Annotated in this window: 48 protein-coding genes and 1 other RNA gene (2 of these 49 cut by a window edge); 20 read left to right on the top strand and 29 right to left on the bottom strand. The window is 24.0% G+C overall.

The window, feature by feature from the left end; genetic code table 11:
* On the top strand, nucleotides 1-51 hold the final stretch of the coding sequence (gene pcnB / locus AB4W62_RS00890; protein ID WP_367680073.1) for a polynucleotide adenylyltransferase PcnB. Its footprint begins 1,125 nt before the window's first position; the window shows 51 of its 1,176 coding nt (coding positions 1,126-1,176); its start codon lies beyond the left edge, outside the window; it ends in the stop codon at nucleotides 49-51.
* A gap of 83 nt (nucleotides 52-134) precedes the next feature.
* On the opposite strand, the gene hpt is transcribed toward pcnB, so the two are convergent.
* Nucleotides 135-665, bottom strand: a complete 531-nt coding sequence (hpt, locus tag AB4W62_RS00885) for a hypoxanthine phosphoribosyltransferase (protein ID WP_367680072.1) — start codon at nucleotides 663-665, stop codon at nucleotides 135-137.
* 413 nt (nucleotides 666-1,078) lie between these two features.
* On the opposite strand from hpt, the gene thrA reads away from it, so the two are divergent.
* From thrA to thrC, 3 genes are read left to right on the top strand one after another with little or no spacing between them, the layout of a single operon-like run.
* Complete coding sequence (gene thrA, locus AB4W62_RS00880; RefSeq protein WP_367680071.1) at nucleotides 1,079-3,541, top strand: bifunctional aspartate kinase/homoserine dehydrogenase I; 2,463 nt, start codon at nucleotides 1,079-1,081, stop codon at nucleotides 3,539-3,541.
* A gap of 1 nt (nucleotide 3,542) precedes the next feature.
* Entirely contained in the window at nucleotides 3,543-4,472 is a 930-nt protein-coding gene (gene thrB / locus AB4W62_RS00875) for a homoserine kinase (RefSeq protein ID WP_367680070.1), read from the top strand.
* Nucleotides 4,473-4,475: 3 nt separating this feature from the next.
* Nucleotides 4,476-5,765, top strand: coding sequence for a threonine synthase (gene thrC / locus AB4W62_RS00870; RefSeq protein ID WP_367680069.1), 1,290 nt, complete (start codon nucleotides 4,476-4,478; stop codon nucleotides 5,763-5,765).
* Nucleotides 5,766-5,831: 66 nt separating this feature from the next.
* Here the strand turns inward: thrC and ychF are convergent, their stop codons facing one another.
* From ychF to AB4W62_RS00850, 4 genes are all read right to left on the bottom strand, one after another.
* Nucleotides 5,832-6,929 (bottom strand): redox-regulated ATPase YchF, encoded by a 1,098-nt coding sequence (gene ychF / locus AB4W62_RS00865; RefSeq protein ID WP_367680068.1) that lies wholly within the window; start codon nucleotides 6,927-6,929, stop codon nucleotides 5,832-5,834.
* Between the two features lie 79 nt (nucleotides 6,930-7,008).
* On the bottom strand, nucleotides 7,009-7,425 hold the full coding sequence (pth, locus tag AB4W62_RS00860; RefSeq protein ID WP_367680133.1) for an aminoacyl-tRNA hydrolase: 417 nt from the start codon (nucleotides 7,423-7,425) through the stop codon (nucleotides 7,009-7,011).
* Entirely contained in the window at nucleotides 7,422-7,568 is a 147-nt protein-coding gene (locus AB4W62_RS00855) for a hypothetical protein (RefSeq protein ID WP_367680067.1), read from the bottom strand. The genes pth and AB4W62_RS00855 overlap by 4 nt, the downstream gene beginning before the upstream one ends.
* Before the next feature lie 94 nt (nucleotides 7,569-7,662).
* On the bottom strand, nucleotides 7,663-8,283 hold the full coding sequence (locus AB4W62_RS00850) for a Fe-Mn family superoxide dismutase (protein ID WP_367680066.1): 621 nt from the start codon (nucleotides 8,281-8,283) through the stop codon (nucleotides 7,663-7,665).
* A 252-nt stretch (nucleotides 8,284-8,535) separates the two neighbouring features.
* Here AB4W62_RS00850 and rnt point away from each other — a divergent pair, with 252 nt between their 5' ends.
* A complete protein-coding gene (gene rnt, locus AB4W62_RS00845) occupies nucleotides 8,536-9,198 on the top strand; it encodes a ribonuclease T (protein WP_367680065.1) in 663 nt (220 codons plus the stop codon).
* A gap of 52 nt (nucleotides 9,199-9,250) precedes the next feature.
* Here the strand turns inward: rnt and grxD are convergent, their stop codons facing one another.
* Nucleotides 9,251-9,568: a Grx4 family monothiol glutaredoxin gene (gene grxD, locus AB4W62_RS00840; RefSeq protein ID WP_367680064.1), complete on the bottom strand. Its 318-nt coding sequence runs from the start codon at nucleotides 9,566-9,568 to the stop codon at nucleotides 9,251-9,253.
* Nucleotides 9,569-9,732: 164 nt separating this feature from the next.
* Between grxD and ssrA the strand changes: the two genes are divergently transcribed.
* Nucleotides 9,733-10,097, top strand: a transfer-messenger RNA (tmRNA) gene (ssrA, locus tag AB4W62_RS00835).
* Between the two features lie 323 nt (nucleotides 10,098-10,420).
* The gene (gene grpE, locus AB4W62_RS00830; RefSeq protein WP_367680063.1) at nucleotides 10,421-10,957 is read left to right on the top strand and encodes a nucleotide exchange factor GrpE; all 537 of its coding nucleotides are present in this window, start codon (nucleotides 10,421-10,423) and stop codon (nucleotides 10,955-10,957) included.
* Nucleotides 10,958-10,976: 19 nt separating this feature from the next.
* Here the strand turns inward: grpE and ung are convergent, their stop codons facing one another.
* Nucleotides 10,977-11,609 carry a uracil-DNA glycosylase gene (gene ung, locus AB4W62_RS00825; protein ID WP_367680062.1) on the bottom strand — a complete coding sequence of 211 codons (633 nt, stop codon included), beginning with the start codon at nucleotides 11,607-11,609 and terminating at the stop codon, nucleotides 10,977-10,979.
* A 322-nt stretch (nucleotides 11,610-11,931) separates the two neighbouring features.
* Here ung and AB4W62_RS00820 point away from each other — a divergent pair, with 322 nt between their 5' ends.
* A complete protein-coding gene (locus AB4W62_RS00820; RefSeq protein WP_367680061.1) occupies nucleotides 11,932-12,534 on the top strand; it encodes a peroxiredoxin C in 603 nt (200 codons plus the stop codon).
* A 150-nt stretch (nucleotides 12,535-12,684) separates the two neighbouring features.
* On the opposite strand, the gene AB4W62_RS00815 is transcribed toward AB4W62_RS00820, so the two are convergent.
* Entirely contained in the window at nucleotides 12,685-13,425 is a 741-nt protein-coding gene (locus AB4W62_RS00815; RefSeq protein WP_367680060.1) for a DUF2076 domain-containing protein, read from the bottom strand.
* Nucleotides 13,426-13,705: 280 nt separating this feature from the next.
* Between AB4W62_RS00815 and gyrA the strand changes: the two genes are divergently transcribed.
* The 4 genes from gyrA (at nucleotide 13,706) to yfaE (ending at nucleotide 20,186) form a co-directional block, all read left to right on the top strand.
* Entirely contained in the window at nucleotides 13,706-16,237 is a 2,532-nt protein-coding gene (gene gyrA, locus AB4W62_RS00810; protein WP_367680059.1) for a DNA gyrase subunit A, read from the top strand.
* Between the two features lie 218 nt (nucleotides 16,238-16,455).
* On the top strand, nucleotides 16,456-18,741 hold the full coding sequence (gene nrdA, locus AB4W62_RS00805; RefSeq protein WP_367680058.1) for a class 1a ribonucleoside-diphosphate reductase subunit alpha: 2,286 nt from the start codon (nucleotides 16,456-16,458) through the stop codon (nucleotides 18,739-18,741).
* A 45-nt stretch (nucleotides 18,742-18,786) separates the two neighbouring features.
* Nucleotides 18,787-19,917: a class Ia ribonucleoside-diphosphate reductase subunit beta gene (gene nrdB, locus AB4W62_RS00800; RefSeq protein ID WP_367680057.1), complete on the top strand. Its 1,131-nt coding sequence runs from the start codon at nucleotides 18,787-18,789 to the stop codon at nucleotides 19,915-19,917.
* A 5-nt stretch (nucleotides 19,918-19,922) separates the two neighbouring features.
* Nucleotides 19,923-20,186 carry a class I ribonucleotide reductase maintenance protein YfaE gene (gene yfaE / locus AB4W62_RS00795; protein ID WP_367680056.1) on the top strand — a complete coding sequence of 88 codons (264 nt, stop codon included), beginning with the start codon at nucleotides 19,923-19,925 and terminating at the stop codon, nucleotides 20,184-20,186.
* 42 nt (nucleotides 20,187-20,228) lie between these two features.
* On the opposite strand, the gene pta is transcribed toward yfaE, so the two are convergent.
* The 6 genes from pta to prfA all read right to left on the bottom strand — a co-directional run bounded on the left by pta (nucleotide 20,229) and on the right by prfA (nucleotide 26,692).
* Complete coding sequence (pta, locus tag AB4W62_RS00790; protein WP_367680055.1) at nucleotides 20,229-22,340, bottom strand: phosphate acetyltransferase; 2,112 nt, start codon at nucleotides 22,338-22,340, stop codon at nucleotides 20,229-20,231.
* 34 nt (nucleotides 22,341-22,374) lie between these two features.
* A complete protein-coding gene (locus AB4W62_RS00785; protein WP_367680054.1) occupies nucleotides 22,375-23,580 on the bottom strand; it encodes an acetate kinase in 1,206 nt (401 codons plus the stop codon).
* A 188-nt stretch (nucleotides 23,581-23,768) separates the two neighbouring features.
* A complete protein-coding gene (gene sirB1, locus AB4W62_RS00780) occupies nucleotides 23,769-24,578 on the bottom strand; it encodes an invasion regulator SirB1 (RefSeq protein WP_367680053.1) in 810 nt (269 codons plus the stop codon).
* A 199-nt stretch (nucleotides 24,579-24,777) separates the two neighbouring features.
* Nucleotides 24,778-25,440 (bottom strand): peptide chain release factor N(5)-glutamine methyltransferase, encoded by a 663-nt coding sequence (prmC, locus tag AB4W62_RS00775; RefSeq protein WP_367680052.1) that lies wholly within the window; start codon nucleotides 25,438-25,440, stop codon nucleotides 24,778-24,780.
* A gap of 5 nt (nucleotides 25,441-25,445) precedes the next feature.
* Nucleotides 25,446-25,610 carry a hypothetical protein gene (locus AB4W62_RS00770; RefSeq protein ID WP_367680051.1) on the bottom strand — a complete coding sequence of 55 codons (165 nt, stop codon included), beginning with the start codon at nucleotides 25,608-25,610 and terminating at the stop codon, nucleotides 25,446-25,448.
* Entirely contained in the window at nucleotides 25,607-26,692 is a 1,086-nt protein-coding gene (gene prfA, locus AB4W62_RS00765; protein WP_367680050.1) for a peptide chain release factor 1, read from the bottom strand. Before prfA ends, AB4W62_RS00770 begins: the two co-directional genes overlap by 4 nt.
* A 317-nt stretch (nucleotides 26,693-27,009) precedes the next feature.
* On the opposite strand from prfA, the gene AB4W62_RS00760 reads away from it, so the two are divergent.
* Nucleotides 27,010-27,957: a ribose-phosphate pyrophosphokinase gene (locus AB4W62_RS00760; RefSeq protein WP_367680049.1), complete on the top strand. Its 948-nt coding sequence runs from the start codon at nucleotides 27,010-27,012 to the stop codon at nucleotides 27,955-27,957.
* 14 nt (nucleotides 27,958-27,971) lie between these two features.
* Here AB4W62_RS00760 and folC read toward each other — a convergent pair whose 3' ends face one another.
* From folC to AB4W62_RS00690, 14 genes are all read right to left on the bottom strand, one after another.
* A complete protein-coding gene (gene folC / locus AB4W62_RS00755) occupies nucleotides 27,972-29,246 on the bottom strand; it encodes a bifunctional tetrahydrofolate synthase/dihydrofolate synthase (protein WP_367680048.1) in 1,275 nt (424 codons plus the stop codon).
* 21 nt (nucleotides 29,247-29,267) lie between these two features.
* On the bottom strand, nucleotides 29,268-30,728 hold the full coding sequence (locus tag AB4W62_RS00750; RefSeq protein ID WP_367680047.1) for an NADH-quinone oxidoreductase subunit N: 1,461 nt from the start codon (nucleotides 30,726-30,728) through the stop codon (nucleotides 29,268-29,270).
* A 48-nt stretch (nucleotides 30,729-30,776) separates the two neighbouring features.
* Nucleotides 30,777-32,273 carry a NuoM family protein gene (locus AB4W62_RS00745; protein ID WP_367680046.1) on the bottom strand — a complete coding sequence of 499 codons (1,497 nt, stop codon included), beginning with the start codon at nucleotides 32,271-32,273 and terminating at the stop codon, nucleotides 30,777-30,779.
* 79 nt (nucleotides 32,274-32,352) lie between these two features.
* Nucleotides 32,353-34,188: an NADH-quinone oxidoreductase subunit L gene (nuoL, locus tag AB4W62_RS00740; RefSeq protein WP_367680045.1), complete on the bottom strand. Its 1,836-nt coding sequence runs from the start codon at nucleotides 34,186-34,188 to the stop codon at nucleotides 32,353-32,355.
* Entirely contained in the window at nucleotides 34,185-34,487 is a 303-nt protein-coding gene (nuoK, locus tag AB4W62_RS00735; RefSeq protein WP_367680044.1) for an NADH-quinone oxidoreductase subunit NuoK, read from the bottom strand. The genes nuoL and nuoK overlap by 4 nt, the downstream gene beginning before the upstream one ends.
* A 44-nt stretch (nucleotides 34,488-34,531) precedes the next feature.
* Nucleotides 34,532-35,038 carry an NADH-quinone oxidoreductase subunit J gene (locus AB4W62_RS00730; RefSeq protein ID WP_367680043.1) on the bottom strand — a complete coding sequence of 169 codons (507 nt, stop codon included), beginning with the start codon at nucleotides 35,036-35,038 and terminating at the stop codon, nucleotides 34,532-34,534.
* Between the two features lie 24 nt (nucleotides 35,039-35,062).
* Entirely contained in the window at nucleotides 35,063-35,602 is a 540-nt protein-coding gene (gene nuoI / locus AB4W62_RS00725; RefSeq protein WP_367680042.1) for an NADH-quinone oxidoreductase subunit NuoI, read from the bottom strand.
* 32 nt (nucleotides 35,603-35,634) lie between these two features.
* Nucleotides 35,635-36,561, bottom strand: a complete 927-nt coding sequence (gene nuoH, locus AB4W62_RS00720) for an NADH-quinone oxidoreductase subunit NuoH (RefSeq protein ID WP_367680041.1) — start codon at nucleotides 36,559-36,561, stop codon at nucleotides 35,635-35,637.
* Between the two features lie 35 nt (nucleotides 36,562-36,596).
* Nucleotides 36,597-39,314: an NADH-quinone oxidoreductase subunit NuoG gene (gene nuoG, locus AB4W62_RS00715; RefSeq protein ID WP_367680040.1), complete on the bottom strand. Its 2,718-nt coding sequence runs from the start codon at nucleotides 39,312-39,314 to the stop codon at nucleotides 36,597-36,599.
* Between the two features lie 155 nt (nucleotides 39,315-39,469).
* Entirely contained in the window at nucleotides 39,470-40,750 is a 1,281-nt protein-coding gene (gene nuoF / locus AB4W62_RS00710) for an NADH-quinone oxidoreductase subunit NuoF (RefSeq protein WP_367680039.1), read from the bottom strand.
* Nucleotides 40,747-41,235: an NADH-quinone oxidoreductase subunit NuoE gene (gene nuoE / locus AB4W62_RS00705; protein WP_367680038.1), complete on the bottom strand. Its 489-nt coding sequence runs from the start codon at nucleotides 41,233-41,235 to the stop codon at nucleotides 40,747-40,749. The genes nuoF and nuoE overlap by 4 nt, the downstream gene beginning before the upstream one ends.
* Nucleotides 41,236-41,238: 3 nt before the next feature.
* Entirely contained in the window at nucleotides 41,239-43,035 is a 1,797-nt protein-coding gene (gene nuoC / locus AB4W62_RS00700; RefSeq protein WP_367680037.1) for an NADH-quinone oxidoreductase subunit C/D, read from the bottom strand.
* Between the two features lie 88 nt (nucleotides 43,036-43,123).
* Nucleotides 43,124-43,741, bottom strand: coding sequence for an NADH-quinone oxidoreductase subunit B (locus AB4W62_RS00695; protein ID WP_367680036.1), 618 nt, complete (start codon nucleotides 43,739-43,741; stop codon nucleotides 43,124-43,126).
* Between the two features lie 104 nt (nucleotides 43,742-43,845).
* Entirely contained in the window at nucleotides 43,846-44,217 is a 372-nt protein-coding gene (locus tag AB4W62_RS00690) for an NADH-quinone oxidoreductase subunit A (protein ID WP_367680035.1), read from the bottom strand.
* A 426-nt stretch (nucleotides 44,218-44,643) separates the two neighbouring features.
* Here AB4W62_RS00690 and dnaK point away from each other — a divergent pair, with 426 nt between their 5' ends.
* Together dnaK and dnaJ are read left to right on the top strand one after the other, a co-directional pair.
* Complete coding sequence (gene dnaK / locus AB4W62_RS00685) at nucleotides 44,644-46,560, top strand: molecular chaperone DnaK (protein WP_367680034.1); 1,917 nt, start codon at nucleotides 44,644-44,646, stop codon at nucleotides 46,558-46,560.
* 114 nt (nucleotides 46,561-46,674) lie between these two features.
* The gene (dnaJ, locus tag AB4W62_RS00680; RefSeq protein WP_367680033.1) at nucleotides 46,675-47,811 is read left to right on the top strand and encodes a molecular chaperone DnaJ; all 1,137 of its coding nucleotides are present in this window, start codon (nucleotides 46,675-46,677) and stop codon (nucleotides 47,809-47,811) included.
* 119 nt (nucleotides 47,812-47,930) lie between these two features.
* Here the strand turns inward: dnaJ and rpsT are convergent, their stop codons facing one another.
* A complete protein-coding gene (gene rpsT, locus AB4W62_RS00675) occupies nucleotides 47,931-48,224 on the bottom strand; it encodes a 30S ribosomal protein S20 (protein ID WP_367680032.1) in 294 nt (97 codons plus the stop codon).
* A gap of 540 nt (nucleotides 48,225-48,764) precedes the next feature.
* Here rpsT and ileS point away from each other — a divergent pair.
* From ileS to AB4W62_RS00650, 5 genes are all read left to right on the top strand, one after another.
* A complete protein-coding gene (gene ileS, locus AB4W62_RS00670) occupies nucleotides 48,765-51,596 on the top strand; it encodes an isoleucine--tRNA ligase (RefSeq protein ID WP_367680031.1) in 2,832 nt (943 codons plus the stop codon).
* 423 nt (nucleotides 51,597-52,019) lie between these two features.
* Nucleotides 52,020-52,829 (top strand): 4-hydroxy-tetrahydrodipicolinate reductase, encoded by an 810-nt coding sequence (dapB, locus tag AB4W62_RS00665; RefSeq protein WP_367680030.1) that lies wholly within the window; start codon nucleotides 52,020-52,022, stop codon nucleotides 52,827-52,829.
* A 103-nt stretch (nucleotides 52,830-52,932) separates the two neighbouring features.
* On the top strand, nucleotides 52,933-54,117 hold the full coding sequence (carA, locus tag AB4W62_RS00660) for a glutamine-hydrolyzing carbamoyl-phosphate synthase small subunit (protein ID WP_367680029.1): 1,185 nt from the start codon (nucleotides 52,933-52,935) through the stop codon (nucleotides 54,115-54,117).
* On the top strand, nucleotides 54,101-57,331 hold the full coding sequence (gene carB, locus AB4W62_RS00655; protein WP_367680028.1) for a carbamoyl-phosphate synthase large subunit: 3,231 nt from the start codon (nucleotides 54,101-54,103) through the stop codon (nucleotides 57,329-57,331). Before carA ends, carB begins: the two co-directional genes overlap by 17 nt.
* A protein-coding gene (locus AB4W62_RS00650) for a dihydrofolate reductase (protein ID WP_367680027.1) crosses the window boundary here: on the top strand, nucleotides 57,321-57,671 show its 5' portion. 153 nt of this gene lie beyond the right edge of the window; only the first 351 of its 504 coding nucleotides appear in the window; the start codon lies at nucleotides 57,321-57,323; its stop codon lies beyond the right edge, outside the window. The genes carB and AB4W62_RS00650 overlap by 11 nt, the downstream gene beginning before the upstream one ends.

The raw sequence follows: 57,671 nt of genomic DNA, 5'->3' as shown, positions 1-57,671 counted from the left end.
TTTTTAAGAAAAAAAATAATAAATATAAAAATAAACAATAAGTCGTTTTAATTTGATCAAAAAATTTTTTTTTAATACAAAAAATATATATTTTTTATAAAAAATATTAAATACATAACTTTACATAAAAAAAACTAAAAAAATATAATTTTTCCTATATATGGTAAATGACGATAACATTGTGCGTAATCAATTCCATATCCAGCTATAAATTCATCTGGAATAGAGAAACCTACATAATTAATAGGAATATTTACTTCTCTACATTCTGGTTTATCTAATAAAGTACATATTGATAAAGATCTTGGATGGCGTAAATTTAAAATTTCTAATACTTTACTTAAAGTATGTCCAGAATCTACAATATCTTCTATAATTAGTACATCCTTGTTGAAAATGTTTTCATCAAGATCTTTTAATATTTTAATCTCTTTACTAGAAAACGTTTTTTTTCCATAACTAGATATTGTCATGAAATCCACTTCATGGGCTAAAGTTATTCTTCTACATAAATCTGCCATAAAAATAAAAGAACCTCTTAATAAACCTATTAATATCATATTTTTATTGCTATTTCGATAAAAAAAACTAATTTCTTTACCTAATTCATTTATTCTAGAATGAATTTGGCTTTCAGAGATAATCTTTTCAATACTATGTTTCATAAAATTTATTAAAATTTAAAATAAAAATACTACTTTATCATCTTTTATGAAAAACTATTAACAGATTTTAATCTAACTGATTAAACATTTTATTTTTAATATATTTAAATAAATTTTTAATTAAAAAATTAATATAAAAAGAATTGTTCTTTTTAAAAATATTAATTACTTATTCACATTTTTTATTAATTCATAAATAGACTATAAAGTCTGAAATAAAAACATATGCTATACTATATACAATAATAAAAAATTAGAAAAAATCGTTCTTAATTGAATTATTTTTTTTAATTTCAACATAAATATAAAATTTATTACTATATAAATATATATGTCATAAAATAACTTATTTGTATAATATTTTACCTTAATTCAGTGTAAATTTATTACACAAATTTGGGAGAATTTAAATTATGAGAGTGTTAAAGTTTGGTGGAACATCTTTAAGTAATGTAAAAAAATTTTTCATTGTTAAAAACATTATTAAAGAAAAAATTAGAAATGAACAAATAAGCGTTGTGTTATCAGCTCCAGAAAAAATAACAAACTACTTAGTTGAATCAATTCAAATTGCTAAAATAAAAAAAAATTTAGTTCAATTGCATTTAATTGAATCAATCATCAATAAATTTTTATTTGAACTAAAAAAAAAGTTATCACCAAAAATTTTTGAAGAATTAAAAAAAGAAATAGAAAAAGAAATAATAAAGTTAAAAACCGCATTAAATACCGTATCTTCACTAAATCAATGCCCTGGTTACTTAACTCCTATTATTATTAGTCGTGGAGAAATATTTTCTATTCTTATAATGAATTCTATTTTAAAATCTGAAAATTATAAAGTTACAGTTATTGATCCTGTTAAAACCTTAATAGGAATAGGGGATAATCTAAATGCAACCATTGATATTGATAAATCGAAAAATAAAATAAAAGAATTAAAAATTCCTAAAAAAAATATAATTCTTATGGCTGGATTTATAGCTGGAAACAAAGAAAAAAGATTAGTAGCATTAGGAAGAAATGGATCTGATTATTCAGCAGCTATTTTATCTGTTTGCCTAGAAGCAAAATATTGTGAAATTTGGACTGATGTAGATGGAGTTTTTACTGCAGATCCTAAAATTGTGCAAGATGCTAAACTATTAAAATTTTTAACATACTCAGAAGCTATGGAACTATCAAATTTAGGTGCTACTGTTTTACATCCGAAAACTATTTCTCCCTTATCTAAATTTAATATTCCGTGTATTATTAAAAATACTTTAAATCAAAATGAAGAAGGGACAATAATCAAAAATTTTTCTGAAGAAAGCATTCCCAGTATAAAGGGAGTAACTTCTCTTAACAATATAACAATGTTTAGTATTTCTGGATCAGAAAAAATAGCAACATATAACTTAACAAGAAAAATTTTTTCAAAAATATCTCAAAAAAAAATATCTCCTATTTTAATATTACAAAATTATTCTAATGGAAATCTTGATATCTGTATTTCTGATAACGAATTAGAAAAAACTTTTGAAATTTTAAAAAATGAACTTTCGATTGAATTAAAAAATACGTTAATTAACCCTATTAAAGTAATAAAAAATACGGCTATTATTTCTATAATAGGAAATAAATTTCAATTGAAAAAAAATATTTATTTAAATATTTTTTTAGGATTACAAAAAAATAAGGTGAACATTTTAGCAATTTCAAAGAATTTATCCCAAAATTCTATTTCTATAGTAATAAAAAAATCTGATGTAATTGAAACCATACAAAATATACATCATTCTTTATTTAATAAAAACTATAAAATTATTGAAGTTTTTTTAGTAGGTATTGGAGGTGTAGGAAACACGTTACTTAATCAATTAAAAAAACAACAAAAAATATTACAACATAAAAATATACATATTAAATTATGTTCAATTTCTAATAGTAAAAAAACAATTTTTAATGAAAAGGGAATAAATTTAAATAATTGGGTAAAAGAATTTCAAAAAAGTAAATCTTCATTTAACTTAAATAACTTATTAGAAAAAATTAAAAATAACAAATTTATAAATCCTGTATTTATAGACTGTACTTCTAGCGAAGAAATAGCAAAAGAATATGTTAATATCCTTTTACATCATGTACATATAGTTGCTTCAAACAAAAAAGCTAATACCTGTTGTAACCAACTTTATCAAAATATCCGATTAACTGCTAAGAAATACGATTTAAAATTTTTATACGAAACAAATGTTGGAGCAGGTTTACCAGTCATAGAAAATTTTCAAAATTTACTTAATTCTGGAGATAAATTAATTCAATTTAGAGGTATTTTATCTGGTTCATTATCGTTTATATTTGGAAAATTAGAACAAGGTATTTCTTTATCTAAAGCTACTATAATGGCAAAAGAATTAGGATTTACAGAACCTCATCCTCAAGATGATCTATCAGGAATCGATGTAGCAAGAAAATTATTAATTCTAGCTCGAGAAGTTGGCCATAATTTAGAATTATCTGATATTGAAATTGAATCGCTTTTACCAAAAAATTTTAATTTTAACTTAAACTTAAACGATTTTTTTATTGAACTAAAAAAATTAGACATTCTATTTTTTAAGCGAATATTTGAAGCAAAAAAAGAAAATAAAATTCTTCGTTTTGTTGGTATAATAGAAAAAAATGGAAAATGTAAAGTTAAAATTCAAAAAATAGGAAAAAGTGATCCGTTATATTCCATTAAAAATGGAGAGAATGCACTTGCTTTTTATACTCAATATTATCAACCAAATCCATTAGTATTAAAAGGATATGGTGCTGGGAATAATGTTACTGCAGCTGGAGTGTTTTCTGATTTATTACGAACATTATCATATAATTTAGGAACATAAAATGATAAAAATTTATTCTCCTGCTTCTATTGGTAACGTAGGAGTAGGTTTTGACATATTAGGCGCAGCTCTAGCACCAATCGATGGTTCTTTACTTGGAGATTGTGTAATTATTAAATCTTCTAAAAAATTTAAATTAATAAATCAAGGAAAGTTTTCTAATCAACTACCCAAAAATATTGAAGATAATATAGCATGGAAATGTTGGAGTTATTTTAAAAAAATAACTAATTTAAAAATTTTTTTTAGTATTACATTAGAAAAAAATATGCCTATTGGATCAGGTTTAGGATCTAGTGCTTGTTCTATTGTATCAACATTAGTTGCTATGAATAAATTTTGTAATAACCCTTTAACTTCTAAAGAATTATTAATTTTAATGGGAAAATTAGAAGGTAAAATTTCGGGTAGCATACATTATGATAATGTAGCTCCTTGCTATTTAGGAGGATTACAACTAGTTATTGAGAATAATAATATTATTAGTCAATCTATTCCTTACTTTAAAAAATGGTTTTGGATTGTTGCATGGCCAGGAGTAAAAATACCTACAGAAAAAGCAAGAAAAATTTTACCTAAAATGTATGAAAAAAAAATATGTATAAAACACAGTCAAAACCTTGCAGGATTTATTCATGCATCTCATAGCGGACAGGAAGAATTAGCAGCAAAATTAATGATTGATCTTATTGCTGAACCATATCGAATTAATTCATTACCTAATTTTTTATATATAAAAAAAAATGTAAAAAATATAGGTGCTATTAGTTTTGGAATTTCTGGATCAGGACCTACGTTATTTGCAATTTCTGAAAATATTTCTATTGCAAAAAAAATAGCTTATTGGCTATCTAAAAATTATCTAAAAAATGATGAAGGATTTGTACATATTTGTAAATTAGACTCAATAGGAACTCGAATAATAAGGTAAGAAATGAAACTATATAATCTAAAAGATCATACTGAAAAAGTAAAATTTTCAAAAGCAGTTAAATTAGGATTAGGTAGTCAACAAGGCTTATTTTTTCCCAAAGACTTACCCATCATTAAAAAAGAAAAATTATCTGCACTGCTAAAAATGAATTTTATCTCTAGAAGTAGTAAAATTCTTTCTAAATTTATTAAAAATGAAATAAAACCAATAGAATTAGAAAAAAGAATTAAAAAAGCATTTTTATTTTCAGGACCTAAAATAGTACAAGTTACTAGTAATATAGCATGTTTGGAATTATTTCATGGTCCAACTTTAGCATTTAAAGATTTTGGTGCTCGTTTTATGGCTCAAATGTTATCTCATTTAAATAACAAAAATGAAATAGTTACTATTTTAACAGCAACGTCAGGAGATACTGGAGCAGCAGTAGCTCATGCTTTTTATAAAATGAAAAACGTAAAAGTAGTCATTCTTTATCCAAAGGGTAAAATAAGTGAATTACAAGAAAAATTATTCTGTACTCTTGGAGAAAATATAACAACTATTGCTATAAATGGTAGTTTCGATGAATGTCAAGCTTTAGTCAAACAAGCATTTAATGATCAAGAACTAAAAACAATTACAGGGTTAAATTCAGCTAATTCAATAAATATAAGCAGATTATTAGCTCAAATTTGCTACTATTTTGAAGCATTTGCTTTAATTCCAAAACAAAAAAATATCAAATTAGTCATTTCTGTACCTTGCGGAAATTTTGGAAATTTAACAGCTGGGTTGTTAGCAAAATCATTAGGACTGCCTATCAAATCATTTATAGCAGCTACTAATTCTAATGATACGGTGCCTAGATTTCTTAAAAATGGAATTTGGGAACCAAAAAATACCATTTCAACTATATCTAATGCTATGGATATCAGTAGACCAAATAATTGGCCTAGAGTTGAAGAGTTATTTAGAAGAAAAAAATGGGATTTAAAAGAATTAGGATTTGGAAGCGTTTCTGACAATGAAACTGTTGCAACTCTAAAAGAGTTATCAAAATTAGGTTATGATTCCGAACCTCATGCTGCTATTGCTTATAAATTATTAAAACAAAAAATAAAACCAAATGAATTCGGATTATTTTTAGGAACAGCACACCCGGCAAAATTTAAACAAACAATTGAAAAAATTTTAAAAAAAGAGATTTTACTTCCAAAAGTATTAGAAAATAGATATAAACTTCCTTCGTTATCACATAACATGCGTCCAAACTTTTTTAAGTTAAGAAAATTTTTATTAGAAAAATGATTTCTTTTCGATTTTATTAGAGGGGAAAATTCCTCTAATAAAAAATTTAATTTTAAATAAAAATTTTTATACTTTAAATAATATTTGTAAAATATCTGCATCATTAACAATATAATTTTTTCCTTCACTTCTAAATTTACCTGCGGATTTTACGTTTTTTTCTCCTTTAAAACTTATAAAATCAAGATATGACATAACTTTTGCTCTAATAAATCCTTTTTTTAAATCAGAATGAATTTTTTTAGCTGCATTAATAACAGTAGTATTTTTTTTAATAATCCATGCTCTCGATTCTTTTGGACCAACAGTAAAAAATGTATGTAATTTTAATAAATTTAAACTTATATCTATAATATTACTCAAAATATTTTTTTTTTGATCTAAATAATTAATAGTTTTGTTTTTTAAACTATTTTTTAATAAATTTCCATCCTCTGGTTTTTTATCGTTAGATAATGATATAGGAATAGATATAATTTTTTCTTTTTTCAAGTAATCTTTTATTTTTTTATATATCTCATTACTTTTAAAAGAATTATCTATATTTGCAACATACATAATTGGTTTTAGAGTAAGAAATTTAAATTCTTTGGCATAGTTTTTTTCTTCTATACTCAAACTCATATTTCTTAAAGTACAAAATTTTTCTAAATATTGAATACATTTTTTTAAAAAAAATACTTTTTTCGTATCTTTAAAATTATTTTTTTTTTCTTGCTTTTTGATGTTTAGTATATTTTTTTCACAAAAGTTTAAATCTGATAGAGCTAATTCAGTATTTATTACTTCTATATCATAAATAGGATTTATTGAGTTATGCACATGAATAATATTTTTATTTTCAAAACAACGAACAACATGGATAATAGCATCAATTTCTTTTATATGGCTTAAAAATTGATTTCCTAATCCTTCTCCTTTCGATGCTCCTTTAACTAATCCCGCTATATCAACAAACTTTATATATGTATAAATTATTTTTTTTGAATTAGCTATTTTTGCAATTTTTAGTAATCGATTATCAATAACAGGAGAAATTCCTATATTTGGATGAATAGTACAAAAAGGATAATTTTCCGCCGGAATATTCGATTTAGTTAAAAGGTTAAATAACGTAGACTTACCTACATTAGGAAGACCAATGAGACCACATTTCACACTCATTTTTCCTCTAGTTAAATATTTATTTGAAAAATTTTTATTTTTTATTACTTTTTTAAAAAAAAATAAAAACATTATTTTTTTAATTTAGATTTCTATTGATGGAAAAACTATTCCAATTTTTTTTTAATTGATTTAAATTATAAATAATTGATTTTATCGATTCATAAATTTTATTTTTTTCTATATAAGTAAACTTTGACAATACGTATTCGACTATTTCTGATCTTTCTAAAGGTCTTCCTATACCAATAGCTATACGTTTAAAAATATTTCCTGAACCTATATTTTTAATTATATTTCTAAGACCATTATGCCCGTTATGTCCAATTCCATTCTTAAATCGAACATCACCTATTGATAAATCTAATTCATCATGAAAAATTAACATATCTTTAATTTTAATATTATATATACGCAAAGCAGAAAAAATTGAACTTCCGCAAATATTTATAAACGTATTTGGAATTAATAAATACATCTGGTTATATACGCCTATATAACCAATTTTTTTTTTAATTTTAATTTTATAGAATAGTAATTAGCTATCCACTGAATACATTGAGAACCAATATTATGTCTAGTACCATTATACTTAGATATTGGATTTCCAAGACCCACTAAAATTTTACAACTGTTCAAAACATTTCCTTAAAATTTAATTCAATACCAGAATATTTGGTTTTATTAAAATATATTTTTAATAGTATAGTAAAAATACTTTTAAAAATATTGTTTAAATATTTTTTAATAAAAAACGACGCTCTGCTTCTTCCCAATTTACAATATTCCAATACGATTTTATATATTCTATTCTTCTATTTTTATATTTTAAATAATAAGCATGTTCCCATATATCTAAACAAATTATAGGATTGCCAAAAAAACCATTAATTTTTTCTCCCATTAAGGGATTGTTTTGATTTATAGTAGTTACTATTTTTAGTTTTCCTAAACTATTTATTAACCATATCCATCCAGATCCAAAATGTTTTAATGCAGCTTCTTCAAACAAACTAACGAAATTTTCAAAAGAAGAAAATTGTTTTTTTATAGCCAATTTAAGATTTCCATTAAGTTTAGTACCTAATTTTAAATTTAGCCAAAATAAACTATGATTAATATGTCCTCCTAAGTTATTTTTTAAACTTTCTTTTTCTTCTATATCTATTGTTTGTAAATTTTTAATTAATTCACTTGCTGAATATGTTAAATAACAAGTATTTGCTAAAATTCTATTTACGTTATCTATATAAGTCTGATGGTGTCTAGTATGATGTATTTCCATTGTTTCTTTATCAATATAAGGCTCTAAACTATCGTATGAATATAATAATTTTGGTAATTTATAACTCATTTTTTTCACCATTAAAAATTAAAAAGAATAAATATTAAATTTTTTTTTTTTCGAAAATTATAACATATTTTATATATTACTTCTATTAAAAAATTTTTATTGATTTTTTCTTTAAAAATTGATCTTTTAAAAAAAATATTATTGATATAATATAAAAAAATGTTAATTTTAAAAATAAAAATCATAATTTTTCTTAATTTTTTTATGTTTATGTAAGAAAGATAAATTTATTAATAATGAGATAATCAAAATATGTTTGTAAATAAAGAATTAAATTCTCTTCATAATAGATTTCGCAGTTTTTATCCTGTCGTCATAGATTTAGAAACAGCAGGATTTAATCCTAAAAAAGATGCAATATTAGAAATTGCTATGGTTACTCTATCTATGAATACAGAGGGATGGCTTGAAAAAGAACAAACTATCCATTTTAACATTGAACCTTTTAAAGGTTCTAATATTCAATCAGAAGCTTTAGCTTTTAATAAAATTGATCCTTTTAACCCTTTAAGAGGTGCTGTAACTGAAAAAATAGCTCTAAAAACAATATTTAAAATAGTAAGAAAGGGAATAAAAACTAAAAATTGTTCAAGAGCAATTATTGTTGCTCACAATGCTAATTTTGATCATAACTTTTTGATGGCCGCATCAAAAAGAGCAAATTTTAAAAAAAATCCATTTCATCCATTTGCTACATTTGACACCGCTGCATTAAGCGGATTAGTTTTAGGACAAACTGTACTTGCCAAAGCGTGTAAAATAGCAGGAATAACTTTTGATAACAATCAAGCTCATTCTGCAGAATATGATACTATCCAAACAGCTAATTTATTTTGTGAATTAGTTAATAGATGGAAGCGTTTAGGAGGATGGCCTCCTATAAATACTGAAACTAACACCCCTATTATAAAATAATAATAATCTTTATAAATTAATAAATATATTTAAAAAAATTAAAGAATAATTTTTATTGCTTATCTGTATTATTAATTAATTTTTGAAGTTCACCACTTTCAAACATTTTTACGATAATGCTACAACCTCCTATTAGGGTTTCATTAATCCATAATTGAGGAAAGGTTGGCCAATTAGAAAACTCTGGTAAAGCACTTCTAATATCTGGATTTTCTAATACATCTACGTATAAAAATTTTTTCTTACATTTTAATAAAATTTCCGAAGCTTTAGAAGAAAATCCACAACTGGGTTTAGTAGGGGTTCCCTTCATATATAATACTATAGAATTCTCTTTTATTTGAGATTTAATTTTATTAATTGCATCCATAAGTTTTTTTTATTTATTATATAAGTGATTTTACTTAATAAGTATTCTATCATTAATAAAATTTTTAAAATAGTATTTTATAAAAATAAAATTTTTAAAATTTTTTTTAAAAATGTTTCGACTTTTAAAGTAAAATCAAGTAGTATATCTCACTTGCAAGTATGGGGGCTGATTTATGGATTTGACAAAATTATTGAAAACTGAAGAGCATGTCGAGGGTTGGTTTGCCTCGTTAAAAAACCAAAAAAAATAGTTGCAAAAAAAGAAAATTACGCTTTAGCAGCTTAATAAACTGTTTTAAAGCCTTTCTTTCAAAATTTTTTTCTCTTTATATTTTGATAAATAGAAAGATAATTCCAAAAGAGATTACATAAAAAGTTTTGCTTAATACTTTTATGTATAACTTAATTAAGCAAAATTTTAATTTTGTGTCTATTCAAAATTAAAAATTATTTTATAAATAGAATAAACATGTAGTTTCTGATGTCGTAAAAATTTTGGACGCGGGTTCGAATCCCGCCAGCTCCAAAGAAATCATTAAAAAATACTTTTTTTTTTATTAAATAAAAAAAAGAATCAAAATACTCTTTTTAAACATTAAAAATAATACTTTATTAGTTAAATAACGTTATACAAAAAAATTAATTTATTGTTAATAACATTAAAAATGTTAATACAAATAAAAATTAAAAAAAAATATTTATTTTAAAGAAAAATATTGTTTATTATAAACATATTTAATGTATTATCTGATTTCTTTAAATTTTTACCTTAAAAAGTTTTTTATTAGATATATCTCAAATTTTTTATAGGAAAAATTATTTTAAAAAAACGGTCAACTAAAAATAAAAAATGAAAAATTTAAATAAAAATGAATTGAATATTCAGAATATTAATAATATTTTAAAAAAAAATAAAAAAATAAAACAAGAAATTATTAATAATTTTAAGAAAAAGATACTAGAAATTCAAAAAAAAAATATAGATATTCAATTACGCGAACAAGCTAAAATAGAAAATTTTAAAAAAAATTCTGAAAAAGAAATAAATACTATTCGATCAGATATAAAAAAAGAATTTTCTCTTAAATTACTAACAGTTGTAGATAGTGCAGAAGAAATATTAAATGATTTAAATTTATTAAATGATAAAAATATTACTGAAGGGATTTTAATAACTTTAAAATCTTTTTTGAAAACAATAAATAACTTTGGAATTAAAGAAGAAGGAAAAATTAATCAAAAATTTAATTCTAAATTTCATATAAAAATATCCGAAAAAAAAAATAAATCAACTGAAATTGGTATTATAACTTCTATTATTAAAAAAGGTTATACCTTAGACGGAAAAAAATTAAGAAAAGCTTTAGTCGAAATTTCAAAAAATTAATAAAAAATTTTTTTATAATTTAATACAATGTTTTTTTTGAATACTTGAATGGGAGAATAGACCAATCAATAGGTTTTTCTCCTTTAGAAAGTAGAATTCTATTGGTTTTTGAAAAATGTTTACAACCTATGAATCCTCTATTTACTGAAAATGGAGAGGGATGGGATGTTTGTAGTACATAATGTTTTTGAAGGTTAATTTGAGAAATTTTTTTTTGAGCATATAGTCCCCAAAGTAAAAAAACCACTCCTAATTTATGCTTACTAATAATAGAAATTACTAAATCAGTAAATTTTTCCCATCCTATTCCTTTATGAGAACCTGGTTTATTCTCTTCTACTGTTAAAATTGTATTTAATAATAAAACCCCTTGATTAGCCCAATTTTCTAAAGAACCATTATTTTTTGCAATTAAAACGTCTTTTAAATCACAAGATAATTCTCTAAATATATTTTTTAAAGAAGGAGGAATTTTATTTCCACAAGAAACAGAAAAGGCAAGTCCATCTGCTTGATTTTTATTATGATACGGATCTTGTCCTAAAATAACCACTTTTAAATTTTTAAAAGATGTTAAAAATAAAGATCTAAATACTTTTTTTTGTTCGGGAAAAATATTTTTTATTTCTCTTTCTTGAGAAATAAATTTCATTAATTTTATGAAGTATTTTTTTTTTTTTCTTGATGTAAAAAGTATTTCCAACTAAATTTTTTATTTTCTTTCATTATCTTTCCTAACATATAATTAATAATTATAAATTATCTATTTCATACTAAAAAAAAATCTTTGTCTATCAAAAATTATAATTTTTTTATTAATAAATAAAAATTTCATTAATAAAATAAATTTTTAATAAGTTAAATTAGTAATTTTTAATTAATCATTTTAAACAACTTTTAATTTACATATATAAAATATGTTATAAACTATTAAAAAATATTTAATAATTTTTATATTAAATTAGGAGAAATGAATGGTTTTAGTAAGCTTGCCAGCACCGAATTTTATTGCTCCAGCAATTTTAAAAAATGATGAAATAATTGAAAATTTTAATTTTCAGAATTATGTTTCCGGAAAAATAACAGTTTTATTTTTCTGGCCTATGGACTTTACTTTCGTATGTCCCTCTGAAATCATTGCATTTAATAATCTTTATGACTCTTTTAAAGAAAGAAAAGTAGAATTAGTCGGTGTATCTATAGACTCTGTTTTTGTTCATAATGCATGGAGAAAAACTCCAATTAATGAAGGTGGAATCGGAAACATAAAATTTATTATGGTTTCAGATGTTAAGCAAGAAATACAAAAATCTTATGGAATAGTACATCCTACTCTTGGAGTAGCATTAAGAGCATCTTTTTTAATCGATAAAAAATTTTGTGTACGTCATCAAGTAGTAAATGATCTACCTTTAGGTAGAAATATAAAAGATATGATTAGAACTATAGATGCTTTACAATTTCATGAAAAAAATGGAGAAGTATGTCCAGCTAATTGGAAACAGGGAAAACCTGCTATGACTCCATCTCCTGACGGTGTTCGAAATTACTTTAGAGATCATTTAAAAGATTTGTAATTTAAATAAATAACAAAAATTATTATTTAAAATAAAAGTTAAAAAAAATTATTAGTCTCTTATTCATTCAGAATACACTATTTTTCTAAAAATCTTTAAAAAGTGTATTCTGAAATTTATTAAAAAAATTTTTAAAAAAGTATTATTTTATTAAATAAAATTGTCATCATCTTCATAATAATTTTCTTCATAACCAATATCTTTACAATTACTATTATCATTATCTAAAAATTTTTTTTCATTATTTTCATAATTTTCGTTTATATTATAATAATCTTGATTCTTTTCTTCATCATTACTATTAATATAATTATTAGACATATCTGGATCTAATACTGATTCTGAAGAATTAATATCATTCATTGATTCATCTTTTATTGATTCATGTTTAAATAAGTTAGTTAAAACGTTTCCTATTACGATTCCACTAGCTACACCAACTGCTGTTTGAACAGCATTTGAAAGAAAACTATTTGTACTTGTATTTTTTTTAGATTCAGAAAAATTTTTTTCCTCTTGTTCCATAGTAGAAAATTTTTCTTTTTTATCTACAGTATCTGATGAAAAATTTTTGTTTTTTTTCTTAAGATCATCTTTTTTATCTTTTAAAAAATCAAAACAACCAAATAAAAAACTTTTAGCTTTATACTTATTTTCTTTTTCTTGTTCTTGAATTTTATAATTTAACGATTGAATTTCTTGATTCATCTTTTTAATAGCTAATTCTTGTATTAACACTACTTGAGTTAAGTAATAAGCAGAATTTGGTTGTTTTTCCAACATATTTTTTATTAACTTTTCAGCAAATAAATCTTTTTGACTAGATTGACTTTCTACTTTTTTTATTTTTTTGAATAAATTTTCAATTAATATTTTTTCTTCTTTTTGCATAAAATTAGTTCTCTATTTAATATTCCTAAAGTAAATACAACTAAAATTAAAAAACTAATAAACAGTATCACATATACTTATAATGTTAATTATTTTTAATAAAAATTTTTTTTAAAAGTTTTTTTTTATAAAAATAAAAAATATTAATCCTTAATATTTAACTAATAACTATTAACTTTTATAAAAAGAATAGTTTTCTTTAGATTCACCGAACAATTGCATTATGGTATAATTTTATACTTTCAAAACAAGGAATAAAATATAAAGAGAAAAAAAATTTATGAAAGACCTTGCTAAAGTAATTAAACAGGTCGATATTGAACAAGAACTTAAAAAATCATATTTAGATTATGCAATGTCAGTAATAATCGGAAGAGCTTTACCTGATGTTCGAGATGGATTAAAACCAGTTCATAGAAGAATACTATTTGCTATGAAAGTTTTAAATAACGACTGGAATAAAGGTTATAAAAAATCAGCTAGAGTTGTTGGAGATGTAATAGGAAAATATCATCCTCATGGAGATTCCTCGGTTTATGATGCTCTAGTCCGCATGGCTCAACCATTTTCTTTAAGATATATGTTAGTCGATGGACAGGGAAATTTTGGTTCTATTGATGGTGATACTGCAGCAGCCATGCGATATACAGAAGTTAGAATGTCTAAAATTGCTCATGAACTTTTAAGTGACCTAGATCAGAATACCGTGAAATTTATTCCTAATTATGATGGAACAGAAATTGTTCCGGAAATTTTACCAACTAAAATTCCAAATTTATTAATTAATGGAACTTCTGGAATTGCTGTAGGAATGGCTACTAATATCCCTCCCCATAATTTAAAAGAAGTTATTAATGGATGTTTAGCTTATCTTGAAAACAATAAAATTAATGTAAATACTTTAATGCAGCATATACCTGGTCCTGATTTTCCTACAGCAGGTATTATAAATGGTTGCTCTGGAATAAAAGAGGCTTATGCTACCGGAAAGGGAAAAATATTCATTCGCGCTCAAAGTAAAATTGAAGTTAATGAAAAATTGAAAAAAAAATCCATTATTATTTATGAATTACCTTATCAAGTTAATAAAGCAAAATTAATTGAAAAAATATCAGAGCTAGTAAAGGAAAAAAAAGTAGAAGGAATTATTGCTTTAAGAGATGAATCTGATAAAGATGGAATGAGAATCGTTATTGAAACTAAAAAAGATGCAATAATAGAAATTATTCTAAATCAATTATATATTTTAACATCTTTGCAAATTTCTTTTGGAATTAATATGGTTGCATTATGCAATGGACAACCAAAAACTATGAATTTAAAAGAAATTTTAAAACAATTTATTTTACATAGAAAAAAAATAGTTACAAAAAAATGTTTATTTAAATTAAAAAAATATCGGAAAAGAACTCATATTTTAGAAGGATTAAATTTAGCTTTAATAAATATAAATGAAATTATTAAGTTAATCAAAAGTGTTAAAACACCTATGGAAGCAAAAAAATTATTAATTTCAAAGGAGTTCTTATTATCTAACAAAAATAATCTTCATGAAGAATCAAAAAAATGTTTGAAATTAACAAAAAAAAATTTTGAAATCAAAGATACGAAAACTTTTTTTACTGAAAAACAAATTCAAGCAGTATTAGAACTTCGTTTGCAGAAATTAACTTCTTTAGAACAAAAAAAAATTTTTGAAGAACACTGTGATTTAACAAAAAAAATAAAAGCAATAAATCTTATTTTAGAAAAACCGGAGAAACTAACCAGTATAATAAAAAAAGAGTTAATTAATATTCAACAATCTTTCAATGATAAAAGAAAAACAATTATTCATAAAAATCATAAAAATATAAATATTGAAGATATTATCACTCAAGAAAAGGTAATTGTTACTCTTTCACATTCAGGATATGTAAAATATCAACCTATTTCTGACTATGAAGCTCAAAAAAGAGGTGGAAAAGGAAAATTAGCAGCTCGCATTAAAGAAGAAGATTTTATTGAAATTTTATTAGTAGCAAATACACACGATACAATTTTATGTTTTTCTAGTACGGGCATACTATACTGGCTAAAAGTATATCAACTTCCTGAAACTAGCAGACATGCTCGTGGAAGACCTATAATAAATATTTTACCATTAAGTTCAAAAGAGAGAATAACTGCTATTCTACCAGTTTCTAACTATAAAGATAACATTAATGTTTTCATGGCTACTCTTAAAGGAACTGTAAAAAAAACTTCTTTGAAAGAATTTAGTAAACCTAGAAACTCAGGAATTATTGCTGTAAACTTAAAAAAAGAAGACGAACTTATAGGAGCAGCTTTAACAAATGGAAAAGATAACATCATGTTATTTACTGCTTCTGGGAAAATTGTTCATTTTTCTGAACAATTTGTCCGAAAAATGGGACGAACAGCTTCAGGTGTAAAAGGAATTAAAATTAAAAATCAAGATCATATTGTCTCTTTAATTGTTCCTAAAGGAAAGGGAAACATTCTTATGGTAACTAAAAATGGATACGGGAAAAGAACTAAAATTGCTGATTTTCCAATAAAATCAAGATCTACAAAAGGCATTATAGCTATAAAAATTACAAAAAAAAATGGAGCAATGATTGCCGCGATTCAGGTTTCTGAAAATGATCAAATTATGATGATTACCAATGCAGGAACGCTTGTAAGAACTAGAGTTTCAGAAATTAGTAATCTAAAAAGAAACACTCAAGGAGTTATTTTAATTCGAACAAACAAAAAAGAAAAAGTAGTCGCTTTACAAAGAATTGACGAATCATTTTACAAAATCTAATAAATAAAAAATTTATCTATAAGTAGCATTACAAATTTATTACTATTCATATGGTAATGCTACTTTTTTTATTTATATTGATAAGAATTAATATTTTTTAATTAAAAAATACTTTTTTTTATATTACCAAATCAAAAAAAACTTTAATATTTTAAAAAAAATATTTCATATTATCAGAAAAATTATATAAATTATTATTAATAATAGGCATATTTAATATGAATTCGAATCTATTAGTAACTAAAAGAAATGGAAGAAAAGAAGTTCTTAACTTAGATAAGATTCACAAAGTATTGAATTGGGCTTCAAATAAGCTTCATAACATTTCAATTTCTCAGGTAGAATTACGTTCTAGAATACAATTCTATAATGGAATTAAAACAATTCATATTCACGAAACAATTATTAAAGCAGCTGCTGATTTAATTTCTAAAGAAGTACCTGATTACCAATATATGGCTGCTAGATTATCTATTTTTCATCTTCGAAAAAAAGCATATGGAAAATTTACTCCTCCTAAATTATATGAACATGTTAAAAATAATGTTTTACTGAAGAAATATGATGAGAAACTATTAAATGAATTTTCAAAAAAAGAATTTCATATTATGAATACATTTATTGACCATAATAGAGATATGAATTTCTCATATGCTGCTGTAAAACAACTAGAAGGAAAATATTTAGTTCAAAACCGAGTTACAGGAAAAATATACGAAAGCCCTCAATTTTTATATATACTTATTTCTGCTTGTTTATTTTCAAAATATTCTCAAAAAAATAGATTATTTTATATTAAAAAATTTTATGATGCTATCTCTACTTTTAGAATCTCTTTACCAACTCCTATCATGGCTGGAGTAAGAACTCCTACTAGACAATTTAGTTCATGTGTTTTAATTGAATGCGCTGATAACTTGGATTCTATTAATGCTACTGCAAGTTCAATTGTAAAGTATGTGTCTCAAAGAGCAGGAATAGGAATTAATGTAGGACAAATTCGTGCAGTTGGAAGTCCTATTAGAGGAGGTGAAGCATTCCATACCGGTTGTATACCTTTTTATAAATATTTCCAAACAGCTGTTAAATCTTGCTCTCAAGGTGGGGTAAGAGGAGGTGCTGCAACTTTATTTTATCCTATCTGGCATTTAGAAGTAGAAAACTTATTAGTTTTAAAAAATAATAGAGGAATAGAAGATAATCGAGTACGACATGTAGATTATGCTATACAAATTAATAAATTATTATATCAAAGAATGTTATCTAGAAAAAAAATTAGTTTATTTAGTCCATCGGATGTTCCTTTGTTATATGATTATTTTTTTTCTGATCAAAAAAAATTTGAAGAACTATATGTAAAATATGAAAAAGATAAAAAAATTAAAAAAAAAGAAATTAAATCAATAGATTTATTTTCTCTATTAATGCAAGAAAGAACTTCTACAGGAAGAATATATATACAAAATGTAGATCATTGTAATACTCATAGTTCTTTTAATCCAAAAGTAGCTCCTATTAGACAATCTAACTTATGCTTAGAAATAACTTTACCTACTAAACCATTATCAAATATTTTAGATGAAAATGGAGAAATAGCATTATGTACATTATCGGCGTTAAATTTAGGAAAAATAAAAAATATTAAAGAATTAGAAGAGTTATCTAATTTAATTGTTCGAGCTCTTGACGCCTTATTAGACTATCAAGAATATCCGATAGTAAGTGCTAAAATTGGAGCATTAGGAAGAAGAGCAATTGGAGTAGGAGTAACTAACTTCGCTTATTATCTTGCAAAAAATAATGTTAAATATTCTGATGGAAGCGCTAATAAATTAACCCATCAAACGTTTGAAGCTTTTCAATATTATTTATTAAATGCATCTTGTAATTTAGCAAAAGAAAAGGGAACTTGTTCATTATACAAGCAAACAAAATATTCATTAGGAATACTTCCAATTGACACTTATAAAAGAGAAATCGATATAGTATGTAATGAACCTTTACTATTAAATTGGGATTTCTTAAGAAAAAAAATATCTAAATATGGATTAAGAAACTCTACATTATCTGCCATTATGCCTTCAGAAACATCTTCTCAAATATCAAATGCAACGAATGGAATCGAACCTCCTAGAGGATTTATTAGCATTAAAGCATCCAAAGATGGTATGTTAAAACAAGTTGTTCCAGAATACAAAAAGCTAAAATCAAAATACGAATTATTATGGGATATACCTGATAATATCGGATATCTTACATTAGTTGGAATTATGCAAAAATTTATAGATCAATCTATTTCCACTAATACTAATTATGATCCTGGAAAATTTCCAGATGGAAAAATTCCTATGAAATTATTACTAAAAGATTTACTAACTGCTTATAAGTTAGGAATAAAAACTTTGTATTATCAAAATACAAGAGAAGGAAATATAAATAAAACAAACAGCTTTAGTTATCGCATGCAACAAGAAAGTTGTGAAAGCGGAGCATGTAATTTATAAGAACGTTATTCTTAATATAAATTAATTATTTTATGGGATTTCTATATGACTTATACAACTTTTTCAAAAAAAAAAAATGATCCTTTGCAAGAACCAATGTTTTTCGGACAATCAGTTAATATTTCTAGATATGACCAACAAAAATATATAATTTTTGAAAAATTAATAGAAAAACAGCTTTCTTTTTTTTGGAGGCCAGAAGAAATAGATTTATCTAAAGATCGAATAGATTTTTATAATTTACCAAAACATGAAAAACATATTTTTTTAAGCAATTTAAAATATCAAACTTTATTAGATTCAATTCAAGGAAGAAGCCCTAACATAGCTTTTTTACCCGTTGTTTCAATACCTGAATTAGAAACATGGATCGAAACTTGGTCCTTTTCTGAAACGATACATTCTCGATCTTATACTCATATAATTAGAAATATAACAAATAATCCTTCATTAATATTTGAAGATATTATAAGTAATCAATCAATATCTAATAGAGCTAAAGATATTTCTTTTTATTACGATGACTTCATCCAATATACAAGCTACTGGCATTTATTAGGAGAAGGTATTCAAAATATTAATAATCAAAAAAAGATTATTAATCTAAACCATCTAAAAAAGAAACTATATTTATGTTTAATGAGTGTAAATGCTTTAGAAGCTGTTAGATTTTATGTTAGTTTTGCATGCTCGTTTGCCTTTGCCGAAAGAGAAATTATGGAAGGAAACGCAAAGATTATTCGATTAATAGCTAGAGATGAAGCATTACATCTAACTAGTACTCAACATATAATTAATATTTTACAAAATAAAAAAAATAATGAAAATATGGCAGATATAACTAATGAATGTAAAGGTGAATGTTATAAAATTTTTTTAAAAGCTGCTGAACAAGAAAAACAGTGGGCTAATTATTTATTTTCAGACGGTTCTATGTTAGGATTAAATAAAGAAATTTTATGCCAATACATTGAGTATATTACAAATATTAGAATGCAAGCTGTAGGATTACCACAACCTTTTGAAAAAAAATCAAACCCTATACCGTGGATTAATCAATGGCTATCTTCCGATAATGTACAAATGGCTCCTCAAGAGGTAGAAGTTAGTTCTTATTTAGTTGGACAAATAAATTCGGAGTTACTAGATAATGATCTTGATTCTTTTGAATTATAAAACAAATGCTTAATAGTCATATAATATTAATTAATAAAAATAAAAAAATTTTTGTTAAAAAAAGAAAAATTTTTTTGTTAAAAATATTACTTGCTAATGATATTAAAACCGAATATCAATGCAAAAAAGGATACTGCGGAATATGCCGTATTTTTCTTAAAAAAGGAAAAATTTTATATAAAAATTTTATTCCATTAGCTTTTTTAAAACCAGGGGAAATCTTACCTTGTTGTTGTATTATTGATACAAATATAGAAATTAAAATTTAAAATTTTTACTTTAAAAAAATATATTTATATTTATATTTATTTTTATTTTTTTTTATTTTTCGACTGTATAACAGTTGCTGCTATTGTATAGACAATATCATCAACCGATGATCCTCTAGATAAATCATTAACTGGTTTTCTTATTCCTTGTAAAATAGGTCCTATACAAATAGAATGAGTAGAATTTTGAACAGCTTTATAGGCTATATTACCACTGTTTAAATCTGGAAAAATAAAAACTGTTGCTTTTCCTTTTAAAGAAGATTCAGGAAATTTCAATTTTGAAATTTTAGGTTCTATTGCTGCATCATATTGAATAGGACCTTCTACCAGAATATCTGGTCTTTTTTTATTCAAAATCTTTTTTGCTAGTATTATTTTTTCAATAAGAATATTTTCCCCTCCTGATAAACCTGTAGAATATGAAAGCATCGCTATTTTTGGATCTATACCGAAAATTTTAGCAGAATCAAATGATTGTATAGCAATCTCTGATAATTGATCAGAAGTAGGATTAGGATTAATAGCGCAATCAGAATAAATTAAAGTATTTTCTTTTAATAACATAAAAAATATAGAAGAAATAAGTTTATATTTACTAGATATTTTAACAATTCGCAGTGCCGTACGAATTACTTCAGCAGTAGTATTTGTAGCTCCTGCAACTACACCATCTACTACATCGTTTAATAATAAAAGCATTGCCAAAACAATATTTTTTTTAATATCTTCTTTAACATTTTTTACATCTATTCTTTTTTTCTTATATATTTCGATTAAATCTGCTTCATATTTTCTTTTAATAGTCTCTGGATCTATAATTTGAATATTTTTATTTAAATAAATTTTATTGCTTAAAGCAATTTTTTTAATTTCATTTATATTTCCTAATAAAATACAATTAGCTATTTTTAGATTATTACATATAATAGCTGATTTTATAATCCTAGGATCATTTCCTTCAGGAAGAAGAATTGTTTTTCCTAATGAAATAGCAGTTTTTTTTAAATGATATTTGAAAAATTCAGATGAAACTATATAAGAACTATTTTTTTTTTGTTCTAATACTTTCTTTATCCATTTCTTACTAAAAAATAATTTTGTATAATTTTTTATTTTTTCGATTCTTATAAAATCTTTCGGATCACACTTAAAATTAAAATTTTTTAATAAAATTAAAACTTCATAACTATCAAGATAAGTAAAAAATATTGGAATATTCATCTCTAAAAAACTTAAATATAAAGAATATTTTTTTATATTCCCAGATGTTACTAATATAGAAAAATTAATATTTTTTTTATTTAAAGAAATTATATAAAACTTAAAAATATTTAATAAACTATTTTCAATAATAATTAATGAATTTGAAATATTTTCTTTTTCAAGATGATTAAAATTATTTTTTAAAATTTTGATTTTATTTATCAAAATATTGTTTGTCTTATTTTTTTTACAAATTATAAAAGCATTTATATATCTAATAATATTTAATATTGGAGTTTCTAACAACGTCATATTCCAAGGAATAGAAACTATATTATCAAAACATTTTATTTTTTTTGGAAAATAGTTTTTTAAAAAAATTCTTTTTTGATAAAAAAAATCAAATTTTTTAATATTTTTCTCAATTTTTAAAAAAGAAGGCTCATTTTTTTTATTTAAAACAACACCTTTAACATTTTTATAAAGATAACTATCTAAATTTTCTTTTTTTAATTTACTTAAATAATTTACATTTTTAAATGCTGCTACTAGCACAATATTTGCATTTAAAATTTTAGCTATCTTAAAATTTAATTCATTCGATATATAACTGTTTTTTATATTGATTCCTTCAATTAAAGTAATTTTTGCATTATCTTTATAATTTTTATATTTATCTATAATCTTTTCAATTAAATTAGAAAAAAAATTTTTTTCATATCTTATATTATTTATTTTTTGAAAAATAGGTTCTATAATAGAAATAGAATGGTTATTTCTAATAAGTTGAGAACTATGATCTATTTTTTTTTTATTATTACTATTAACAATAGGCTTAAAAAAATTAATAACAGAGTAGTTATTTTGAAGTGCAGAAATAATTCCCAAACTAACAGTGGTTAAACCTACATTTTCTTCAATGGGAATTAACATGATTGCTTTTGACATAAAAACCTCTTAACCTTATTACATATTTATAGTTTTAATTAATTAAACGAATTGTTTCCTTTGCAATTTCTAACTCCTCATCTGTTGAAATTACTAAAATAGGTATACTTTTTTTTGAACTGATACGGAAATTACTTTTAAAACCATTTTTATTATTAAATTTTTCACATAATTCAAATCCTAAATTTGATAGCTGTAAAACTGTTAATTTTCTTACTAAAATAGAATTTTCCCCTATTCCACCAGTAAAAACTAACGCATCTATTTCTTTTGCTATTAAAAAAAAGTAAGAAGAAATATATTTCACTAATTTATAAGAAAAAATATCTACTGTGCGTTTTGCTTTTTTATCGAAAAAATATTTTTTTTCAGAAAATCGAAAATCACTGGTTACTTCGCTTAAACCTAAAATTCCAGATTTTCTAGTTAATAAATCTTTAATTTCTTTTATTTTCATATTTACTTTTTCATACAAATAAAAAATGATAGATGGATCAATATCTCCACTTCGTGTACCCATAACCAATCCTTCCGATGGAGTTAAACCCATGGAAGTATCAATACAAATACCATTTTTTATAACCGATACTGAAGCACCATTTCCTAGATGACAAGAAATAATATTTATAGATTTTATATCTTTATTTATTATTTCAGCTGATTTTTTCATTATATATGAATGGCTAATTCCATGTGCTCCATATCTTCGAATGCCGTATTTTTTATAAAAAATGTATGGAATTCCATATAAATATGCTGTTTCTGGCAACTTTTGATAAAAAGAAGTATCAAATACAGCTACATTTTTTTTTCTAAGAGATGGAAATATTTTAATCAGTGTCGTAATACCTAATAAGTTTACAGGATTATGTAAAGGAGCAAAACAAGAAGATCTTTTAATAATATTTATTATTGACAAATCTATTACAACTGAATTTTTTATTTCTTTTCCACCATGTACTACTCGATGACCTATAGCAATAATATTATTAAAAATATTCATTTTCTTTTTAAGTACATCATTAACAATAAATTCAAGAGCTTCTTGATGAGTTGTATAAGATTTTAAATAAAAATTTTTAATAGAAATATTTTTCGTATTCCAAGAAATGTTTGTATTTTTTAAATACAAACATTCTACAATTCCTGTTAAAAATTTTTTATAATTTTTAGAATTAATTAATAAAAATTTTAATGAAGAACTTCCTGAATTAATAATAAGTACTAATTTTTTATGCATATAATAAATACCTAACCTATAAAAAATGTTCTATTAAAAAAAATTATATTAATAAAAAAAATATGTTTATTTACATTTATAAAAAAATTAATAATAATCTATTTATTAACTATAAAAAAATTATATTTAATATGATTATTCAAATCATTTAAATTTAAACTAAATAAGTTTTTTTATTAGATTTATTTTTAATGAAAAGTTGTTCTTTTTTGCTCTATAGAATGTATCTGAACTTTTATAATTTCACTAATAGGATCTTCAGGGCAATGTTCAACAAAATAAGATAAATCACTTAAAGCAACTTTTCCACACTCTAATTGAGCATAAATTAAACCTCTATCCCTAATTTCGTAAGGATCATCAGGATTTAATTGAATTAATAAATTACTTACATTTAAAGCTAATTCCATTTTTTTTTCTTCCATTAATGCAGCTTTTAATGTATTTAATATTTTTCTGATTACTGTTAACGATTTAGCTTGATTTAAATCATTTTTATATAATATAGCTGTTGGACTAATATTTCCCTTTAACCAAACTTCTAATATATGTTCATCTAAAGTCTCTCCATTAAATGGATTAATGAACCATGGTTTTTTGTTTTTTAAATCAGATCTTAAAATAAGCTGAGTTGGAAAAATAACAGGAGTTAGTAGCAACTCTAACTCTTTTGCCATATAAAGTAAAATTATTCCTAATGAAACAGCCGTTCCTTGACGTGTTTGTAATACTTTATCAATCCATAAAACATCAGATAATTTATATTTTTTTTTTGCCCCTCCAAACCCCCATTTAAGATAAAATATTTTTAGCATTTTTTTTAATTTATCAATATTGTTTTTCTCATTTCTAATATAGAATTTTACTTCTTCTATCCGAGACTTTAATTCTTTTATTACTTGCTCGGTAGGAAAGTTTTTTCTGATTAACTGAAAAGCAACTACCATAGATTCAAAAATTGATTGTTTAGAAAAATCAATATTAGAAAAAATTTTCATATTACTCTCAATAATATTTATTTAAATTAATATTTTTAAAATACAGAATACGTTTTTATTTATAATTTTTTTTAATTATTAGTTAAACTAAATAAATTCAATATTTACCAAATATTTTGTTAGTTATTTAATTTTTATAAAAAAAATATCATACTGAATTTTAAAAAAGAATTAAACTTCTTATATTTGTTCTAAAAGTTTACTTTTTCTGTCCTATTGTAACACGATAAAACCCTTGATAATCTTTATAACTATGAACATTTTTAAAATTATTAAAATTCATGAGTTTATTTACAATTTTTTTTTGAGTAGAACCATGCTCTATTAATAACCAACCTTTGTTTAATAAATACTTTTGAGAATGTTGTATAATATTTTTAATATCAAAATATCCTTCATCAGGAGATACTAAAGCTGAATAAGGTTCAAAAAAAATATCAGGCTCTAATTTTTGAAAATCTGTAATATTAATATAAGGTGGATTGCTAACTATAATATTAAAAGCCATTTTATTTAACGAAGAAAACCAATTGCTTAATTTAAAAAATATATTTTTTATTAATAATTTTTTTGCATTTATCCGAGCGATTTTTATCGCTTGATAGCTATTATCTACTCCTGTTATATAAGATTTTGGTAATATCTTTGCTAAAGATAAAGCAATTGCCCCAGATCCTGTTCCCAAATCTAATATATGATATTTGTAATTTTTATTACACATAGAATCAATAATTTCAATTAAAATTTCAGTTTCAGGCCTAGGAATAAAAGTAACAGGGGAAACAATAAAGGGTAATGACCAGAATTCTTTTTTTTTTATTAAGTATGCTATTGGTTCACATAAAATACGTCGATTTAACAAAGTATTTATTTTTTTTTTTCTTTATCTTTAATTTTTTTTTCCTGGAAATTCATAAGCCAAGTAAAAGATTTTTTTATTCCGTAAGATAATATTAATAAAGCATCTAATCTAGAACTATTACTATTTATTAATTTCTTTTCTGCTAAATTTAACCAATTTTTAATTTTCATTTTTTTTCTTTTAATGAAGAAGAAAAAATATCTACTTGATATTTTTCTAACATAGGATTAATCAAAATATCTAACTTTCCATCTAATATCTCATTTAAACGATATACCGTTAAGTTAATGCGATGTTCTGTTACTCTATTTTGAGGAAAATTATACGTTCTTTTTCTATCAGATCGTTCTCCACTACCTAATAAATTTTTTCTCATAGAAGCATTTTTAGCATTTTTTTTAGCTAGTTCAGCAGCATGAATACGAGCTGATAATATTGATAATGCTTTTGCTTTATTTTTATGTTGAGATCTTTCATCTTGACATTCTACAACATGTCCAGTAGGAACATGAGTTATACGTATTGCAGAATCCGTAGTATTTACATGTTGTCCTCCTGCTCCTGAAGAACGAAAAGTATCTATTTTTAAATCTGATGAATTAATTTTAAACTCTTCTGATTCAGGTAAAACTGGCATAATAGCAACTGTACATGTGGAAGTATGAATTCTTCCTTGTGATTCTGTTTCTGGTACTCTTTGAACACGATGTCCTCCAGATTCAAATTTTAATTTTTTACATACTTCTTTACCTGTTATTTTAACAATAATTTCTTTAAATCCTCCCTTTTCACTTTCATTCATGTTATAAATATCAATTTTCCAACGATTTATTTCAGAATATCTACTATACATTCTAAATAAATCTCCAGCAAATATTGCTGCTTCATCTCCTCCGGTGGCAGACCTTATCTCAATAAAACAACTTTTTCCTTCGTAAGGATCATTAGGTAATAATAAAATTTTTATTTTTTTTTCTATAGAATGTTTATAGAATTTTAGTTTCTTTATTTCTTCTTCTGCCATTTTTCCTATCTCTATATCTCCTAACAATTTTTTTGTTGCCTTGATATCCTTTTTATACTTTTTCCAATTAATAAAATACTGAACTATTTTAGAAATTTTTAAATATTCTTTTGATAAGTCTCGTAACTTTTTTTTATTAGAAACTTGATTTATATTTGATAAAGTAAGTTCTATTTTTTTATATCTTGCATATAAAATTTCTAATTTAGAGATCATAGAAGGTTTCATAAATCACCATTTATTTTTAATCGATATCATTTTTAGAATTAAATTTTAAAAAAATTTATAGTTATTTTATTATAAACATTATACATGCGAATAATAAAATATTTTAAAATTTTTTTTTTAGTATATAATACTAACTATATTATTTATTTAAAATAAAATTTATATAATTTTTTTTAAAAAAATAAATATTTAGAAATAATTTTTTTTAAAAAATATTTTTTTTATAAAAAAATAATTTAACTTCTTTCTTTAAAAGTAACTTACACTTTACCATCTAAATATCTATTATTTTAAATAATTTTTATAAGAGAAATTATATGCATGATATAAAATTATTTTCTGGAAATTCCGTTCCAGAATTAGCTCAAAGTATTGCTGAAAGATTATTTTTACATTTAAGTAATGCTACAGTAGAAAGATTTAGTGACGGGGAAATTAGTGTTCAAATTAATGAAAATGTAAGAGGAGGAGATATATTTATAATTCAATCTACTTGTTTTCCAACGAATGATAATTTAATGGAATTAGTTGTAATAGTAGATGCTTTAAGGCGTGCTTCAGCAGGAAGAATTACTTCTGTTATTCCTTACTTTGGATATGCTAGACAGGATAGAAGAGTTCGTTCTGCCCGTGTTCCAATTACTGCTAAAATAGTAGCAGATTTTTTATCTATAGTCGGAGTAGATCGTGTATTAACTGTTGATCTTCATGCTGAACAAATTCAAGGATTTTTTGATATTCCCGTAGATAATGTTTTCGGTAGTTTAATCTTATTAGAAGATATGTTGAAAAAAAAATTTAAGAATCCTATTGTTGTTTCCCCTGATATAGGAGGAGTAATTAGAGCAAGAGCAATAGCAAAATTATTACACGATACTGATATGGCTATAATCGATAAAAGAAGACCTAATACTAACGTTTCTCAAGTAATGCACATTATAGGAGATGTAGAAAAAAGAGATTGTGTGTTAGTAGATGATATCATCGATACTGCTGGAACATTATGTAAAGCTGCTGAAGCATTAAAAGATAGAGGAGCTAGAAAAGTTTTTGCTTATGCTACTCATCCTATTTTTTCAGGAGATGCTGAAAAAAATTTAAAAAATTCTGTTATAGATGAAGTAATTGTATGTGATACAATTCCACTATCAAATTCTATTCGATCTCTTTCAAATATACGTACATTAACTTTATCAGGAATGTTAGCAGAAGCTATTAGAAGAATTAGCAATGAAGAATCTATTTCTGCTATGTTTGAACATTAAAAATGTTTCCTTATTTAAATTTTTTGTATATTTATATTCAAAATTTTTATAACTTCAGATACTGTTATAAACGAACCAAATACTAATATTAAATCTTTTTTAGATGCTAAATAATATGCTTTTTTCCAAGAATCGTAAGTAGTATCAAAAATTTCATAATCTTGAATGGATAGGATACTATTTATACACGTTTTAAATGTTTCTTTATTTTGATTTAATAAAGAAAAATTCCACTTATTAACTATTCCTAAAAAATTTGAAATAATTCCGATTATATCTTTTTTTTCTAAAATTCCGACTACAGCATATATTTTTGAATATTTTTTTAAAGATTTTCTTATTTTTTTAGATAAACATAAAGCAGCATGTGAATTATGAGCAACATCTAAAATCACACAAGGTTTTTTTTGAATTATAGAAAAACGACCTGGAATATTAATAGGAAATAATTTTTTTTTTAAAAAATCAATATTTATATTTAAATTAGATTCTGATAATGCAGAAAAAGCTATTGAAATATTTATTAATGAAATATTTGAATATTTTAAATTATAAAACTTCCATTTTTCACTGATAAAATTCCAACTTTTTTCTCTCTTTTGATAAAACCATTCAAAATTAACTTTTTTTAATAAGGTATTTCTTTTTTTTGCAAGTAAATTTATACTATTTGGAATATCTTTTTCTTCTCCTACTATTGCTATTTTATTTTTTTTAAATATTCCCGCTTTTTCATAGCCTATTTTAAACCGAGTATAGCCTAATATTTCTTTGTGATCAAAATCAATATTAGTAATAATGCTGATATCATTAGGAATAATATTAGTAGCGTCTAATCTACCTCCTAAACCTGCTTCAAGAATAATGACATCAACTTTAAAGTATTTAAATAAAAATAAAGCGGATAATGTTATAAAATCAAAATAACTAATTTTATTATTTTTTCTGATCATTTCAATTTTTTCAAACGCTAAAATATGCCATTTTTCATTTAAAAAATTTCCGTTAATACGAATACGTTCTAAATGACTAATTAAATGAGGGGAAGTATATAAGCCAACTTTATAATTAGAATTTAATAAAATTTTTTCTAAAATATAGCAAACACTTCCTTTTCCATTAGTCCCCGCAACAACAAAGGAAAAAGAAAAACAATGTAATAAACCTAACTTTTTAGCTATGTTTATTACATTTTTTAAATCAAAGTAACTTTTTCTTTTGAAAAATTTTAGATATTTCAGCCATTCAAAAAAAGATAATTTTTTTTTATATGTTATTTTCTTTAGCATATTTTATATTTTTAAAAAAATTTATATTGAAAGAATATTAATTAAAAAATTTGGATAAATCCCAAAAAATAAAATCATAATAGTTAATGTTAAAATTAAAATCCCCGAAAATGTAAACATCCAAGTATTAGAAATACTACTTTTACTTAATAAAAAAGTTTCATTAAAAATATTTTTTTTAGAAAAAATATTCACTAAAATTCGTAAATAATAGAACATTCCTAATGTACTTCCTAAAAGTAAACTTAAGCCTATTAACCACAACTTTTGTTGTATTATAAGTAAAAATAAATAAAATTTACCAAAAAATCCTATTGTAAAAGGAATGCCTGAAAAAGAAAAAATTGAAACTGTTATTAACATAGCAAGTATTGGATTTCTCCAAAATAAACCTTTATAAAAAAAATTATTATTATGATAATGATTTTTATCAATAGCTGAAATAATGTTTAAAGCTCCTAAAAAAACTATATTAGAAAATATATAATTAATAATATTAATTCCAAAAGCTATTAGAGCATACTTGCTATTGAAAACTGTAATAATAGTAATTAATAAAGAACCAAAATATGCTATAGAAGAATATGCTATTAATTTTCTAATATTTTTTTCAAATAATGCCATTATACTTCCTAATACTATTGAAAAAAATGAAAAAATTTGTATTATTAAAAATAAATCATAAAAAAACTTTTTAGGAAAAAACATAGAAAAATTGATTAATATAATAAATAGTACTATTTTACTAATAGTAGAAAAAAATAATAATGAAGGAAAAGAAATTCCTTTATAAATATTTGGACTCCATAAATGAAATGGAAAAATAGCTGTTTTAATACCAAATCCAGTTAATATAAAACACCAAGAAAACAATATAACTTTATTATTATGATAAAAATTAAAAATGGATAATTCATTAAAATAAAAAAAGTTTAAATGACCAGAAAAACAATAAATTAATGCCATTCCAAACAATAAAAAACAAGAAGATAATGTAGACAAAACTAAATATTTTAAAGCACTTTCAATTGATGTTTTTTCATTTATAAAATAACCAGATAAAGCTAACATTGGTAACGACATTAATTCCATACCTACAAACATAGAAATCATATGATTTGAGATAATTGCAAACATAGATCCTATAATCGATAAATTTATTAATAAATAAAAGTTTTCTGGATTTTTAACACATTTTTTTTTATGGTCTGAAAAAAATATAGAAGAACATAATCCTACTAATAAAAAAATACTAAAATATAAAATAGAAAAAAAATTAATAGATAATATTGTCCCTATATTTATAGGAATATTATTTTTTATTAAAAATAAAGATATAAAGGATAATAAAAATCCTATTATACTTAAGTTTTTTATTAAATTTAAATCTTTTTTAAATGATATAAAAATAAATAAAAAAATACTATTTAACATTAAAATTAATAATGGTAATAAACCAATAAATTGTTTAGAAACTATCATAATTAGAAATTATACCTTTTAGAAAAACAAAAATTTTTTTAAAGAATGTTAAATAAGTGGTTTGGTTAAATATAAAGTATCTAAAATAATTTTTGAGTTTAATCCTACAAAAAATAACGAAATTAAAATAATTAACATTACTAAAATATCAATAGTAGAAATAGACATATTTTTAGATGTTTTATTATAATTGCCATAGCAAATATTTTGCATCATTTTTAATGTATATGATATAGAACATATTAAACCAATAACTAAGATTCCAAAAAATATTGGACTTTTATCAAATATACCTATTAACATCATAAGTTCTCCAATAAAAGAACCTGTTCCTGGTAACCCTATACTAGATAAGCAAAAAAATAAAAAAAAACCTGGTAACCAATCAAATTTTTCTAACAAACCATTTATTTTATATATATTTCTAGTATTAAAATATTTTTTTAACCAACCGGATATAATAAATAAAGCTGATGTAGACAATGCATGAGAAATTATATACAAAATTGCTCCTTGATAAGAAATTTCATTATAAGTATAAATTGCTACTAAAATTATACCTACATGAGATATAGATCCATATGAAATTAAATTTTTTAAATCTTTCTGTGAAAATGCAAGAAAAGCTCCATATAAAAAATTTATAATTCCTAAAAAAATAAAAAAATTAGAAAAACTATGCGATGCATTAGGAAAAAATGGAATTATAAATCTTAAAATTCCATAAATTCCAGTTTTTAACAAAAACGCAACTATATCAATAGAACCCTCTATGGGTAAATATCGATGAGTATTAGGCAACCAACCGTGAAAAGGTACTATTGGAATTTTTATTGCAAATCCAATAAAAAATCCAATCATTAAAATATACTCTAAAATAGAAAAATTTGTATTTTGGTTATAAAGTCTAATTAGTAAATTATAATCAAATGTCCAAAGATTAAATTTTAAATAATATAAAACAGATAATCCAATAATAGCAATTAACATTATAAAACTTGATAATTGAGAATACATAAAAAAAGTATTAGCAGAACTAATTCTGATATTTTTTTCATGATCTTCACTATCAAAAAATATAATTAATAAATAAATTGGAATTAATACAACTTCCCAAAAACAAAAAAATAAAAATAAATCAATAGATAAAAAAATACCTAATGTTGCCGATAAAATATGTAATAATGAAAGATAAAATATTCCTTGATAACGTCGTTGATATAAATTCCATGAACATAATACCGATACAGTACTTAACACTAAGCTTAAAATAACCATTAATAATGAAAAACCATCCATAGCTAAATGAAAAAATATTCCGAATCTAGGTATCCAAGGATATACAAATTCAATTATCCAATGTGAATAAGAAGGTTGGTCAAAAAAATTATAAAATTTACATATCCATATATATAACGATATTATCAATACAATACTCACTGTTATTAAAGCAATCCAACGAGGATACTTAATATCATAATATTCTGATATCCAACTTAAAAACCCTCCTAATAAGGGAATTATAATTAATAAAAAGAGTAACATTTGTATTATAATCCTATTTTATAAAAATATTATTTAATAAGTTAATTGTTTTAAAACATTTAAATTTAATAAAATTTTTTTATATTGTTGAAAACAAAAATATCATTGATAATCCTATAATAATAGATGATATATATCGATGCAAATAAGTATCTGAATTTAAAAATAATATTTTATTTATATTTACAATTAAAACTTCGAAAAAATTAATGCTTTTTTTTAATGGATCTTTCGAAGTCAATTTAATAACAAGTAAATATAAACGAATAATAAAAATATTATATATAAAATTAAAATTTAAAAATTTTGAAATAAAACTAAAAAAATTTAAATAATAAATATTTTTATATAAAAAGGAGAAAAAATTTTTCTTTAAATAAAATTTAAAATACGATATAAATAAACCCAAAAATATCATTATACTACTTAATAACTCTAATAAATATTTGTTCTTTCCTAAATAATTTATTTGTATGAATAATTCTGATAAAGGAATTAATAACAAATGACCTATGTATGTAGAAAATAATGCTAATATTATTAAAGGTATTTTTTTAAAAAAATTAAAAGAAAATTTTTTACTTATATTTTTTTTATTAAAAAAAACTATAAAAATTAATCTAGAAATATAAATCGATGTTAACAAAACTCCTATTAAACTGGAAACAAAAAATATAAAAGATCCATTATAAAATAAATATAAAATAATTAGTTCTTTACTATAAAATCCGGATGTAATAATTGGAAAAGAAAGTAGAGATAACCCTCCGATAATAAAGCTCCAATAAGTAATTGGTAAACTTTTTCTAAATCCAGGAATCTTAAATATATTTTGTTCATTTTTTGAAGCGATAGTTAAAGAACCAGCTGAAAGAAATAATAAAGCTTTAAAAATAGAATGTGTTACTAAATGAATAATCACAATATTCCAAGCATTTATGCTAATAGCAACAAACATGTATCCTAATTGACTTATTGTTGAATAAGCTAATATTTTTTTTATATCTGTTTGAAACATAGCTAGCACACTTCCCAATAACAAAGTTATCGACCCTATAATCCCTGAAAAGAATAAAATTTTAGGTGTTAAAAAAAATAAATAATGCATTCTTAGAATTAAATATACTCCTGCTGTTACCATAGTAGCCGCATGTATTAACGCTGATACGGGAGCAGGACCTTTCATAGCATCTGGTAACCAAATATGCAAGGGGATTTGTGCTGATTTTCCAATTGTTCCTAACAAAAAAAATAAAGCAATAAATTCTAATGAATGTTGAGAAAATAAATTATTTTTTAATAAATAATTAATTTTTTGAAAATCAAATGTTCCAAATTGGGAATAAACCATAATTATAGCAAGTAATAAAAAAATATCTCCGAATCGAGTAGTAATAAATGATTTCATTGCTGATTGAATATTTTTTATATTATTAAAATAATAGCCTATAAGAAAATATGAACAAATTCCTACCAATTCCCATCCCATATACATAAGAATTAAATTTCCTGATAATACTAATAAACACATGCTAAAAATGAATAAATTAGTATAAGAAAAGAAGCGAAAATTATTTTTTTCAAAACTCATGTACCAAACACTAAATATATGTATCAGTAAACCTACTCCTAAAACCATAATTAACATTGTTATTGATAACTTATCTATAATTAAATTTATATCAATAATAAAATTTTTTAAGGAAATAATTGTCCATAAATGTTTTACTTCCTCTTTTTTTTCTCCAAGAAAAAAAATAAAACTCATGTATAGAGTAACTAAAAACGAACATCCAATCGATCCACTTCCTATTAAAAAAGAATAAATATTCAAAAATTTTTTAGGAAAAAATGTTAATAAAAAAAATCCTATAAACGGAATCAAAAATATAGAACATATAATGTTTATACTCATTGATTTATCTCACTTAATCTATCAGTATCTAATTCTTTAGAATATTTATATAAACGTAATAATAAAGCTAAACCTATACTAACTTCTGCGGCAGCTACAGTAATTAAAAAAATATACATAATTTGGCCTTCTACTTGATGCCAATAGCTGCTTGCAACAATAAAAATCATTGTAATAGAATTTACTATTATTTCTAAAGATATTAATATAAACAAAAAATTTTTTCGAAAAATAAGAGAACAAACTCCTAAGAAAAACAACAAAAAAGAAAATATTAAACCATGCGACATAGGAATCATAAATAATCCTTTTTTATTAATTTAAATACATTTTTAGTTTAAAATTATTTATGATCTTTTGATCTATAATAATTTTTTCCAAAATGAAAAATAGTAAGAAGTACAGATAATAAAAGAAAAGAAATTAATTCTATTATTATTCCATATGAATTATACAATTTAATTCCCGTGATTCTTGTACTGATGACTTCAAAACATATTTTTTTTTCAAAAAAAATATTATTTAAATCAAACATTATTTTAAATAATACAAAAAATAAAAAAAATAGTCCTATTAATTCTGTCATATTTCTTTTTTTTTTAATATTTAAAATACTTCTTTGATTTAGCATCATAATTACAAAAATAAAAAGAACCATAATAGCACCAGCATAAATAATAATTTCTAATGCTGCCGAAAAATAAGCACCTAGAGAAAAAAAAACTCCTGAAATAGATAAAATAGAAATAATTAAATAGAATAGTGCATACATTGCATTTTTTTGAAAAATTAACAATAAAGTTGATATTATAGAAAAAATTCCAAAACAATAAAAAAATATTAGTTCCATGTAACGTACTCTCTATTTACAATATTAAGGAAGTAAAGTAGTTCTATTAATCGGTTTAGCTTCATTTATAAGCTCTCCTTTATTTTTTCCTTTAATAGCTACACCAGTATAATTATAAAAATCGTAATCAGGATACTTTCCAGAACCGGATATTAACAAATCTTCCTTTTCATAAATTAAATCATGGCGTTTAAATTCTCCTAATTCAAAATCCGGGGTTAATTGAATAGCTGCAGTTGGACAAGCTTCTTCACATAATCCACAAAAAATACACCTAGAAAAATTGATTCGAAAAAACTTTGCGAACCAACGTTTATTCTTTTTATTAATTTTTTTTTGTAAGGAAATACAATCAACTGGACAAACAGCAGAACATAAATTACATGCTACACATCTTTCTTCCCCTTTTTTTGTCTTTGTAAGAACTATTTTCCCTCTATAACGAAAAGATAAATTCACTTTTTCTTCAGGATATAATTTTGTTTCTCGTTTAGAAAAAATATTTTTTAAAACCATCCAAATACTTCTAAACTGACTATAAATATTTTTTATACTTGTTTTCATAATTATATTAAACCTTACATTTTAATAATTAATTAACATATTAACCATACGGCTGTAAAAAATGCATTTAATAAAGTAATTGGAAAACAATATTTCCAACTAAAAGCAATCATTTGATTATATCTAGGACGCGGTAAAGAAGCACGTATCAAAATAAAAATAAATATTAAAGTAATCATTTTAATCAAAAACCATATTACAGAATCAAAAAAAGGACCATAAAATCCTCCTAAAAACAATATAGTCATTAAAGCGGATAATATTATTACTGAAACATATTCTCCTATAAAAAATAGTCCGAATTTCATTCCTGAATATTCAATATGATAACCATCAGCCAATTCTTGTTCGGATTCGGGTTGATCTAATGGATGTCTATGAGAAATTCCTAAACTAGATATAAAAAAAGTTATAAAAGCAAAAAATTGAGGAATTATATTCCATAAATGTCTTTGATTACTTAAAATATCAGATAAATTAAAAGATTCAGCACGAATAACAATACCCATTAAGGATAATCCTAAAAAAATCTCATAACTTAAAGTTTGAGCAGCAGCACGTAAAGCACCTAATAAAGCATATTTATTATTGCTTGACCATCCGGCAAGCAATATAGCATAAATTGATAAACTAGCCATCATTAAAAAAAATAAGATACCAATATTAATATTTACAAATAGTAATTTTTTACTAATAGGTATAATAGGTGCAATTATTAATAAAGAAGAAAATGAAATAATAGGAGCTAATACAAATGTTATTTTTTTACTAAAAGGTGGAATCCAATCTTCTTTAAAAAAAATTTTAATCATATCCGCTAATAACTGAAGAGATCCTTGCCATCCTACTCGATTTGGACCATAACGATTTTGAAATAATCCTAATAATCTTCTCTCTATTACACTTAATGTAGCAGCGAATAAAATTATTAATAATAATAAAATTATAGTTTTAAACATGAAAAAATTCCTATTTACTTATTTAAATAGATATATTATTTTTCTATTTTTAAATTTTTAATACTTTCTCCAGAAAGAAAAAGAGGAACATTAGGAAATCCTATAGGTAAAGCAAGTATTTTTTTATCTAAAAAAATAGAAAATTTTACTTTGAAAGTAAATTTTTCTTCTAAATAAAAAAATGTAACAGTACTATTTTCCTTTAAACCCAAATCCATAGCTTCTAATTTATTGATCTTAATATAAATAGGCTCTATTAATTTTAATAAAATTGGATTTTTTTGAGTTACTTCTTCACTTCCATATAAGGAATAATATGGTGCAATTTTCCAATTTGCATTTATGTTATTAATAATTTCATTATTTTTAAAAAAAGGAATTTTATTGTGAATATTCTTTGGAAATAAATGTAGATTACAAGAAGACATATCTTTTTTTTCAGTTTTAATTTTATTCCATGCTTGAGAAGAGTTCCATCCTGGAAACCAAACAAACGGAATATATGATGTATCTTGTCGATTAAAAGGTTGATTTCCTTCCATAGAAAATGAAAACATTGTATCTCTATCTTCTGGTTGTTGACACTCATGAACATTTTTATCTGAAAAAATAGCTGTTCTTCCACTATATCTGTTAGGAGAACGTGCTATTTTTTGTCCAAAAATCCGAAAATTCGAATTAGGAGAGATCAAATTAATTTTTTTAAATTCTGGAATTTTAATACTACAATTATTAACTATACTATCAAAGAAAAAATTTTTATCTTTTTTATCTAAAATAATATTTTTAAATAAAGTTAACCATCTCCAACTTTCTAACACGTAATAATCTTTTTTGTAATAATTAGGATCGTAAGCTTTGAAAAATCTTTGTGCTCGACTTTCATAATTAATAATTGTTCCAGAACTTTCAAAAAAATTTGTACATGGTGCGATTAAAGTACTATTTTTAATAGTCAAAGTAGGAATATGATCTAATGTAATAACATTCTTTACAGATTTTAACATTTCATTAATTTTAGATCTTGGCACATGTCGATATAAATCATTTTCTAAAATTATTAAAGAACTATTTTTTTTTAAAATAACTCGCTCTAAAGCAGAATCAATTGAAATTCCACCTAAACATGCTACTCCTAAACTATTAGAATTCGGAGTTAATAATATTAAATTAACATTTTCATTATATTTTCTTATTGCTTGAACAATATTAGAAGCTGCTTTAATAAGTGATAAACTACCGGAATGAGAACCTGTAATAATTAATGGTCTCTTTGCATTTAGTAAAGTTTTAGCAATTAAAGAAATTTTTTCTTCAAAAAAATGATTTACTTTTTTATTAGAAACAGAAAAATATCTTATTTTTTTCGCTAATAAAAAAGAAAATTCTGCTTGTTTTTCATAAGAAGCATAATAATTCCATGAAGAAATATCATCTAATTTTGTTGTATCTAAACTTGTTATAAATAATTTATTTTTTTTATTTTGAGAAATATTTAAAATTGCTTTTTTATTCCACAATGGAATTTTTAATTTTTTTGCTATTTTTTTATATCTTTTTTTAACTGCTTGTCTTACCGCTAATGCCATTCGAGGAGAAATCTGAGTTAAATCTTCACCTAACACTAAAATAGCATCACAATTTTCTATTTCTGATAGTGAAGGGATAGAAAAATTTCTTTTTTTTGTTAAATTAAAAATAAAATTTAGTAATTTTTTTTCATTTCTTGATACTCCTACAGAAAAATTTTCTTTACCTACTAATTCTCGTAATGTGAAATTACTTTCTACACTAGCTCTTGAAGAACCAATTCCAATAATTTGACTCGAATCATTAAAAATTTTTTTTATTTTTTTTAAAAAACTTTTTTTATTTAAATGAATAAACTTTTCTTTTATTTTTTCCTTTAAATATTTAGGTCTACTTTCTAAGTTAGAATAACCAAATCCAAAACGACCTAGATCGCATATTAAATGATGATTTATTACTTTATTATATCTATTTTCTACTTTTCTTATCTCTCCAAAACGTTCTCCTATTATAGTATTGCATCCTATACTACAATATTGACAAACGCTAGGAGCATATTGCATGTCCCATTTTCTACTATAATTTTTAGAATATATTTTATCAGTAAAAACACCTGTAGGACAAATTTCTACTAAATTTCCAGAATGTTCGTTATCAAGCATACCCTCTTCTAAACGTCCAAAATAAATGTTATCCGCACTTCCGAATACACCTAAATCAGTTCCATCTAAATAATCCTGATAATATCTAACACAACGATAACATTTTATACATCTATTCATCTCATGTTGTATAAAAGGTCCTAAATACTGATTTATATGTGTCTTTTTTTCATATCTATATCGACGTAAATTATGTTGCGTCATAACAGTCATATCTTGTAAATGACAACTTCCTGCTTCTTCACAAATGGGACAATCATGAGGATGATTAATCATCAAAAACTCAATTATTTGCTTTCTAAATCTTTTAACTTCATCGTCTTGAATAGAAATAATTGTTTTTTCATTTAACGGGGTCATACAAGACATGACTATTTTCCCCGTTTTATCAATATCACTACTATATTGTTTAATTGCACATTGTCTACATGCTCCTATACTACCTAGCATAGGATGCCAGCAAAAATAAGGTATATCCACTCCTACAGATAAACAGGCTTCTAAAACATTAGCAGATTTTTTTACAAAATATTGTACATTATCTATACGAAGTTTAAACATAAGTATTTCCAACCTATCTAATACATAGAATATTTTACTATTATATATATAAAACATAAATTCTTTAATTTTTAATAAAAAAAAGAAATAAAATTTTAAATTTTTTCAATTAATAGCCTTATTTTTTAAAAATTCAAAAAAAATAAAAATTTTAATCATTTAAATCTAATACCTTGTTCAAATTCAATTCGAAAATATTTAATAGCACTTACTAAGGGTTCCATAGCTCCTGGTGCATGAGCACAAAAAGTTTTTCCAAATTCTAAATTTTTACTAAGTTCCTCCAACAATTCAATATCTCCTTGTTTTCCCTTTTTCTGTACTAATGATTTTAAAATTTTTACTATCCAAGGCAAACCTTCTCTACAAGGTGTACACCATCCACAAGACTCTCTAGAAAAAAATTTTTCAATGTTATGGACTAATGAAACTATATTTACAAAATTATCCACCGCCATAGCTACAGCAGTACCTAATCTACTTCCTGCTTTTCTAACATTTTCAAAATCCATTGGAATATCAATATGTTCTAAAGTTAAAAAATCAGTTCCTGCTCCTCCTGGTTGCCATGCTTTTAATGAAAAACCAGGTTTCATTCCATTTGCGTAATCCTCTAATATTTCTCTAGCTGTAGTTCCAAATGGAAGTTCCCAAACTCCTGGAGTATTTACATTTCCTGAAAATCCCATCATTTTTGTCCCGGTATCTATACTTTTTGATAATGTTTTGTACCAAAGAAACCCATTTGATATAATAGCTGGTACATTTGATAATGTTTCTACATTATTAACGCATGTTGGTTTCCCCCATAAACCAATTTCAACAGGAAAGGGAGGTTTAAATCTAGGATTTGCTCTTTTTCCTTCTAAAGAATTTAATAATGCCGTTTCTTCACCGCAAATATAACGTCCAGCACCAGTATGTATAAAAATATCTAAGTTAAAACTTGTTTTTAAAATATTTTTTCCTAAATAACCCATTTGATAAGCTTCAAAAATAGATCTTTTTAAATTTTTATATGCTTGAATATATTCTCCTCGTAAAAAAATATAAGCGCAATGTACTTGTAAAGCAAAAGCTGCTATTATTATTCCTTCAATTAACTGATGTGGAATTTTTTCCATTAACAAACGATCTTTAAATGTTCCAGGTTCCATTTCATCAGCATTACAAACTAAATATTTTGTTTTTGAAACTTGAGATTTTGCAACCATATTCCATTTTATTCCTGTATTAAATCCAGCACCTCCTCTTCCCTTTAATTCGGACTTCTTGACTTCATCTATTATTTTTTGGGGAGACATTTCTATTAAACTTTTTGTTAATGCCGCATATCCATTTTTTAATTTATATTCCTCGATCCAAATAGGATTGTTATTTTTATTTAATCTCCATGTTAAAGGATGACTCTCTGCTTTCAGAAATTTGTTATTCATGAATAAGTTTCCAGTATAGAAAGAATATTTTTCTCGGATAAGTTAAAATATGTATCTTCATTAATCATCATAGTTGGTGCTTTATCGCAACATCCTAAACAACAAATTGGTAATAATGTAAATTTATTGTCTGGTGTTGTTTCTCCTGATTTAATTTTTAAATATTTCTCTAATACTATCAATATTTTTTTATATCCTACAACATAACAAACGACACTATCACAATAGCGAATAATATTTCTTCCTACTGGTTCAAGAAAGATTTGACTATAAAAAGTAGCCACTTCTTCTATATGCACAGAAGAAATATTTAAAATTTCTGAAATAGCATTTATAACATTTTTAGACACCCACTTTCTTTTTTTTTGTACTATTTTTAATGCTTCTATTACTACTGCATGAGGATATTTATAACGTTTTTTTTCCTCTTCTATTTTCTCTTGTTCTTCCACAGTTAATTCAAAATTAATATATTGTTTTTTCATTTTTTATCGATCCACGTCCGACATAACAAAATCAATACTTCCTAAATATGTAATTAAATCTGACAACAAACTTCCCCTGATAACAGAAGGTATCTGTTGTAAATGTGCAAAGCTAGGTGTTCGAATTCTCGTTCGATAACTCATCGTACCGCCATCGCTAATTAAATAATAACTATTTATACCTTTAGTTGCTTCTATCATTTGAAAACTTTCATTAGGAGGCATAATTGGTCCCCATGACATTTGCAAAAAATGTGTAATCATCGACTCAATATCTTTAAGAGTATTTTTTTTAATAGGAGGAGTGGTTAAAGGATGATCTGCTTTAAATGGTCCAGATGGCATATTATCTAAACATTGTTGTAATATACGTAAACTTTGAAAAATTTCTTCCATTTTTAACATAACTCTAGAATAGCAATCACTAATTCCATTTCCTATTGGTATTTCAAAATCAAAATCTTCATAACCTGAATAAGGTCTTTTTTTTCGAATATCAAAATCTATTCCTGTAGCTCGTAACCCTGCACCAGTGACCCCCCAATTTAAAGCTTCCGTTTTATTATAAGAAGCAATTCCTTTTGAACGATTTATTAAAATAGAATTTTTTAATGCCATATTTAAATAAAATTTCAATCTTTTAGGTAACCAAATAAGAAATTTTTTAAGTAATTTCTCCCATCCTTTAGGAAGATCAGAAGCAACACCTCCTATTCTAAACCAAGCTGGATGCATTCTAGCACCTGTAATTTTTTCAATAATATCATAAATTTTTTGTCGATCGGTAAAAGCAAGAAAAACAGGAGTCATAGAACCTACATCTTGAATAAAAGTAGAAATATATAATAAATGACTATTTATCCTAAATAATTCTGACAACATTACTCGAATAAACTTTACTCTTTTTGGAACTTGAATATCTGCTAATTTTTCTACTGCTAAAATATAAGGCATTTCATTGACACATCCCCCTAAATATTCAATTCTATCTGTGTAAGGTATAAAACTATGCCATGTTTGACGTTCAGCCATTTTTTCTGCTCCACGATGGTGGTATCCTATATCCGGCACACAATCAATAATTTCTTCTCCGTCTAACTGCAAAACTATTCGAAAAGCTCCATGAGAAGATGGATGATTTGGACCAAGATTTAAAAACATAAAATCTGAACGACTATTTTTTCTTTTCATTCCCCAAAATTCTGGAGAAAATCGTAATGCTTTTGATTCTTTTTCTTCCTTTTCTTCTGTCAAATAATAACTTTTAAATTCTGTAGCTCTTGCTGGATAATCTTTTCTTAAAGGATGCCCTTTCCAAGTAATAGGCATAAGTATTCTTGTTAAATTAGGATGATTTTCAAAATTAATTCCAAACATTTCCCATGTTTCTCTTTCATACCAATTAGCATTAATAAATAACTTAGTTAATGAAGGAACTGATAATTTTTCTTCAATTAAAGGAACTTTAATTAAAATATCTACATTTTTTTCAAACGAAATAAAATGATAAAATACTGAAAAATCCATAATGGGCATATTATTTCGATTTTTTCGTAATCTTTCATCTATACCATGTAAATCTAATAGCGTTATATATGGATCAATTAAGTTAGAAAGATAAGAAGCTATATTTAATAAATCTTTTTGTTTTATCCAAAAGACTGGAAAATCAATTAAAGTTAATTGAGGTATGAAAATTTCGGGACTAAAATTCTCGTATAATTTTTTTATGATTAAATTATAATAATTTTTTGTATTTTTAAATTTTGTAGTAGGATTGCTGATCATTATATTTCTCATGAACAATTTATTATTTTTAATATGAACATACTTTTCAAGTATATTTTTTTCAAATATAAAATAAAAAAATTATTATCTTGTACAATATTTATGTTTTTTTATAATAATTTTTATTATTTCTATATATTTTTTTATCTTCAACTATCCATGATAAAGGACGATTTTCTTTATCAATGGACTTCTGTAATAACATTAACGCTTGTAAATATGCTTCTGGGCGAGGAGGGCAACCGGGGATATAAACATCTACTGGTAAAAATTTATCCACTCCTTGAACTACTGAATAAATATCATACATTCCTCCTGAATTAGCACATGCTCCCATAGAAATAACCCACTTAGGTTCTAACATCTGATCGTATAATCTTTTAATAACAGGAACCATTTTAATAAAAGGAGTACCTGCTATGACTATAAAATCTGCTTGTCGAGGCGACGCTCTTAATACTTCCGAACCAAACCTAGCTACATCATGAACTGATGTAAAAGCAGTTACCATTTCTACATAACAGCAAGATAGTCCGAAATTATAAGGCCAAAGAGAATTTTTTCTTCCCCAATTAACTAATTTACGAACTACTGTTTTTAATTTTCCTAAAAAAACATTTTCGTTTAAATATTGTTTAATTTTAGAAAAATTCTGTTCTTTCTTATTTAACAAATTTGTTGAATTCATATTTATTGCTTTTGTTAAAACATATTTCATAAAAATACCTTTTAATTTTTTTAATTAAGCAAATTTATATTATTTAAATAATATAATAAACTTTATTGAAATGATAAATATATCTACTATCTATAAAAAAATATCTATATTCTATCTAATACTTTCTTATTTATTACATAAAAAAGAGAAAATAAAAGCATCAAAATAAACGAAAATATTTCTAATAATCCAAAAATTCCTATTTTTATTGCATTGACTGACCATATATATATATATAATGCCTCAATATCAAATATTACAAAAATAATTCCTATCAAATAAAATTTAACTGAAAATTTTATTGAGGTATTACCAATAGAGTCAACACCAGACTCAAAGGGAAGATTTTTATTCTTGCAAAATTTTCTTTCTCCTAAAATGAAACTAATAGATAAAATAAAAAAACAAATAAAAAAGGCTAAAAAAATAAAAATAAAAAATAGAAACAAATCAGAAAAAAATATTGAATTAGACATTTTTACGTTAAATAAATAAATTTATATGTTAAAGAATAATAACACTGATTTTAAAAAATCATTGATTTTAAAAAAGAAAATATTTTTATTAGATATAAAAACATTTTTTTTTAAATTTATTTAAACTTACATTATATTAAAAAATATTGAGAAAAAATTTGAATTTTATTAAAAAAATTATTTTTTTAAAAAATTTTTTATTAAATTAAAATAATATTTTCTTTCTTTACCCTTGATCAGATCTAAATAGACCCCATGTATTTACTATTAAACAATATAAATATTCTACTTTTTAAAAAACCGTATTATCATTACTAGTATTTCTATACTAAAAAAAGTTAGTTAGTTAACTTGTTATTTTTCTAACCATTGAATAATTTCATGTTATTATTTTATAAATGAATTAAATTTAGGAGAGATTTAAAAATGAGTAAAATTATAGGAATAGATTTAGGAACAACTAACTCTTGTGTTGCTATAATGGATGGGAAACAAGCAAGGGTATTAGAAAATTCTGAAGGAGATCGAACCACTCCTTCAATAATAGCTTATACTAAAGAAGGAGAAATATTAGTTGGGCAACCTGCTAAAAGGCAAGCAATAACTAATCCTAAAAATACATTATTTGCAATAAAAAGATTAATTGGAAGAAAATTTAAAGACAATGAAGTACAAAAAGATATTAAAATAATGCCTTATAAGATTATACAATCAAATAACGGCGACGCTTGGCTAGATGTCAAAAATAAAAAAATGGCTCCACCTCAAATATCTGCTGAAGTTCTAAAAAAAATGAAGAAAACAGCAGAAGATTACTTAGGGGAATCAATAACTAAAGCAGTTATTACTGTACCAGCTTATTTTAACGATGCTCAAAGACAAGCAACTAAAGATGCTGGGAAAATTGCAGGTTTAGAAGTAAAACGAATTATTAACGAACCAACTGCTGCTGCATTAGCTTATGGTCTAGATAAAGGAAAGGGAAATAGAATTATAGCCGTATATGATCTAGGTGGTGGAACATTTGATATTTCTATAATCGAAATAGATGATGTTGATAAAGAAAAAACTTTTGAAGTACTCGCAACAAACGGAGATACCCATTTAGGCGGAGAAGATTTTGATAATCGACTTATTAATTATTTAGTTGATATTTTTAAAAAAGAACAAGGAATAGACTTACGAAATGATTCATTGGCTATGCAAAGATTAAAGGAAACAGCAGAGAAAGCAAAAATAGAACTATCTTCTGCTAAACAAACAGAAGTTAATCTTCCTTATATTACTGCAGATGCAAATGGTCCGAAACATTTGAACATAAAAGTAACTCGTTCTAAATTAGAATCTTTAGTGGAAGACTTGATAGTAAGATCAATAAAACCATTAAAAATGGCTTTAAAAGATGCTAATTTAACAGCCGAAAAGATTAATGATGTTATTTTAGTCGGCGGGCAAACTAGAATGCCTATGGTTCAGAAAAAAGTTGCTGAATTTTTTGGAAAAGAACCTAGAAAAGATGTTAATCCAGATGAAGCTGTTGCTGTTGGGGCTGCTGTACAAGGTGGGGTTCTATCAGGGGACGTAAAAGATGTTTTATTATTAGATGTTACTCCATTATCTTTAGGAATAGAAACAATGGGTGGAGTAATGACTTCATTAATTAATAAAAATACAACTATTCCAACAAAACATAGCCAGGTTTTTTCTACTGCCGAAGATAATCAATCTGCAGTCACAATACATGTTTTACAAGGTGAACGAAAACAAGCTTCTGCTAACAAATCATTAGGACAATTCAATTTAGATGGAATTGAAGCTGCTCCTAGAGGTATTCCTCAAATTGAAGTTACTTTTGATATTGACGCTGATGGAATCTTACATGTATCTGCAAAAGACAAAAAAACAGGAAAAGAACAAAAAATTACTATAAAAGCATCTTCTGGGTTAAATGAAAATGAAATTAAAAAAATGATTTCTGATGCTGAAGCTAACGCAGAAGCAGATCAAAAATTTGAAAGTTTAATACAAACGAGAAATCAAGGGGATCAAATTTCTCATAGTACTAAAAAGAAATTAGAAGAATATAAAAATGAAATAGATTCAAAAGAAAAACAAGCTATTAAGTCAGCGATTGATGATTTAGATCTTTCTTTAAAAGGAGAAGATAAAAGTGATATTGAAAATAAAATTCAACACTTGCTTAAAATATCTGCTAAATTATCAGAATATGAATCAAAAAAATCTAATCCTATTAAACAAGAAGAAAAAGGTCAATCAAAAAAAGAAAAAGAACCCGATATTGTCGATGCAGAGTTTGAAGAAGTAAAAGATCCTAAAAAATAATATTTTTTGAAAATATCAAATAAAGCATAATTAAAATTAATTAATCGATACCCAGCACGGGCGAGGAGTTATTCCTGCGCCCGTAAATATATATTTTAGGAGTAATAAAAAAGCATGGGAAAAAAAGATTATTATCAAGTTTTAGGAATATCAAAATCGGCAGAAGATCGGGATATAAAAAAAGCTTATAGACGCTTAGCTATGAAATATCATCCCGATCGAAATCAAGGTGATAAAATTGCTGAATTAAAATTTAAAGAAATAAAAGAAGCATATGAAATTCTTTCTAATCATCAAAAAAGAAACGCCTATGATCAATATGGGCATTCTGCATTTGAACAAGGAAATTCAGGAAATAGTTTCCATAGTAGTTTTAATACAACTACTGATTTTGGCGATATTTTTGGAGATGTCTTCGGAGATATATTTGGAAGTAATAAAAAACAAAGAGCTTCTAAAGGAACAGATTTAGAATATCAAATGGAATTAACTTTAGAAGAGGCTGTTCGAGGTACTGTTAAAAAAATAAAAATACCTTCTTTACAAAATTGTTCTTTTTGCTATGGTACGGGCTCTAAAAATGGTCTCAAACCTAAAAAATGTTCAAGTTGTAATGGATATGGACAAGTTCAAATGAAAAAGGGATTTTTTACTGTTCAGCAAACATGCCCCACCTGTTATGGAAAAGGAACTATCATAAAAACTCCTTGCAATTCTTGCAGAGGAAAGGGAAAAATAAACAAATATAAAAATTTATCTGTTAAAATACCTGCTGGAATAGATAATAATGATCGTATTCGTTTAAATAATGAAGGGCAATCTGGTGATCAAGGTGCTCCTAATGGAGATTTGTATGTTGAAATTATAATTAAAAAACATCCGATCTTTCAAAGAAAAGAGAATGATTTATATTGTGAAGTACCTATAAATTTCTCGATGGCAGCATTAGGAGGGGAAATAGAAGTCCCTATACTAGAAGGAAAAATAAAGTTAAAAATTCCTTCTGAAACACAATCTGGAAAACTATTTAGAATGAGAGGTAAAGGTGTAAAATCTATTAGAAACGGATATCAAGGAGATTTACTCTGTCGTATTGTTGTAGAAACACCTATTAATTTAAATGAAAAACAAAAGTATCTCCTAGAACAATTAGGTGAAAGTTTTGATAATTGTAAGGGAAAAAAAAATAGTCCGAAATCAAAAAGATTTTTTGATGGTGTAAAAAAATTTTTTGATGAGTTAACCGGATAGTAATTTTTATACAATAATAGTATTGTTTTCCATTTTTTTTAAAAGGAAACAATACTATTTGTATTAAAGTTAAAAAATAAATATTAAAAATCAGAATTATCTTGAATTTAAAAAAAAAATTAACTATTAACTAACAAACTATTATTTTTTTTAAAAAACTTTTTAATCTTATTATTTAATCTTAACTTTAATCTTGCTGCTTTATTTTTATGAATTATTCCTTTATTTGAATACTTATCTACTACTGATTGCATATTTTTAAAAGATATTTCAATTTCTTCCTTTTTTTTTGAAATAATTGCAGAGTGTACTTTTTTAATAAACGTTTTAATTATAGAACGTCTACTCATGTTAAAAATTCTTCTTTTTTTAGAAGTAATAGAATCTTTTTTAGAAGATTTAAGGTTAGCCAATTTCAACTACTCCATATGTGTATTTAAAATATATAATTTTAATTATTTAATAATTAGTATTGTTTTATATTTCATTTAAAATTTAAGATTTTTAAACAATTTAAAAAAAAAATCATTAAAATATTTTTATATTTAGTAAAAAAAAATTACTTCTATAACATCTTTAATTTAAATAATTTTAAATATTATCGATTTGATATCAAACTTTTTTTTTAAATAAAAATATATATATTAGAAATATAATTAATATTAATTATTATTTATATTTTTTATAAATACTTTTATAATTTTAAAAAGAAATAACTTTTTAGTTAATTATAGATTATAATAAATAAATAATCTTAGAATTTTTTTAAAAACAAATAAATACTAAATATTATATTAATATATATATATTATACTTATTGAAAGAAAGTAAATCTATACTTTTTATATAAAACTATAAAAAGTTAAATTTAATTTTTTAAAAAAACATAGATTATTAATCATTAATATTATTAATAGATAATTTTTTTATTTCTTAGTTGTGAGAGGTTTTCTATGAGTGACTATAAATCTACTTTAAATTTACCTAAAACAAAATTTTCCATGAAAGGAGATTTATTTAAAAAAGAACCTTTAATTCTTAAAAAATGGGATACAGATGATTTGTATAATCAAATTCGTTCATCTAGAAAGGGAGGGGAAAAATTCTTCATTCAAGATGGACCACCATATGCCAATGGTGATATTCATCTAGGTCATGCTCTAAATAAAATTTTAAAAGATATTATTATCAAATCTAAAATAATGTCAGGATTTGATGTTCCATTTATACCAGCATGGGATTGCCATGGATTACCAATTGAACACGAAGTAGAAAAGAAAATTGGAAAATTAAAAAAAGATATCCCGAAAAAAAAATTTAGATCGTTATGTCGATCTTATGCTTTAGAACAAGTTAAAAATCAAAAAAAAGATTTTATAAAATTAGGAATATTAGGAGAATGGAAAAATCCATTTTTAACTATGAGTCCTAAATCTGAAGCAAATATTTTAAAAAAACTTTTACAATTAATTAAAAATAATCATTTATATCGTGGATTTAGACCTGTTCATTGGTGCTTTGAATGTCAATCTTCTTTATCGGAAGCTGAAATCGAGCATAAAGAAAAAACTTCAGATTCAGCTGTAATATTATTTAAAACTACTAATGTCGCTACCATTAACAACATATTTAAAACTAATATTCAAAAAAATTTTAATTTTATTTATATTCCTATTTGGACCACAACTATTTGGAGTTTGCCTTCTAATAAAGCAGTAGCCGTGCACCCTAATTTTAAATACCAACTTGTTAAAACTAAAAATAATTTTTTAATTTTAGAAGAAAAATTAACCAAAATAACAATGAAAAAAATCGGTGATGTAACATGGAAAGTTATTGGAAAGACTCTAGGAAAAAAATTAGAAAATTTATTATTTTTACATCCTTTTTTAAATATTACTGTTCCTATTATATTATCAAAACATGTTACTTCAAATATAGGAACGGGATCCGTACATATTGCTCCTGATCACGGACCAGAAGATTATGATGTATGCAAAAAATATAAAATTAAAATATCTAATTATGTAGATAAAAATGGTTTTTTTTTACCAGATGTTCATCAATTATTATCTAACATACATATATTTAAAAGTAAAAGTATAATTCTTAATTTACTAAAAAAAAATAATAGTCTATTAATACTAGAAAAAATAAAACATAATTATCCTCATTGTTGGAGACACAAAAAGGCAGTCATCTTTCGGACTACTCCTCAGTGGTTTATAGGATTAGATCAAAATAAATTAAGAGAAATTTCTTTGAATTTTATAAAAAAAATAAACTGGATACCAAAATGGGGAAAAAAAAGAATGGAATCTATGTTATTAAATCGTCCAGATTGGTGTATTTCTAGACAAAGAACATGGGGAGTTCCTATACCTTTTTTTATACATAAAAAAACCAAACAATTACATCCCGAGACTATATTTATATTAAAAAAAATATCTGAAAAAGTATCTCGTTCAGGAATAGAAATATGGTGGGATTTAAATTTAGAAGAAATAATAAAAAAAGATGCTCATCTATATGAAAAAAGTCTAGATGTACTAGATGTTTGGTTTGAGTCAGGATCAATGCAAATTTCTGAAATATATATTAATGATGCCATTAAAAAAGAAGTTTCAGATATATGCATAGAAGGATCAGATCAATATAGAGGCTGGTTTATGTCTTCTATTTTATTATCTACTGCTACTATAAAAAAACATCCTTTTAAAACAATTTTAACCCATGGTTTTACTGTTGATCAAAACGGCTATAAGATGTCAAAATCAATAGGAAATTCGGTAAAACCAAAAGAAATTATTAAAAAATTAGGAGCCGATATTTTAAGACTATGGGTAGCTTCTACTGATATTTCTGAAAATATTTCAATTTCTGATGAAGTGCTCAAACAAACCAGTGATCACTATAGGAAAATAAGAAATACTATTCGATTTTGTATTTCTAATTTATATGATTTTGATACAGAAAAAAATCTTGTTTCTTCTAATAAAATGTTATTATTAGATCAATGGATTATCGAAAAAACAAATTCTATTCAAAAAAAAATAATTTATTTATATAATACTTATAAAATTCATGATGTTTTTCAAAAAATATTATATTTCTGTTCAATATATCTAAGTTCTTTTTACTTTGATATTATTAAAGATAGACTTTATACTACTCAAAAAAATGGAATTCCTAGAAGAAGCTGTCAGACTAGCTTATACTATATTTTACAAACCATCAATAGATGGATTGCTCCTATATTACCGTTTACAGCAGATGAATGCTGGAATTACCTTCCAGGAAATAAATCTAAATACATTTTTACTGAATATTGGTTTGATGGATTATTTAATCTTCCTAAAGATATTAAAATCAATAATTTTTTTTGGGAAAAAATTATAAAAATAAAAAATGAAGTTAATAAAATTTTAGAGAAATGGAGATTAAAAAAAATTATAAAAACTTCATTAGAAGTTTCTGTAACTATTTACTTAGATAAAAAAGATATTTTTTTATTAGAAACATTAAAAAATGAACTAAAATTTATATTTTTAACGTCTGAAGCAAAAATACAAAAATATTCCAAAGCTCCTGAAAGTGCTTATCAAAGTACCAAAATAAAAGATTTGAAAATCTTTTTAGAAAAAATAAAAGGAAAAAAATGTCTTCGATGCTGGCATTATTTTATTTCAGAAAAAAAAATAAAACAAGAAAATAAAATAAAAAAAATTTGTAATAGATGTAAAAAAAATGTTTTTGGAAACGGTGAAGAAAGATTCTTTCTATAAAAAAAAATTTATAAAAATAAGTATTTTTCTAAAAAAGTCTTCTATTTTTAAAAAAATAAAAAGAACTATCCTTTTTTAAATTTAAAATTTAATTTTTTAAACATTAAATATTTCAAATATAAATATTTCAAAATATATTTTGAAATATTTAATAAGACAGTATTTTTTAAATTCATAATTTATAATAAATAAAATTATTATTTTTTTAATAAAAATCTAAAAAGATAAGCAATCTACATGTTTTATTATCCTATATAAATAAAAAATGATTTATATAAAAAATTATAAGTATTTTTTTTATAAAATATAAATTTTAAAAATATTAATAGTAAAAAATACAATTTCCCATTTTAGAATATTTATGACAATAATTGTTTTATAGGTATAATAAAAATATTAAAAAAATAAAAAAGAGAAAAAATTTTGGAAAAATATACAAGAATTGCAATTTTCGGTGCATTAGGAAAAATGGGAAAGATAATAATAAAACAAATTCATCAAAATTCAAACTTCAATATAACAACTGCTATTGTTAAAAAAAATGATCCTAATATTGGAAAAGATATAGGAAAAATTTTAGGTATTAAAAATAGTAATATTGTTACTAGTGATAATTTAGAGGAAAAAATAGAATTTTTTGATATTTTAATTGATTTTAGCTCTACATCTGCAACATTAAATAATCTTTTTCTTTGTGAAAAATACAAAAAAAAAATGATTATTGGAACTACTGGATTTAAAAAATCAGAAATTGAAAAAATAAAAAAAAGCTCTAAAAAAATAGCTATTATTTTTTCAGCTAACTTTAGCATAGGAATTAATTTAATTCTAAATACATTAGAAAAAATTACAAAAACATTAATTTCTACCTCTGATGTTGAAATCATAGAATATCATCATAATAAAAAAATAGATGCTCCTTCTGGAACCGCTTTGATGTTAGGTAAAAAAATTGCTGATACAATGAAATGGAAACTAGAAAATCATTCTATATATGAAAGAAAAGGAAAAATCGGAGTAAGACCAACAAAAAAAATTGGATTTTCTACAATTAGAGGAGGAGATATTATCGGAGAACATACAATTATGTTTGCAAGTTCTGGAGAAAGAATAGAAATAACTCATAAAGCAAGTAACAGAGCTCTTTTCGCTAATGGAGTTATAAAAGCTTTAAAGTGGATTTTAAAAAAAGATATCGGATATTTTAATATGGAAGATGTGCTTAAAATATAAATTTAAAAAATAGATAAATTTACTAATTTTTAGTATTATTTATATAAAAAATATATTTTTTAAAATATTTTTAAACCATTAATTTTAATAATTGGAGTTTCATTTGAGAAAATCGGCAATATTAGTTCTAGAAGATGGAACTATATTTTATGGGAAATCTGTTGGAAAAACTGGCTCCACTGTAGGGGAAGTTGTATTTAATACTTCTATGACTGGTTATCAAGAAATACTGACTGATCCTTCATATTCTAATCAACTAATTGTATTAACTCATCCTCATATAGGAAATGTTGGTGTAAATTTAGAAGACGAAGAATCAAATAAAATTTATGCTAAAGGCTTAATTGTTAGAGATATTTCTTTAATTTCTAGTAACTATAGAAGCATTACTACTTTACCAGAATATTTAAAAAAAAATAATATTTTATGTATCTCCGATATAGATACAAGAAAACTGACTCGTATCATACGAACAAAGGGATCTCAAAATGGATGTATTATTTGCGGAAAAGAATATAAAAACGTAGAAAAAGCTAAATTTAAAATTAAAAAATTTATGGGTTTACAAGGTTTAGATTTAGTTAAAAACGTTTCTACTCTTTCTACTTATAAATGGAAAGAAAATCTAAGTCCTTTAAAAATTAAAAATAATAATATTATTATTGACAATAAAAAAATATTTTTTAACATAATTGTTTATGATTTTGGCATAAAAAAAAACATGTTAAAAATGTTAGCTGATAGGAATTGTTCCCTTACTGTTGTTCCTGCAAAAACTAGTTTTGAAAAAGTTATGAAATTATCTCCAGATGGAATTTTTTTATCTAATGGTCCTGGAGATCCTAGGCCATGTGAATACATTATAAATACCATAAAAAAATTTTTAAAGATAAATATTCCTATGTTTGGGATTTGTTTAGGTCATCAACTTCTAGCATTAGCTAGTGGAGCTAAAATAATTAAAATGAAGTTTGGACATCATGGAGCAAATCATCCTGTAAAAAATATAATTTCTAATTCCGTTATGATCACATCTCAAAATCATGGATTTACGATAGATGCTAAATCAATTTCTAAAGATATTAAAATAACTCACAGGTCACTATTCGATAATTCTATTCAAGGAATAAAGTGGAACAAAAAACCTGTATTTAGTTTTCAAGGACATCCTGAAGCTAGTCCAGGACCGCATGATTCTGCATTACTATTTAATGATTTTATTAATTTAATAAAAATATATTTAAACCAAAAAAATTCAGGAAAAAATAAAAATGCCCAAAAGAACTGATATTAATTCAATTTTAATTCTTGGAGCAGGTCCAATAATTATTGGACAAGCATGCGAATTTGATTATTCTGGTGCTCAAGCGTGTAAAGCATTACGGGAAGAAGGATATAAAACTATTTTAGTTAATTCGAATCCTGCTACTATAATGACTGATCCCGATATGGCTGATGTTACTTACATTGAACCAATTCATTGGAAAATTATTGAAAAAATTATTAAAAAAGAAAAACCGAATGCCTTGTTACCTACTATGGGAGGTCAAACTGCTCTTAATTGTGCCTTAGAATTAGAAAATAGAGGAATATTATCTGATAATAAAGTACTAATGCTAGGAGCAACTGCTGATGCAATAGAAAAAGCTGAAAATAGAAAATTATTTGAAAAATTAATGAAAAAAATAGGATTAAAAACACCTAAATCAGGAATTGCACATAATATGAAAGATGCTTACCAAACATCTAAAAAAATTGGTTTTCCTTGCATTATTAGACCTTCTTTTACAATGGGTGGATCTGGAGGAGGAATTGCTTATAACCATGAAGAATTTAAAGAAATTTGTGAAAAAGGAATTGAACTTTCCCCAACTCATGAGTTATTAATTGATGAATCATTAATTGGATGGAAAGAATACGAAATGGAAGTAGTAAGAGACCAAAATGATAATTGTATTATTGTATGTTCTATAGAAAATTTAGATCCAATGGGGATACATACTGGAGATTCTATTACTATAGCGCCTGCTCAGACTTTAACTGATAAAGAATACCAATTAATGCGAAATGCTTCCATAAAAATTCTACGAGAAATTGGATTAAAAACAGGAGGTTCGAATGTTCAATTTGCAGTAAATCCTAAAAATGGAAAAATGATAGTTATTGAAATGAATCCTAGAGTTTCTAGATCTTCTGCTTTGGCATCTAAAGCAACAGGTTTTCCAATTGCTAAAATTGCTGCTAAATTAGCAGTAGGTTTTACTCTTGATGAATTAAGAAATGATATCACTAGTAAATCTTCTCCTGCTTCTTTTGAACCTTCTATTGATTACATCGTTACAAAAATACCAAGATTTAATTTTGAAAAATTTAAAGGTTGTAATGATCGATTAACTACTCAGATGAAATCAGTCGGAGAAGTTATGGCAATAGGAAGAACCTTTCAAGAATCTATTCAAAAAGCTATACGAGGATTAGAAACTAATACCACTGGTTTTAATTCTAAATTTTCTAAAAATTATGAAAATAATTTAACTCAAATTAAATTCGAATTAAAAAATCCTGGATCCGAAAGATTATGGTATATCGGGGATGCTTTTAGAGCAGGTATATCTATTCACAATGTTTACAAGTTAACTTCAATAGATCCATGGTTTTTAGTACAAATAAAAGAATTAATTGATATAGAAGAAAAACTAAAAAAAACAAAAATTTCTGAAATTAATAAAAATTATTTATATTTTTTAAAAAGAAAAGGATTTTCTGATGAAAGAATAGCTTTCATTATAAAATGTTCAGAAAAAGAAATTAGAGAAAAAAGAGAACAATATAATTTACATCCTGTATATAAACGTGTAGATACTTGTGCCGCAGAATTTTCTACAGAAACAGCATATATGTATTCAACATGGGAAGAGGAATGTGAATCACATCCTACTAACAATAATAAAAAAATTATAATATTAGGAGGAGGACCTAATAGAATAGGTCAAGGAATTGAATTCGATTATTGTTGTGTTCATGCTGCCTTGTCACTACGAAATTCTGGATTTGAAATAATTATGATTAATTGTAATCCAGAAACAGTTTCTACTGATTATGATATTTCTGATCGATTATATTTTGAACCCGTTACGTTAGAAAATGTATTAGAAATTGTTAGAATAGAAAAACCATATGGAGTAATTATTCAATATGGCGGACAAACACCCTTAAAATTAGCTAAACTTCTTCAAAAAGAAAATGTTAAAATACTTGGAACAAGTCCAGAAAACATAGATAAAGCGGAAGATCGAAATAAATTCCAGTTAATGATAAAAAAATTAGGATTAAGACAACCTAAAAATTCAACTGTTATTAATTTAAAAGAAGCTTTATGCGAAGCAAAAAATATTGGTTATCCTATTATAGTACGTCCATCTTATGTAATAGGCGGAAGTTCAATGGAAATCATATATAATGAAAATTATTTAATAAAATACTTTAAAAATAAAGCTATTTCATTAAAAAATATTCCTATCTTACTTGATCATTATTTACAAGGTGCTATTGAAGTCGACGTAGATGCTGTATGCGACGGAAAAAATGTTTTAATCGGAGGTATTATGGAACATATCGAGCAAGCTGGAATTCACTCTGGAGATTCTGCATGTTCTTTACCTACTTATACTTTAGATAAAAAAATACTAGAAAAAATTAGAATTCAAGTAAAAAAAATATCTTTTGAATTATCAGTTTTAGGATTAATAAATATTCAATTCGCTATTAAGAATAAAAAATTATATGTTTTAGAAGTTAATCCAAGAGCGGCTAGAACCATACCTTTTGTTTCTAAAGCTACAGGAATAGCATTAGCAAAAATTTCTGCTTTAACTATAGTTGGAAAAAGTCTAATTTTACAAGGTATTACAAAAGAAATTATTCCTTCTTTTTACTCTGTAAAAGAAGTAGTACTTCCTTTTAATAAATTTGATAAAGTTAATCCATTACTAGGTCCCGAAATGAGATCCACTGGAGAAGTTATGGGGATAGGTAAAAATTTCTCAGCTGCTTTCTCTAAAGCATTATTAGGTGCTCAAATAAGCGTAAAATTACCCGGTAGAGCTCTACTATCTGCAACAAAAGAAAACAATATAACAAATATTATTAACTTAGCTATTAAATTAAAAAAAATAGGTTTTAAGTTAGACTCTACTCATGAAACATTTAAAATTTTAAAAAAAGCTGGAATTTACTCAAGATTTGTTAATAACATTAATGAAGGCCGTCCTAATATCCAAGACAGATTAAAAAATAAAGAATATTCATATATAATCAATATTTCTAATTCTTATAAAGAAATTGAAGAATCTAAATTAATATGTTCTAATGCTTTAGAATATAAAATACATTATGATTCTACTTTAAATGGAGCATTTGCAACTATTATGGCACTTAATAATGATCCCATAAAAAAAATATGTTCATTACAAGAAATACATAAAAAAAAATATGACTTTTAGTTTAATAGCTGCTGTAAGTAAAAATTTAGTAATAGGATTTAAACAAAAAATACCTTGGTACATACCAGAAGATTTATATTGGTTTAAAAAAAATACTATTAATAAATATGTTGTAATGGGTCGAAAAACTTGGGAAACATTACATTGTAAACCCTTACCTATGCGAAAAAATATCATCATTAGTAGTAATCCGATTACTACTAAGGGAGTTATTTCTTTTTTATCTATTAAAGAATTATTTCAATTCGAGATGAAAAACAAAAAAAAAGAAATTATGATTATTGGTGGATCAAGTATCTATTTCCAAATGTTCCCTTATGTTGATAAATTATATATTACA

Origin of the sequence: Buchnera aphidicola (Mindarus abietinus), from assembly GCF_964059085.1 — a bacterium.
GTDB classification, from domain to species: Bacteria; Pseudomonadota; Gammaproteobacteria; order Enterobacterales; family Enterobacteriaceae; genus Buchnera_A; species Buchnera_A aphidicola_C.
Note: the sequence above shows the minus strand (reverse complement) of the source record. Positions and strands in the feature narration are given on the sequence as shown.

Bases quoted from the DNA above. Each gene is read 5' to 3' on its own strand.
- hpt (WP_367680072.1), bottom strand. From the start codon at position 665: ATGAAACATAGTATTGAAAAGATTATCTCTGAAAGCCAAATTCATTCT.
- thrA (WP_367680071.1), top strand. From the start codon at position 1,079: ATGAGAGTGTTAAAGTTTGGTGGAACATCTTTAAGTAATGTAAAAAAA.
- thrB (WP_367680070.1), top strand. From the start codon at position 3,543: ATGATAAAAATTTATTCTCCTGCTTCTATTGGTAACGTAGGAGTAGGT.
- thrC (WP_367680069.1), top strand. From the start codon at position 4,476: ATGAAACTATATAATCTAAAAGATCATACTGAAAAAGTAAAATTTTCA.
- ychF (WP_367680068.1), bottom strand. From the start codon at position 6,929: ATGAGTGTGAAATGTGGTCTCATTGGTCTTCCTAATGTAGGTAAGTCT.
- AB4W62_RS00850 (WP_367680066.1), bottom strand. From the start codon at position 8,283: ATGAGTTATAAATTACCAAAATTATTATATTCATACGATAGTTTAGAG.
- rnt (WP_367680065.1), top strand. From the start codon at position 8,536: ATGTTTGTAAATAAAGAATTAAATTCTCTTCATAATAGATTTCGCAGT.
- grxD (WP_367680064.1), bottom strand. From the start codon at position 9,568: ATGGATGCAATTAATAAAATTAAATCTCAAATAAAAGAGAATTCTATA.
- grpE (WP_367680063.1), top strand. From the start codon at position 10,421: ATGAAAAATTTAAATAAAAATGAATTGAATATTCAGAATATTAATAAT.
- ung (WP_367680062.1), bottom strand. From the start codon at position 11,609: ATGAAATTTATTTCTCAAGAAAGAGAAATAAAAAATATTTTTCCCGAA.
- AB4W62_RS00820 (WP_367680061.1), top strand. From the start codon at position 11,932: ATGGTTTTAGTAAGCTTGCCAGCACCGAATTTTATTGCTCCAGCAATT.
- AB4W62_RS00815 (WP_367680060.1), bottom strand. From the start codon at position 13,425: ATGCAAAAAGAAGAAAAAATATTAATTGAAAATTTATTCAAAAAAATA.
- gyrA (WP_367680059.1), top strand. From the start codon at position 13,706: ATGAAAGACCTTGCTAAAGTAATTAAACAGGTCGATATTGAACAAGAA.
- nrdA (WP_367680058.1), top strand. From the start codon at position 16,456: ATGAATTCGAATCTATTAGTAACTAAAAGAAATGGAAGAAAAGAAGTT.
- nrdB (WP_367680057.1), top strand. From the start codon at position 18,787: ATGACTTATACAACTTTTTCAAAAAAAAAAAATGATCCTTTGCAAGAA.
- yfaE (WP_367680056.1), top strand. From the start codon at position 19,923: ATGCTTAATAGTCATATAATATTAATTAATAAAAATAAAAAAATTTTT.
- pta (WP_367680055.1), bottom strand. From the start codon at position 22,340: ATGTCAAAAGCAATCATGTTAATTCCCATTGAAGAAAATGTAGGTTTA.
- AB4W62_RS00785 (WP_367680054.1), bottom strand. From the start codon at position 23,580: ATGCATAAAAAATTAGTACTTATTATTAATTCAGGAAGTTCTTCATTA.
- sirB1 (WP_367680053.1), bottom strand. From the start codon at position 24,578: ATGAAAATTTTTTCTAATATTGATTTTTCTAAACAATCAATTTTTGAA.
- AB4W62_RS00770 (WP_367680051.1), bottom strand. From the start codon at position 25,610: ATGAAAATTAAAAATTGGTTAAATTTAGCAGAAAAGAAATTAATAAAT.
- prfA (WP_367680050.1), bottom strand. From the start codon at position 26,692: ATGAAACCTTCTATGATCTCTAAATTAGAAATTTTATATGCAAGATAT.
- AB4W62_RS00760 (WP_367680049.1), top strand. From the start codon at position 27,010: ATGCATGATATAAAATTATTTTCTGGAAATTCCGTTCCAGAATTAGCT.
- folC (WP_367680048.1), bottom strand. From the start codon at position 29,246: ATGCTAAAGAAAATAACATATAAAAAAAAATTATCTTTTTTTGAATGG.
- AB4W62_RS00750 (WP_367680047.1), bottom strand. From the start codon at position 30,728: ATGATAGTTTCTAAACAATTTATTGGTTTATTACCATTATTAATTTTA.
- AB4W62_RS00745 (WP_367680046.1), bottom strand. From the start codon at position 32,273: ATGTTACTCTTTTTATTAATTATAATTCCCTTATTAGGAGGGTTTTTA.
- nuoL (WP_367680045.1), bottom strand. From the start codon at position 34,188: ATGAGTATAAACATTATATGTTCTATATTTTTGATTCCGTTTATAGGA.
- nuoK (WP_367680044.1), bottom strand. From the start codon at position 34,487: ATGATTCCTATGTCGCATGGTTTAATATTTTCTTTTTTGTTGTTTTTC.
- AB4W62_RS00730 (WP_367680043.1), bottom strand. From the start codon at position 35,038: ATGGAACTAATATTTTTTTATTGTTTTGGAATTTTTTCTATAATATCA.
- nuoI (WP_367680042.1), bottom strand. From the start codon at position 35,602: ATGAAAACAAGTATAAAAAATATTTATAGTCAGTTTAGAAGTATTTGG.
- nuoH (WP_367680041.1), bottom strand. From the start codon at position 36,561: ATGTTTAAAACTATAATTTTATTATTATTAATAATTTTATTCGCTGCT.
- nuoG (WP_367680040.1), bottom strand. From the start codon at position 39,314: ATGTTTAAACTTCGTATAGATAATGTACAATATTTTGTAAAAAAATCT.
- nuoF (WP_367680039.1), bottom strand. From the start codon at position 40,750: ATGAATAACAAATTTCTGAAAGCAGAGAGTCATCCTTTAACATGGAGA.
- nuoE (WP_367680038.1), bottom strand. From the start codon at position 41,235: ATGAAAAAACAATATATTAATTTTGAATTAACTGTGGAAGAACAAGAG.
- nuoC (WP_367680037.1), bottom strand. From the start codon at position 43,035: ATGAGAAATATAATGATCAGCAATCCTACTACAAAATTTAAAAATACA.
- AB4W62_RS00695 (WP_367680036.1), bottom strand. From the start codon at position 43,741: ATGAAATATGTTTTAACAAAAGCAATAAATATGAATTCAACAAATTTG.
- AB4W62_RS00690 (WP_367680035.1), bottom strand. From the start codon at position 44,217: ATGTCTAATTCAATATTTTTTTCTGATTTGTTTCTATTTTTTATTTTT.
- dnaK (WP_367680034.1), top strand. From the start codon at position 44,644: ATGAGTAAAATTATAGGAATAGATTTAGGAACAACTAACTCTTGTGTT.
- dnaJ (WP_367680033.1), top strand. From the start codon at position 46,675: ATGGGAAAAAAAGATTATTATCAAGTTTTAGGAATATCAAAATCGGCA.
- ileS (WP_367680031.1), top strand. From the start codon at position 48,765: ATGAGTGACTATAAATCTACTTTAAATTTACCTAAAACAAAATTTTCC.
- carB (WP_367680028.1), top strand. From the start codon at position 54,101: ATGCCCAAAAGAACTGATATTAATTCAATTTTAATTCTTGGAGCAGGT.